Here is a 57,512-nt window from a genome sequence, read left to right as displayed (position 1 = left end):
CCTGGATGTCGGAGATCTGCTTGTCGTCCTTGCCCTGGGCGTCCAGGACGGTGAAGTCGCTGATCTCCTCGTGGAGTTTCACCTCGGCCTTCATGTTCTTCAGGCCGACCTGGCGCCAGGGGTTGAAGACACCGGCGTTCGAGAAGCAGAGGTGGGTGCCGCCCGAGCCCTTCTTCTTGTACTGGGCGGTGTCGGTCATCTCCGGTTCGAGCATCTGCTCCCAGGGCTTGGCGGCAGGGCCCTGCGGGGTCTCCTTGCCCAGCTTCAACTGGCGCTCGTACTCGGCCTGTTCGAAGAACTTGGACGGCTTGTCCCCGCCCTTGCCGGACTCGGCGGCCTGCGATGCCCCGGCGGGCGAGTCGGGCGGTGTGTCGCTGGAGCAGGAGGTGAGCAGGGCGCCCGCGAGGAGGGCGACCGCGGGTATCAGCGCGCGCCTGCGCGTCAGAGGGTTCAAGGGGCTGTGCATCACGAGGGTCTGCCTCCCGAGGAGTGGATACGACGGCGGCGCAGCCGGGACCAGTCGGCGGCCCCGAGCCCGACCGCGGCGATGACGATGACGCCCTGGACGGTGGACTCCAGGGCGCCCGATACGCCCTGCAGGTTGAGCAGCGTGAACAGGGCCTGCAGCGAGAAGGCGCCCGCCATCGCGGCGACCACGCTGCCCCGGCCGCCGCCGAGCACGACCCCGCCCAGGACCACTGCGGTGATCGCCTCGAACTCGTAGCCCCGGCCCGCCTGCGCGGAGACCCCGGAGAAGCCGCCGACGAGGACCGCGGCGAGTGCGGCCGCCGCGCCGGACAGGACGAAGGCGATGACGCGGGCGCGGTGCACGCGGACTCCCGCCAGGGCGGCGGCGCGTTCGCTGTCCCCGGTCGCGATCAGCGTACGGCCGAAGTCGGAGCGCATGAGCAGGACGGCGACCAGGCCCGCGACGAGGCAGGCGAGGACCGCCCAGGGCAGCCAGCCCATGGCGGTGCCGCGCCCCATCTGACGGAATCCTTCCGACAGTTGGCCGTGCGGAGAGCCGCCCGTCCAGAAGAAGACGGCGCCCTCCAGGATCAGCATCATGCCGAGTGTGGTGATGAAGGAGGGCACTCTGAGGCGTGTGGTGATCAGCCCGCTGACGAGGCCGGTGGCCGCCCCGGCGAGCAGCAGGCCCGCCGTGATGAGCGGCCAGGGCGCGTCCGGGAACGAGCCGTAGACCTCTGCCGCCGCGACGACGCCCGCGGTGACGATCGCCCCGACGGACAGGTCGAACTCCCCGCAGACGATGACCAGATACTGCCCGGCGGCGAGGATCACCAGGGGCGCCGCGCGCTTGACGAAGGCGAGGAAGCGGTCGGGTTCGTAGAAGCCGGGGTCGGTGGCGGCGAGCGCGACGAGCAGCACGACGAGCAGGGCGTAGACGGGAGCGCCGGTGCCGAGCGTGCGGACAACGCGTTTGTACGGGGCGGGTGTTGGCGCCTTGGCCGGTGCGGCCGTCTGGCTGCTCATGCGGACCTCCTGCTGCCGCGCCGGGCGTAGATCGCGACGGCGGCGATGATGACGATGCCGCGGACCACGTTCTTGAAGAACGGGTCGACGCCGAGCTGGTTGAAGACGGAGTCGAGGACCGCGAGCACGAGGACCCCGCCGAGCGTGCCCGCCACTCCCCCGCGCCCGCCCGCCAGGACGGTGCCGCCGAGCACGACGGCGGCGATCGACTCCAGGTCGTAGCGCGCTTCCGTACCCGCCCAGGGGGCGCCCGCGCCGAGCCGTGAGGCGAGGAAGAGGGCGGCGGCGCCCACGCACAGCGAGCACAGGACGTGGGCGGCGATGATCGTGCGGCGGGTGCGGACGCCGGAGAGCCGGGCCGCGTGTTCGTCGCCGCCCGTGGCGTACAGGTGGTGGCCGAAGCGGGTGCGGCGGGTGATCAGCCACATCGCGGCGGCGACGGCGGCCAGCAAAAAGAGCGAGACGGGGATCGGGCCCATCCGGTCGTAGCCCAGATGCTGGAAGGAGGCGGGGACCTTGCCCGCAGGGCCCGTGTAGTTGTCCTCGATCCAGCCGCGCAGGATGAACGCGGTGCCGAGCGTCGCGATGAACGCGTTGACCTTGAGCCCGGTGACGATGAGGCCGTTGGCGAGCCCGACGGCGCCCGACAGGGCGAGGACGGCGAGGACCGCGGTGACGACGCTGCCGTCCTCCATGGTGGTGGCGGCGACGAGCGTGCCGAGGCTGATCAGATACGCCACCGACAGGTCGAGGGAGCCGGTGAGGATGACGGCGGTCTGCCCCACGGCGACCAGGCCGAGGGCGACGCAGTTCTGCAGGATGCCGACGACGTTCGAGAGCGTGAGGAAGTCGCCGCCGCGCGCGGCGACCACGATCCAGCCGAGCGCGGTGACGCCCGCCGCCGCGAGCCAGACGCCGACGGCGGGATCGGTGAGCCTGCTGCGGCTCGGGGCACGGGTCTTCACGGCGGGCGGTGGTGCGACGGTGGTGCCGGTGGTACCGCTCACGCGGCGGGCTCCTCTCCGGACGGGGCGCTCGTGTCTGCGGACGCGTCGGTCGTGGCGAGCCGCATCACGTCCTCCTCGGCCGCCCCCGGCGGGAGTTCACCGGCGATGCGGCCTTCGGACATGACGAGGATGCGGTCGCTCATGCCGATGAGTTCGGGCAGTTCGGAGGAGACGATCAGGACGGCGATGCCCTCACGGGCCAGCTCGCGGACGAGGGTGTGGATGGCGGCCTTGGCGCCCACGTCGACGCCGCGGGTGGGTTCGTCGAAGAGCAGGATGCGGGGGCGGGCGGCCAGCCACTTGGCGATGACGACCTTCTGCTGGTTGCCGCCCGAGAGGTACTGGGCCTGCTGGTCCTCACCGCGCGCCTGGAGGCGTACGCGCTCAAGGAGCGCGGTGAGTTCGCGGGCGGCGGGCGGCCCCCCGCGGGCCGGTACGGCGCGGGTCACGAGCAGGGCGTTGTCGCGCACGGACTGCCGCAGGGCGAGCCCCTCGGCCTTGCGGTCCTCGGTCACCAGGGCGATCCCCGCTCGGATGGCCTGCCGCGGGGTGGTGGGCCGCAGGGCTTCGCCGCCCACCGTCATCGCCCCGCCGGTGAACGGGGCGGCTCCGAACAGGGCCCGCGCGAGGGACGTACGGCCGGAGCCCTCCAGGCCCGCGATGCCGGTGACCTCGCCGGCGCGCAGCGTCAGGTCGATGCCGCGCAGGCGGTCGTTGCCGCCGCCGGTGACCGTGAGGCGTACCTCGCCGATGTCGTCGGGGCGGGCGCGCGGCGGGTAGTAGGCGCTCAGCTCCCGGCCGACCATGGCGCGTACGACCTGGTCGGTGTCCGTGTCCTGGGTGCGCACCGTCGTGACGTGGCGGCCGTCCTTCAGGACCGTGATCCGCCGGGAGAGCTCGAAGACCTCCCGCAGGCGGTGCGAGATGTACAGGATGCCGAGGCCGCGGCCCGCGAGGCGGCGCACGAGGTCGTGCAGGAGGCCCGCCTCGTGGTCGGCGAGCGGGGCGGTGGGCTCGTCCATGACCAGGACGCGGACGTCGGAGGCGAGCGCCTTGACGATCTCGACGGTCTGCTGCCGGGCCACGGACAGATCGCGGATGTACGTGCGCGGCGTGATGCCCGATACGCCGACCTCGGCGAGGAGTTCGGCGGTGCGGGCCTCCATCGCGCGGCGGTCGACGAGTCCGTAACGGGTCGGTTCGCGGCCCAGGAAGACGTTCTCGGCGACCGTGCGGTGCGCGAGCAGCGCGAACTCCTGGTGGATGATGCCGATCCCGGCGGCCTGGGCCTGCGCGGGATGGCTGAAGGAATGCTCCGTTCCGTCGAGCACGATGCTGCCCTCGTCCGGGACGTGTTCGCCCGCGAGGACCTTCATCAAGGTGGACTTGCCGGCGCCGTTCTCGCCGACCAGCGCGTGCACCTCGCCCGCGGCGAGGTCGAGGGACACCCCGTGCAGCACACGCACTCCGAGAAAGCTCTTGGAAACCCCGCGCATCGCCAACATCTCTTGCGTCGCCTGCATCGCCTGCACCCTCGGCTCCTTCGGCAGCGGTCTGCAGAGCAATGTGATGAGCCAGCTTTGACCTGTCAAGAGCCCAAGCAGCTTTCTCTGCAAGCGAGTTGACGGTGACTTAAGTCGATCGTCGAACACCATCGGCCTTGTGAGCAGCGAAACTCGTCCCTAAGGTGGCTGCCATGTCTGGAGCGCCGGATCACCCCGTTTCCCTGCCGTCGTCACCCGGCGAAGTCCTCGCCCTGCTCCGCACGGGGGCGGCGGAGACCCGCGCCGACATCGCCCGTGTGACGGGGCTCGCGCGGTCGACGGTCTCGCAGCGGGTGGACGCGCTGATCGCGCACGGCTTCCTCACCGAGGAGGCGGACGGCGGGTCGACGGGCGGCCGGCCACCACGCCGCCTCCGCCTGCGCACCCGCGAACACGCCGTCGCGGGCGTCGACTTGGGCGCGTCGCACTGCCGGGTCGCCCTCCTTGACATCGGCGGCGAGATGCTCGCCCTGCGCGAGGACCCGCTCTCCATCGCGGACGGCCCGCAGGAGGTTCTCGGCCATGTCGAGCGCACGCTGCATGCCCTGCTGGAGGAGGCCGGGCGCGATCCCGCGTCGCTCCAGGCCATCGGGGTCGGGGTGCCCGGACCGGTGGAGTTCTCGACGGGCCGCCCGGTGGATCCGCCGATCATGCCGGGCTGGCATCAGTACCCCATCCCGGAGTTCTTCGCCGAGCGGTTCGGCCCGCGGGCCCTCGTCGACAACGACGTGAACGTGATGGCGCTCGCCGAGCAGCGCCGCGCCTTCCCCGACACCCGCTATCTGCTCTACATCAAGGTGGGCACGGGCATCGGCTGCGGCATCGTCGCCGACGGCCGGCTGCACCGGGGTGCGCAGGGCAGTGCGGGCGACATCGGGCACATCCGGGTCGGCGACATCGAGGAGCCCTGCCGGTGCGGCAACTCCGGCTGCCTGGAGGCGGTGGCGGGCGGCGCGGCGATCGCCCGCAAGCTGGCCGGGCTCGGCCTCGACGCGACCTCGGGCAGCGATGTCGTACGCCTGGTGAAGTCCGGCAACCGCGATGCCGTACGCATGGTGCGCGAGGCGGGCCGCGCGGTGGGCGAGGTGCTCGCGGGCCTGGTGAACTTCTTCAACCCGGACACGGTGGTGGTCGGCGGGGCGCTGGCCGCCGTCCACGACCAACTCCTCGCGGGCGTGCGGGAGGCGGTGTACCGCCGCTCGCATCCGCTGGCCACCCATGTGCTCCGGATCGAGCCGAGCCGCACCGGCGAGAACGCGGCGGCGATCGGTGCGGGCATCCTCGCGGTCGAGCACGCGCTGTCCCCGCGGCAGGTGGACCGGGCCCTGTCGGGCGCGGCGCGCTGAGAAGCACCGGACCCCACGGGGCGCCCGCCCCCGGTCCACGCAGACCGGACAAGCACCATGCAACACCGGCCATACCGCCGACAGCCCTATACCGCAGGGGGGCTTACGCCCATAACGTCGGGCTATGTCCCTCAATGACGCACAGCAGATCGACCGCGCCAACGCCGCCCCCGAGCGCGTTCCGGTCGTGTTCGTGCACGGTCTGTGGATGCTGCCCAGCAGCTGGGACCTCTGGACGGCCCACTTCGAGGCCGCCGGATACATGCCCGTCGCCCTGTCGTGGCCCGACGACCCGGACTCGGTCACCGAGGCGAGGCAGCGCCCCGACGCCCTCGCGGGCAAGACGGTCGGGCGGATCGCCGATCACCTGGCAGGCCTGATCGACAGCCTTGAGCGCAAACCGGCCATCATCGGGCACTCCGTCGGCGGGCTGCTCACGCAGATCCTCGCGGGGCGCGGTCTCTCCGCGGCCTCGGTGGCGATCGACCCTGTGCCGTTCCGCGGCGTCCTGGCGCTGCCCCTCTCGACGCTGCGCTCCCTGCGCCCCATCATCGGCAACCCGGCCAACCGCAAGCGCGCACTGCCGCTCACCTTCGAGCAGTTCCGCTACGCCTACGCCAACGCCGTCAGCGAGCAGGAAGCCAAGGAGCTCTACGAGAAGCACGCGGTCCCGGCCCCCTGCGCACCGCCCTTCCAGGCGGCCGGGGCCAACATCAACCCCCGGACGGAGATGAAGGTCGACTGCCGCAACCCCCGGCGCGGGCCCCTCCTGATCATCTCCGGCGAGAAGGACAACGCCGTGCCCTGGGCGCTCGCCAACGGCGCGTACAAGAAGCAGCGGGAGAACTCCGGCGTCACCGAGATCACGGAGATGGCCGGCCGCGACCACGCGCTGACGATCGACAGCCGCTGGCAGGAGGTCGCGGACACCTCACTGACCTTCGTGCGCCGCTTCGTCTGACCGACGTCTCATCGGTCACGATCCCTGCACAGCGCGTGCTCGATCGGTGTGATGTCCGGGCGACTGCGCGCCCGAAACGTCACCCGGTCTTCAGTACCTTCGTGGCGGCCTCGGCCTCCCGCTGGCGCAGGGAGCGCCATTCGATCGCCGACTGCGGGTTGGCGTCGAGCCAGCGCTGTTGCAGCACGGCGAGCCTGGCGTACGCGCGCTCCAGGTAGCCGGTGGCGTGCTTGCAGGTCACGTCGGCGCGGGCTGCGGGTTGTTCGGCGAGGGGGGTGTCCGGGCGTAGCGCCGCTGCAAGCCGCTGTGGGTCTTTCGCGGCGGGGAATCCCGCCTGCCGCATGCAGGAACGCCAGCGTGCCGTCGCTCCGCGGAACGCGTGATCCTTTCCCAGTGTGCGCAGTGCGTCGCGCTCCCCCTGGTCGAGCCGCAGTTGCAGAGTGAGAGCGCGTCGCGGCCCACCCGCGCCCAGGAGCCGTCGCTCGGCGTCGGCCGAGCAGCCTGTGGCGGGCCGGCTTACGGTGATCTCCTTGTTGCGGGCGGAGATCTTGCGTTGCGGGTCCCCGTAGAGCGCCCGGCCGAATGCCTTCCCACGGGGTCGTTCTGCGGGCTGCGTGCCAGGCCGGCCGGCGGAGTCCGGCAGGTTGAGGGCCTCGATGCCGAACTGCGCCGGGCCTGAGCCGGCGTCTGCCGAGGGCGTGGCATCGACGGGAGGTGCCTCGTAGCGGAAGCCGTGCTCGGTCATGCAGTGGGTGATCAGGCGTTGCCGGGCCTCGTGCACGCGGCGGGAGGTGGCGGTCGGTGCGTGCAGCAGGGGATGGAAAGGGAGCCGGGAACGCAGTACGGCAGGCTCAGGACGGGACTGCTGTGCGGACTGTCGGGCGGGCGGCGTCGTGTTGTCGTGCAGCGCCCAGACGATGGTCCCGGCGAGGGCGAGGAGGGCGAGCGCCAGAGTGGTGATACCCACCCCGTGGCCCACTTTCAGCGGGGGCATGGCAGATCTTCTCTCCGTGGTCCGGGGTCGGGGTGCGATGAGCGGTGGTGCCGGGGGCAGCGGTGTGTGGCACGCCGCCGCCCCCGGCACCTGCGGGGCATTCGCTCAGTAGCAGTTGACGCTGGTCGTGCTCCGCACCCGGAGCGAGCTGGCCCTGTCCCGCAGAGACGGGTTGATGTAGTTGACCTCGCTGCCGGGGTTGACGCAGAACAGGAACCCGCCCCAGTCGCTGCCGACCCCGGTGTAGAAGTGGCTCTCGTACCCGCTGTTGCTCGAGTTGCTGGCGGACACCACGTTGTTGTGCACGGTCTGGCCGCCGCCCACACGGCCCGTGAGCTGGTTGAAGGTGTCATTGCGGAAGTCGGTGTCGCTGTTGAAGTACGAGTGGCGGGCCGAGTCGTTGAGACCCTGGTAGAACACGCAGTGATAGCCGGACGAGCAGTTGGTGTCGGCCGAGGCCGGGGGCGTTGCGAGCAGCAGTCCGGCTGAAGCTGCCATCGTGGCCAGACCGGTGATTGCCGCCCATCGCTTGCCTGTACGCATGCGTCTCCTCGTTTCCATCAGAACGATTCCTGTGGATCACTCAAGCCGGAGCACGTACCCCTGAGGCCTGTTGCCCCGTGGCACCTGATCTGGGCAGGCCACCCGCCTCGTCATGCTGCGGGCGGCCGTTCGCCCCGGTGTGGCCAGCAACTTAGGACGCTCGCAGCCAAGGAGCGTCAACCCGGCAATGGAGGGTGGTCTCAACTCTCGCGGTACAGCGGCAGACCACTACAACTCCTGATGTACCGCACCAGTTGGACATCACCGCAGACCACCGTCGCCTCCCAGCGGCACCGCTGATGGATCCTGGGCCCCGAGTCGGCTCTGCAACGGTGAGAGCATCTCCACCCCCGAAAGCGCCCCAGCTGTCGCGAGCATGACCATAATGACGGGACTGGGACGACATGGGGGACCAGCATGGACTCACCCGACCTGGCGACGATGGCTGCCCAAGCTCTGTCCGCAGTGGCATCAGGCGCCGCCAATACGGCGGTATCAGATCTCGTGCGAGGCAGGCTCAGCCATTCCGCACGCGGACGGGCAGCCCTGGACGAGCTGGCCACTGCACCGAGCGACAGCAGTGGTGTGCAAGCTGCCCTTGCCGAAGAGATCAGCAGCGATGCCGAGTTCGCCGGGCGGCTCGCGGTGCTCCTCCACGCTCCCTCACACCAGCACACCGGCAGCATCGTCATGACCGGCAGCAAAGTGACGCGCAGCCAGATAGCACTTGGCCCGCTGACCATCAATAACACCCGTTCCGGACGGCAGTCCCTCGTTGCGGGCATCGTCCTGGCCGTGCTGATGGTCGCGCTTGCCATCTACGGGAGTGTGCGGCTGATCGACAACACCGACGACTCGCCACGCAACGCGCCGTCAGAACCCGGCGCGACGCGCTCCGGCAGCCGCGCCACTGCTCTCCCACCCACGACCAAGACGGTCCGCCAGATCCTTCCGGACCGAAGCAGCATGGATGCCCAGGAGTACCCCTGGGATGGGCCACCCGAGGTCAGGACGTCAGCAGCCGGCCTCTCCATCTGCCGGGCAGCACCCGTATGCGAGAGGAATGCCAGCGCGGCCGGAGCAGTGGAATTCGGTCGAGGGGAGAACGAGGGGGAGAACCGGGCCGAGTTCCTCGTCCTGGCGTTCCCGGATGCCGCCACCGCCCACCTGGCCTACCTCGACATCGTGCAGGACATCGAAAGGACCAAACCCGGGTGGATCAAGGTAGAGCTTGAGCGAAGGGGCGATGAGAGCCAGAGCTTCGACCAAGACGGCACGGACACCAAGAGCAACCCGAGGGAGCAGTACATCAACCGCTCCCTGATTTTCCGTCAAGGCACCTTCATCGGCATGGCGCATCAGATGGACGATCCGACCGACCAGCGGAGCACGCGTATCCACAGCCTGTCCGCCATCCTTGCTGACCGCATCGCAGAGGCCGACGCCGGCAAGACCCCGTAGGCAGCGAGGGCCTGCTGGTCGTTGCGCACGCTTCTCCCTGGTCACCGTTGCCGGGGGCCACCGGTGTCCAGTCGCACGCGTTGCATCGGTATTTCGGTCACGCCGGTGCTGCGGACGATGTCGACCGAACAGGTGGACCGGACCTCTGACGTCCCAGGCGGTCCGCCCACCCGTCGGCATGGTGTTCGACCTGCTCATTGGTCCAATCCACTGACGCGTCGCAGGCCGTGCGGCCTCCCTGGGCGAAACCCGCCGGGACCGGCGCTGACATGGGAAATCCCGTCTCCTGGGCATGATTGACGGATCGTCGGAGAGCCGGTACCACTGACGCACGCCCGGCCCCGCACGCCCCATCACGCTTCACCGTCCCAGGAGGCTGCATTGCGAGGATCCGCCACCGCCCGCACCCCTGCCGCGCGCAGACGCGCCGTCAGGACCGCGGGCGCCCTTGTCTCCGCCGGTCTGCTGCTTCCGCTGCTCGGTGCCGCCCCGTCCTCCTCGTCGTCGGGCACCGTCGCCCAGGCGTCGCCGGACGGTCTGCAGAGCGCCTTCGCGGCAGCGGCCGCCGAGTACCGCGTACCGCAGAGCGTGCTGCTCGGAGTGTCCTATCTGCAGTCCCGCTGGGACGCGCACGGCGGCGCGCCGAGCGTGACCGGTGGCTACGGCCCTATGCACCTCACCGACGCGCGCACCGCCGTCGCCGGCGCCCCGCATCACAGCGAGGGCGAGGAGGACCCGCGCGGCGACGCGTCACGGGGCGTCCTCAAGCCGAAGGAGTTCACGGCGAAGGTGCCGGAGAACTCCCAACTGCCCGCCCGGCTGAAGACGTTGCCCCGCGCGGCCGAAGTCAGCGGGCTCTCCGCCGAGCGGCTGCGCACCGACCCGGCGGCCAACGTACGCGGCGGCGCCGCCCTGCTCGCCGCCGCACAGCAGAAGCTCGGCAAGCCGCTGAGCGAGAACCCTGCCGACTGGTACGGCGCGATCGCCCGCTTCTCCGGCGCGGACGACCAGGCCACCGCGGCGACGTACGCCAATGACGTCTTCGCCGTCATCCACGACGGCCAGGAGCGCACCACGGACGCGGGCCAGCACGTGGCCCTGCCCGCGGTCAGCGGTCTGAAGCCGGACGCCGCGCAGGTACGGGGCATGGGGCTGCGGAAGGCGCCGAAGGGCGAGACCGAGTGCCCCTCGACCGTGTCGTGCGAGTGGATCCCTGCGCCGTACGAGGAGTTCAAGGACCCGAACGGCAACGACGACTACGGCAACCACGACCTGTCGGACCGGCCCAAGAGCCAGAGCATCGACACGATCGTCATCCATGACACCGAGGGCCGCTGGGAAGGCGTCCTCAACATGGTGCAGGACCCCACGTACGTGTCCTGGCAGTACACCCTGCGCTCCACCGACGGCCACATCGCCCAGCACGTGAAGGCCAAGGACGTCGCCTGGCACGCGGGCAACTGGTACGTGAACTCCAAGTCGATCGGCCTGGAGCACGAGGGCTTCCTCACGGCGCCCGACACCTGGTACACGGAGGCGATGTACCGCTCGTCGGCGCGCCTGGTGAAGTATCTGTCGAAGAAGTACGGCATCCCGCTGGACCGCCAGCACATCATCGGCCACGACAACGTGCCGGGCACGCTGCCGTCGACGATCGCGGGCATGCACACCGACCCCGGCCCGTACTGGGACTGGCAGCACTACTTCACGCTGATGGGCAAGCCGTTCAAGCGGACGGCAGGGCCGAACGGCGGTCTGGTGACCGTGGCGCCCACGTACTCCAAGAACCGTCCCGAGTACACGGGCTGCGTCAAGCCGGGCGAGAAGTGCGAGACGCACGGTTCGGCCGCGGTGCGCGTCCACACCGAGCCGCGTGACGACGCGCCGCTCATCAAGGACATCGGCCTGCGGCCCGGTGGCGGCGACTCGACGACCGGCGTGAACGACACCGGCGCGCGCCTGTCCACCGGCCAGCAGTACGCGGTCGCCGACCGCAAGGGCGACTGGACCGCCGTCTGGTACCTGGGCCAGAAGGCCTGGTTCAAGAACCCGAAGAAGCAGCCGACGGCCGTCGACGCGTCGGGGCTCGTGGTGACGCCGAAGGGCGACGCCAAGGAGGTCCCGGTGTACGGGCGCGCCTATCCGGAGAAGGAGGCGTACCCGGCGGGCGTTCCGGTGCAGCCGGTCACGCCGCTGCCGTACAAGCTGCTCGCGGGACAGCAGTACGCGATCGGCGACAAGATGCCGGGCGAGTACTTCTACGCGCCGACGTTCGACACCGCACCGCACAAGGTGGTGCGCGGCAAGGACACGTACTACGAGGTCCAGTTCGGGCACCGCGTGGCGTATGTCAGGGCGGCCGACGTGAAGGTGGTGCGCTCGGGCTCCTAGAGCCGTCGAGGCCGGTCGGGGCCGGGTCCGCGTGGGGGCGGGCCCGGCCCCGACTCATGAGGCGACGGTGGTGAGGCGATGACTCAGTCGAAGACGTACCGCTGCCCCGCTCGCGCCTTGAAGGTCTTCTCGCCGCCCTTCAACAGGCCGCTGCGCACAGTGAGTTCGCGGGTGCGCGACGCGGTGAGCACGATGCGCGTGGCACGTCCGCCCTTCCACTCGATGTCGAGGCTCGCCCCGCCGCGCGCCCGCAGGCCGCGCACCGAACCCTCGGGCCAGCTCGCGGGCAGGGCGGGCAGCACTTCGATGACGTCGAACTGGCTCTGCAGGAGCATCTCCACGATGCCCGATGTCGCGCCGAAGTTGCCGTCGATCTGGAACGGCGGGTGGGTGTCCCAGAGGTTGGGCAGCGTCGAGGACTTGAGCTGCTCGCCGAGCATCTTGTGCGCGTGGTCGCCGTCGCGAAGCCGCGCCCAGAAGTTGACCTTCCACGCCTTGGACCAGCCGGTGCCGCCGTCGCCGCGCGCGGTGAGGGAGACCTTCGCGGCGTCGGCCCACTTGCTGCCCGGCTGGATCTGGCGTCCGGGGTGCAGGGCGTAGAGGTGCGAGACGTGCCGGTGATCGTCGTTCTTGTCGTCCAGGTCGGTCTTCCACTCCTGGAGCTGGCCCCAGGATCCGACGCGCAGGCCGGGGTCGAGCTTGCCCAGGGTCTTCTCGAGATCGGCTCGGAAGGCCGCCGAGTCACCGAGGACGCGGGCGGCTTCCAGGGTGTTGGTGAGCAGGTCGTGGACGATCTGCTGGGCCATGGAGTCGCCCGCGGTGAAGTCGCCGTGCTCGGGCGAGTAGCTGGGGGTGACGACGAGGGTGCCGTCGCGCGGGTCGGTGCGGAGGTTGTCGAGCCAGAACTCGGCGGCCTCCTTCATCGCGGGGTAGGCGGTGGAGCGCAGGTACTCCGTGGAGCCGCCGAAGCGGTAGTGCTCGTAGAGCTGCGCGGTGAGCCAGGCCGCGGCCTCGGGGAACCAGAAGGCGGTCGACCAGTCGTGGACGCCGGTGAAGCCGTAGGGGTTGGTCTCGTTGTGCACCACCCAGCCCCGCGAGCCGAACATCTCCTTGGCCGTGCGCCGTCCCGGCGCGCGCAGGGCCTCGACGAAGCGGTCGTAGGGGGCGGTGGTCTCGGCGAGGTTGGCGGCCTCGGCGAGCCAGTAGTTCATCTGGAGGTTGATGTTGGTGTGGTAGTCGGCCGACCAGGGCGGCGTGGTGCTGTTGTTCCACACGCCCTGGAGGTTGGCGGGCAGCGAGCCCGCACGGGACGAGGCGATGAGGAGGTAGCGCCCGTACTGGAAGAAGAGGGCTTCGAGGGCACGGTCGGCGGCGCTCGCCCCTCCCCCGTACCCCTTGAGCAGCTGGTCGGTCGGGACATCGGCCGGCGTGCTCTGGCCGACGTCGAGGGCGACGCGGGCGAACAGATCTGCGTGGTCGCGCAGATGGCGGGCGCGGAGTGCGCCGTGCCCCTGGGCGATGGCCTGGTCGACGGTGCGTACGACGTCGGCGTGCGGGTCGTCGCCGCGGTAGTCGGGGTAGGTGTCGGCGTAGTCGGTGCCCGCGGCGAGCGCGAACCAGACGTGGTCGGCGCCGCTGACGGTGATGCTGCCGTCCGCGTTCGCCGTGCGGGTACCGCCGTGGTGCACGACGCGCAGCTGCGCCTCGAACTTCAGTCCGTTGTCGGCGAGTTCACCGCGTACGGCGATACGGTCGGCGTCGGCCTTCGCGGTGAAGTCGGCGCGGGGCGAGGTGTGGCGCAGGGTGCAGCTGACGCTCGCGGGGCGGTCGGCGGTGAGCCGCCCGACGAGCACGCCGTCGGGGTACGAGGCGAAGAACTCCCGCTCGTGGCGCACTTGTCGGTGGGTGTACGTGACGGTCGCGAGGCCCGTGCGGAGGTCGAGGGTGCGGCGGTAGCTGGCGTCGGGTGCTTCCGGGGCGTCCGCCATGTCGAGGTGCAGATCGCCGAAGGTCTGGTGGGCGCCGTAGCCGCGGCGGGACTGGCCGAGCTCGGCGGCGACCGCGTCGGGGGCCAGAGCGCCCTTCTCGTCCAGCTGCCCCCGCACCGCGTCGAGGGCGCCGGGCCTGGCTTCGCGCCAGTCGCCGTGGTCGTAGCCCTCGCGGGAGCCGGGGCCGCCGGTCCACAGGGTCTTCTCGTTGAACTGGAGCCGCTCGGAGGCGAGGGTGCCGAAGACCATGGCACCGAGTGCGCCATTGCCGATGGGCAGGGCCTCGCGCTCCCAGTCGGCGGCAGGCGCCGCGTACCAGAGCAGCGATTCATCGGAGGTGTGGCGCCGCCCCTCGGCTGCGGCGGCGACACCGGAGAGAACCCCTCCGCCCGATGCCAGTACGGCTGCTCCGCCTACGGCGGTCTTCATCGTGGTTCTTCGCGAGATCCCGGGAGTCATGACCGGTCACGTTAAAAGTCCGATGACTGGCCTGGCAAGGCACATGACAAAACCCACCCCTCCGGCAGAAGGGGTGGGCGCGTGGCGTGCGGTGGTCCGGGGTGGGTCAGCCCTGCTGGAAGAGCTCGGCGGGCAGCGGCTTCAGAAGGGCGTACAGATCGTCGGTGATCGGCCGGTCCCAGGCGGCGATGGTGACCAGGACGCCGTCGCTGCGGTCGAACTGCACGCAGGAGATGCGGCTTTCGGAGAGCTTGAGGCGGCGCACGATGAGGAGGTTGTCGCCCTGCATCACCGGCATGTCCTCGGTGGTGACGACCGTGATCTCCTCGTCGTTCTCCAGGGCGAGCATCAGCTGGGCCACCTCGAAGGGCACCTCGTCGTCGGCGATCTCGCGTGCCGGGGAGCCCTCGGGCAGATTGCCGATGATCATCGCGGGGCCGCGCCCGCCGAAGAGGTCGTAGCGCAGGAAGACGCCCTGGCAGCTGCCGTCGGGGGCGGGCAGCAGGCCCGCGCCGAGGTTGCCGGGCCAGTCACCCGGGTCCATGGCCAGGACATCGAAGTCCGGGCCAGCGGGAGTGGCGGAGCTGCGGCGGCGGAGGAAGGACATGCGCCAATGGTACGTGGCCCGCGGTGCTTGTCGGCGCGGGGGCGGCGCCGGTCCGCGCGGGGCGGCCATGGCGCGGTCCCGCGTTCAGCGCGAGGTCAGCGGGGGTGGCGGGACGCCGAGCGCGGCGGCAAGACCGGAGTGATCCGTTCCCACTTTCCGGTACACGGCGGACAGCAGCCGGACGACGGCCGCCTCGTCGGTGTGCAGCTCCTCGGCGATGCGGGCGGCCGGCTCACCGCGGACGGCGAGCGCGGCGGCGCTGCGCTCGCGCGCGGTGAGCGTGTCCCTCTCGGTGCTGTGCAGCAGCCGGGGGCGAAGACCTGCCGCCGCCAGCTCCTCGCGGGCCCGCTCGACCAGGCCGTCCGCACCGCACTGGACGGCCGCTTCGAGCCCTCGGTAGAGGGGGTCCGCTGCGTCCTTCGGGCGGCCGGCGCGGCGCAGCTCGGCGCCCAGGCAGACCAGCGCACAGGCGAGTTCGTACGCCGCGGGCGACCGCTCCAGGTGGCTGACGGACTCCTCAAGGAGCTTGACGCGCGCGGAGCCCGGCGCGACCTCGGCGGTGATCCGCAGCGCCTGCCCGATCGCCGAAGCGGTGGCGAACCTGCGGGCGCGCCGGACCGCTTCGTACGCGGTGGTGAGCGCGCGCTCGGGGGCGTCGTCGGCCTCGGCGAGCGCGAGGTGGAGCTGCCAGGGGCACCAGGCGGGGTTGCGCATGCCCCGCGGGTCGAGGCGGCGGCCCGCCGCGGCGAGTTCGGCCGCCGCGTCCTTGGTGAGCCCGCGGGCGAGCAGCAGTTCGCCGTGCACGGCCTGCGCGTCGGGGAAGACGACGGCCGAGGGGAACGGCTCCCCGAAGCCGTACGCCTCGGCGGTGCGCGTGGCCTCGGCGACACGGCCGCGGGCCAGCAGGATCTCGATGAGGATGCCGACGGCGTACCAGTGCGCGGGCGTTCCCGACCCGACACGCTCGGCGATCCGCAGCCCGGCGCGCACGAAGTCCTCGGCTTCGGCGAGGCGCCCGCGCCGGAAGCGTACGTACGCGAGAAGGGTGTACGCGAACGACAGATGGGCGCCGCGCCAGCCCTGGCGCTCGAAATCCGCGATCCCGGCGGCGAACAGCTCCTCGGCCCGGCCCGGCCGGTCGGCGTACAGGAAGGTGAGCGCGACCAGGACGGGGACTTCGAAGCCGCGGTCCTCCTCGGCCCAGCCGAGCCCGCCGACCAGGGCACGCTCGGCGTGCCGGACGGCGGTCCGGGCGGGCTCGGCACGCAGCGTCGCGTCCCAGGCGCGGAGCCCGATGATGTACCGCTCGGTGAGATCGCGGCCGGGCAGCCGGTCGGCGAGCCTGGCAAGACGCCGTGAACGGGCGGGCGAGTCCGGCTCGTCGGCCCGGAAGGCGTCCCACATGAACTGCTCGGCCTGCATCCGGATCCGCACCCGTGGCTCGGTGGTCACGCGGATCTCGCGGGCGAGAGTGTCGGAGGCTTCGCCCAGGCGGTCGGAGTGGGCGAGGACCTGGGAGAGGCGGTAGACGATGCCGTTGCGCAGGACGGGGTCGGTGATGGGCTCTTCGAGTGCGGCGCGCAGGTGGTTGACGGTCGTCGCCGGTTCGGTGAGGTAGGACGCGCAGCCCAGTTCGTAGAGGACCGCGGCGCGGTCCTCCCAGGGCGGGGGTTCGCGCAGGGCGCGGGCGAGATAGCGGCGGGCCGCGTCGGGGGCGCCCGCGCGGACGGTCTCGCGGGCGGCGGCGCGCAGTTGCTGCACGACCCAGGTGTCGCCGTCGGGGTGGACTTCCAGGAGATGGCGGGCCGCGGCGGACGCGCCGAGCCCCGCGTTGACCACGGACCAGGCTGCCTGACCGTGCAGGGCGACGCGGACACCGCCGGGGATGGCGCGGTAGACGGCGGTGGCGATCAGCGGGTGCACGAACTCCAGGGTGTGGGCGCCGGTCAGGACGCGGGCGCGGCGCAGCCGGTCGGCGCAGTCGGCGGCCTCCCGCTCTCCGATGCCCGCGACGGCGGCGGCGAGCGCCGGGGGGACCGAGATCCCGAGGACGGCGCAGGCCCAGGCGAACCGGACGGTGGAGGTGCCAAGACGCTCCAGGCGGGCGACGAGGCCACTGCCCTTCACGGCCGCGGCGAGATCGCGCAGCAGATGCGCACCGGCCTCGTCGGGGGTGAGCCCGCGGTCGTGCACCTTCGCGGCCAGCTCCACGGCCTCGAACGGGTTGCCCGCGGTGACCGCCCAGCATTCGCGGCAGAACGCGTCGTCGGCGCGGGTGCCGAGCGCGTCGCGTACGAGGCGGGCGACGGCGGTGGCGCTGAGCGGTTCGAGTCCGATGGGCCGCTGCCCGGCACGTCCGGGCAGACCTCTGAACTCCTCGGCGTGGTCGGGCAGTTCCTCGGGGCGGTAGGCGACGACGAGCAGCAGCGGCAGGGCCTCCGCGCGGGGCGCGAAGGCGGACAGCCAGCTCAGCGACTCGGCGTCGGCCCAGTGCGCGTCGTCGATCACGACCACCAACGGGGCGCGCTGCACGGCGAGATGAGTGAGCACCCAGTCAAGACCGTCGCGCAGCCCCTGCGGGTCCGGCGGTGCACCGCCCGGCGGGGCGCAGAGCCCGAGGGCGGGGCCGACGATGGCGTACCAACTGCCCAGTACGTCCCGCAGTTCCGCGTCGGGGACGGAGGCGAGCAGGGGCTGCACCAGCTGCCGCGCCACATGGAAGGCGACCCGCTGCTCCTGGTCACCGCCGCGTGCCGACGCCACGGTGCAGCCCTTGGCGGCAGCACGGCGGCGCGCCTCGACGAGAAGGGAGGTCTTGCCGAGGCCCGCGCGCCCCGCGAAGGCGATGAGTGCTCCCCGGGGCCTGTCCGGGGGCTCGGAGCCGTCCCGCGACAGACCGCACAGTTCACTCAACGCCTCGTCGACTGCCGCGAGTTCGCTTTCCCGCTCGAAGAGGGTCCGCTTGCCATGGGGAACGTGATGCACCATGGGACACCCTCCGCCATGGTGGTGCGCCGGGCGCTTCCTGCTGCGCGTGCCTTGACCTTCAGGAGCCTCAGATTACGCCCGCGGGGCCCGCCGGGAGCCGATTCGGCCACAGCGATGCGGTTGGCTGTGACATCCACCCCGGACGAAGGGACCCTCACGTGGCGGTCGGCACCGAGAACGTACTCAACTACTGGCACGGCGGCCTGAGCGAGGTGCCCGACGAGGTGTGGCACCACCCGTCCCTGGAGGTCCTGCTCCTCCCCGACAACGCGCTCACACATCTCCCGGCGCGGATCGACTCCTTGACCTCACTGCACACACTGGACCTGGGCCACAACCAACTCACCCGCATCCCCGACGAGTTGGGCGGCCTGACGGCCCTGAGCCGCTACCTCTACCTCCACGACAACCGCCTCACGTCACTGCCGGAGTCGCTGGGCAACCTGAAGCGGCTGACGTACCTCAACGTCGGCGAGAACCGGCTGACGGCGCTGCCGGAGACACTGGGATCGCTCGAGGCCCTGGTCGAGCTGCGCGCCCAGCACAACCGCCTGGACTCGGTCCCCGCGTCACTCGGCGGCCTCGCGGCCCTGCGCGAACTGTGGCTGCGCGGCAATCGCCTCGCCTCGCTCCCCGCATCGGTCAGCCGGCTGGGCGGCCTGCGCGAACTGGAGCTGCGCGAGAACCGGTTCACGACGGTGCCGGAGGCGCTGCGCGGTCTGCCCCTGCTGCGGAGGCTGGACCTGCGGGCGAACCTCCTGCGCGAACTCCCGCCCTGGATCGGCGATCTGCCCGCGCTGGAAAAGCTGGACCTGCGCTGGAACGACGTCACCGTGCCGCGGGAGCTGCTGGTGAGGCTGGAGGGGCGGGGGTGCGTGGTGCTGCGGTGAGGCATGGGGCACGTACCTGTGGCCCTACCGGGACTCCAGAGGCACCACGGCCACCGCACCCCGCGCATGCAGCAGCACCGCGTTGGTCACCGACCCCATCAGCCTCCCCAGCGGCATCCGGGTCTGATGCCGCCCCACCACCACGAGCTCCGCGTCCCGCGACGCCTCGACGAGCAGCGCCGCCGCGTCCCCCGGCAGGATCTCCTTCTCGACGTTCACCTGGGGATACCGCTCCTGGAAGGGCGCGAGCTGCTCGCCCGCGAGCTCGGTGTACCGCGCCGATGTCGCCGCGTCCGCCTCCGCCGATGTCACGAAGTCGCCGGTGGCGGTGTAGACGAGGACGGGCCCGGGATAGGCGCAGACGACCCGGAGCGCCACGCCCCGCAGCGCCGCCTCCGCGAAGGCGAAGCCGATCGTCTCGTCGTGCGGGGAGAGCGCGTCGAGGCCGAGGACCACGCACGGCTCGGTGCCCGCCGTCAGCTCGTCGCCCGGCCGCACCACCACCACGGGGCACGCCGCCTCCCGCGCGCTCGCGAGCCCCTTCGAGCCGAGCAGCAGACTGGCGAAGCCGCCCCGTCCGCGTGAGCCGAGTACCAGCAGCCGCGCCCCGTCGCCGAGCCTCGGGACGTCACGGCCTGGGGCGCCCTCCACGACGGCGAAGTCCAGGGGAGGCAGTTCCGGGCGGCGTTCCAGGGCCCGGCGCGTGCGGTCGATGACCGGGTCGGCGTCGAGCCGGTGGTCGATGGTCGGCATGTGCGGACCGTCGGCCAGCGGCATCGCGTACTGCCGCACATGCACGATCCGCAGCGGCGTTCCCCGCAGTCGCGCCGCGGTCAGCGCCCATTCCAGGGCGTGGTCGCTGCCTGCCGAGCCGTCGACGGCCACAACAACGGGTTCAACGGGCGCGTCGCCACTCATGGCTTCCTCGTCTCCGGCGCAAGGCCAAGGTCGACCGGCTCTGCTTCCGGTCCCGGCCCCGCCCAGGGGGCGGGCCGGGGGCAGAGTCCAAAGTCACCAGGTCAGCACGGCAGAGGCCGTGAGCGGTGGCGACAGCCGGAGACGAGGGTCCACAACGCCCCACACGGCCTACGTCAGGTCGAACTCCCCCGCACGCGCGCCGTGCACGAACGCTCCCCACTCCGCCGGAGTGAAGATCAGGGACGGGCTCTCGGGGCGGCCCGCGTTGCGCATCGCGATGAATCCTTCGACAAAGGCGATCTCCACATCACCCCGACCCTCACTGCCCGATTGCCAGTCTGCTGTGCTGAGGTCGAGCTCCGGCTTGTCCCAGCCTGCGAGCGGGCGCTGCTGACCTGCGAGCGGATGCTGCTGAATGGTGCCTTCGGCCACGTCCGTGCTCCTCCCGATGCGTCGTCCGCCCGCCAGCCTAGCTTTCGGTTCCGATGCCGGACAGGCCGCGGAAGGAGGACGGCCGCCTGTCCGGCCCGGCGGACCCGTCACGTGGTGGGCGGCTCCGCGCCGACCAGCCACATGGAGAAGAACTGCGAGCCGCCTCCGTAGGCGTGCCCGAGCGCCCTGCGGGCCCCGTCGATCTGGTGCTCGCCGGCCTGGCCGCGCACCTGAAGTGCCGCTTCGGCGAAGCGGATCATGCCCGAGGCGCCGATGGGATTGGTGGACAGGACGCCGCCCGACATGTTGACGGGCAGATCGCCGTCCAGCTCCGTCACGCCCGACTCGGTCAGCTTCCAGCCCTCGCCCTCCGCGGCGAAGCCCAGGTTCTCCAGCCACATCGGCTCGTACCAGGAGAACGGCACGTACATCTCGACGGCGTCGATGTCGCGCCGCGGGTCCGTGACCCCCGCCTGCCGGTAGACGTCGGCCGCGCAGTCCTTGCCCGCCTGCGGCGACACGAAGTCCTTGCCCGCGAAGAGAGTGGGTTCGCTGCGCATCGCGCCGCCGTGCATCCAGGCCGGCGGCCGGGGCGAACGGGCCGCGCCCGCACGGTCGGTGAGGATCATCGCGCAGGCCCCGTCGGACGAGGGGCAGGTCTCGGAGTAGCGGATCGGGTCCCAGAGCATCGGCGACGCCTGGACCTTCTCCAGGGTGATGTCCTGCTCGTGCAGATGGGCGTAGGGGTTCTTCAGGGCGTTGCGCCGGTCCTTGTAGGCGACGAGCGAGCCGACCGTGTCGGGGGCGCCGGTACGCCGCATGTACGCGCGCACGTGCGGGGCGAAGAAGCCGCCCGCGCCCGCGAGGAGCGGCTGCTGGAAGGGGACGGGCAGGGAGAGCCCCCACATCGCGTTGGATTCCGACTGCTTTTCGAAGGCGAGGGTCAGGACGGTGCCGTGGACGCGGCCCGCCACCAGGTTCGACGCGACCAGCGCCGTGGAGCCGCCGACGGAGCCCGCCGTGTGGACGCGCAGCATCGGCTTGCCCACCGCGCCGAGCGCGTCGGCGAGGTACAGCTCGGGCATCATCACGCCCTCGAAGAAGTCGGGCGCCTTGCCGATGACCACGGCGTCGATGTCGGCCCACGTCAACTCGGCGTCCGCGAGGGCGGCTTGGGCGGCCTCGCGGACGAGTCCCGCGATCGAGACGTCCCGCCGGGCGGCGACGTGCTTGGTCTGGCCGATACCGACGACGGCCACGGGCTCCTTGCCCACCCCACTCATCACGAATCTCCTTCGAGGACGGCGACCAGGTTCTGCTGGAGGCAGGGACCGGATGTGGCGTGCGCGAGGGCCCGGTCCGACTCGCCCCGGTGGATGCGGGCGGCGGCCTCACCGAGCCGGATGAGCCCGGCGGCCATGACGGGGTTCGCGGCGAGCGCGCCCCCGGAGGGGTTCACCGCGACGTCGGCGCCCAGTTTCAGCGCCTTGCGCAGGACGACCTCCTGGGAGGTGAACGGAGCGTGCAACTCGGCGGTGTCCACGGGCCGTTCGAACGCTCCGGCCCGCTCGGCGGCCAGGCGGCTCGACGGCGAGTCGGTGAGGTCGCGCACGCCGAGGCTGTGCGCCTCGACGCGGTGGTCGATCCCGCGGATCCACGCGGGCCGCTCGCACAGGTCACGGGCCCGCTCCCCCGCCGCGAGGACCACGGCTGCGGCGCCGTCCCCGATGGGCGGGCAGTCGCCGGTGCGCAGGGGACGTACGACGTAATCCCCCTGCGGCACCGAACCCCTCAACTGCGCATGGGAGTTGGCGGAAGCGTCCTGGCGGCTGCGTGCCGCCACCCCGGCGAGAGCGGGCTCGTCGGTGTCCCCCGCGTCGATCAGGGCCTGCGCCTGGAGGGCCGCGAGAGCGACCGAGTCCGGCCAGAGGGGCGCCACGTAGTACGGGTCGAGCTGCCGGGTCAGCACGTCACGCACCGATCCGGGGGACGACTTGCCGTAGGAGTACACGAGCGCGGTGTCGGCCTCGCCGGTGAGCAGCTTGGTCCACGCCTCGTACAGCGCCCAGGCCCCGTCCATCTCGACGTGCGACTCGGAGATCGGCGGCCAGGCACCGACCCCGTCGAGCGCCATGGTGAAGGAGAAGGCGCGCCCGGCGAGATAGTCCGACGACCCGGAGCAGGTGAAGCCGATGTCGCTGGTCTTCAGGCCGGTGGCGGCGAGGACCTGGTGCAGGACCGGCATGAGCATCTCCACCTCGGAGAGCTCGTCGGTGGAGCGCAGATGGTCGGTCTGCCCGAAGGCCACGATGGCGATGTCCCGGACGGGCCGCATCACGGACGGCTTCGCGGACGGCATCTACACCAGCTCCTTGTACGTGTCGTAGTCGGCGTCCGGCTCGCCCGTGGGCCGGTAGTGATCGGGGAAGCGGCCGCCCTCGGTCCACACCGGTTCGACGCGAAGACCCATCCGCACCTGGTCGTAGGGGATGCCCGCGATACGGGCGTGCAGGGCGAGGTCGGCGCCGTCGAGGGCGATGTGCGCGTAGACGTAGGGCACTTCGATGTCGAGGTTCTTCGCCTTGATGTTGACGATGCAGTACGTGGTGACGGTGCCGCGCGGCCCGACCTCGACCCGCTCGGTCGTGGCGACGCCGCAGGTGGGGCAGGCGCCGCGTGGCGGGACGTAGACCTTGTGGCAGGAGGGGCAGCGCTCGCCGACGGTCTTCTGGTCGGAGAGGGCGTTGATGTAGGCGGTCTGGGCGCGGCCCGGCGCGTAGGTGTAGTCGAGGCGCGCGGCCGCCACGATGCCGGTGACGGGGTCGCTGAACTCCCCGTCGTGCGGCCCGACTTCGCCCTCCGCCGCCCCGTCGTACGCCTCGAAGCAGGCGATGTCGGTGATGGCACCGGTGCGCTCGGCGGCCCAGCGGATCCGGACGCGCATCCCGGTCCTGACCTCGTCGGGGCCGGGGGCGTCCAGGGCGTGCAGCAGAGCGGTGTCGGCGCCGTCGAGCTGCACCAGGACCCAGGCGAAGGGAGTGTCCAGGGGCTGGCCCCTGCGGGGTTCGTGGTTCCAGGCCCAGGTGGTGACGGTGCCGGTGGCACCGACCTCGACGAGGTCACGGATCTCGTCGGCGGTCACGGGGTCGTACTCGACGGGCGGGACGAGCGTCCGGCCGTCCTTGGTCTTCACGCCGAGCACGGTGCGTTCGCGCAGCCCGGTCAGGAACGCGCTCTGCACCGGCCCGAGGGACCGGGTGAAGGGAAACTCGACGACAAGAGGGGCACGCAGCACTTCGGTTGGCATGGGACGGACTCCGTTTCTCGGCGACGATGGGGACGGAGGGGCGCCCCGTCAGGGGCGCGGGGCCGTGTCTATGTGCGGCTCCGCCGCGTGGGCACGACCAGCCCCCGCCGGCCCGCAGGTAACAACCGGCCTAGGCGCGCCGAAACACGGGGGCACGCTTCTCCGCAAAAGCTCTGGAGCCCTCCTTCGCATCGGCGGTGTCGAAGATGGGCCACCCCCGCTTCAACTCGGCCGCGAGCCCGTCCGCCTCGGACATCTCCGCGGCCTCGTACACGGACGCCTTGACCGCCTCCACGGCGAGTGGCCCGCACGCGTTGATCTGTTCGGCGATGACGAGCGCCTTCTCCAGGGCGGTGCCGTCCGGGACGACGTGGCCGACGAGGCCGATCGAGGCGGCCTCGGCCGCCGAGTAGGGGCGCCCCGTGAGCAGCATCTCCAAGGCGTGCGTACGAGGAATCTGCCGCGGAAGTCGCACGGTCGAGCCGCCGATCGGGAAGAGGCCGCGCTTGACCTCGAAGAGCCCGAACGTCGCAGACTCGCCCGCCACACGGATGTCGGTGCCCTGGAGGATCTCCGTGCCGCCCGCGACGCAGTACCCCTCGACCGCGGCGATGACCGGCTTGCGGGGGCGGTGGTGGCGCAGCATCGCCTTCCAGTGCAGATCGGGGTCGGCCTTCATCCGGTCCCGGTACTGCTCGCCGTCCATCCCCTTGCCCGCGAGGGCCTTGAGGTCCATGCCCGCGCAGAACGCGCCGCCCGCCCCGGTGAGCACGACGGAGCGGATCGTGTCGTCCTCGTCGGCGGCCACCCAGCCGTCGTAGAGGCCCACCAGCATCGGCAGCGAGAGCGCGTTCCTCGCCTCCGGCCGGTTGAGCGTGAGTATCAGTGTGGCGCCTTCGCGCCGTACAGCGAGATGTTCCGTCCCACCCATGGCCGTGCTCCCTCTCGTGACGGCTCGTCGACGGCCGGCCCGCGTCGGCCATCTGCTGTCGGCTTCGGACCTGGAACAGGTTGCAGTAGGCGGGGAGCCAGTTCAATAGTTTTCTGACAGTCAGTCAGATTTCTTGAACGAGCACCCTTCCCACTTGTGGGTGCCTCTGCTCTGATGACCGCCAGAAGAGATGACTCCGGGGTCAGGAGGAGCGGTGGAGTACAACCTTGCCGACCTGTTCGAGTCGGTCGTCGACGTGGTCCCCGACCGCGAGGCGCTCGTCTACATCGATCACCCCGGCACCGGGGCGGAACGCAGGCTGACGTACGCCGAGCTCGACCGGGCCGCCAACCGCCTCGCGCACCACCTGATCGACAGCGGCCTCGAGCCCGGCGAACATCTGGGGCTCCACCTCTACAACGGCGTCGAGTACCTCCAGACGGTGCTCGCCTGCCTCAAGGCGCGTCTCGTTCCGGTGAACGTCAACTACCGCTACGTGGAAGAGGAGTTGGTCTACCTCTACCGCGATGCGGATCTCGCCGCCCTCGTCTTCGACGCGGAGTTCACCGAGCGGGTGTCGGCCGCGATGCCGCGCACGGAGAAGCTGCGGCATCTGGTGCGGGTGGGGACCCCGCCGGCCGACACGCCCGCGCTCGACGTGGTGGCCTTCGCCGAGGCGGAGGCGGCGGGTTCGCCGGAACGCGGGTTCGCGACGCGCTCGGCCGACGACCTGTTCATCATCTACACCGGCGGCACCACCGGCATGCCCAAGGGCGTCATGTGGCGCCAGGAGGACCTGTTCTTCGCCGGGCTCTTCGGCGGCGAACCCGCGGGCGAGCCGGTGAAGCGCCCCGAGGAACTGGCCGAGCGCGTCGCGGCGGGCGGCCCCGGCATCACGTTCTTCCCCGCTCCCCCGCTGATGCACGGCACGTCGACGCTGACGTCGTTCATCGCCTTCAACTACGGCCAGCGGGTGGCGATTCACCGCAAGTACGTCCCCGAAGAGGTGCTCCGCACCATCGAGCGGGAGAAGGTCTCCAGCGTCTCACTGGTGGGCGACGCGATGCTCAGGCCCCTCATCGACGCCCTGCACGGCCCGCTCAAGGGCACCGACCTGTCGTCGCTCTTCAGCGTCTCGTCCTCCGGGGCGATCATGTCGGAGACGGTGCGCGCCCAGTTCCAGGAACTGGCCCCGAACGTCCTGCTCCTGAACAACTTCGGCTCGTCCGAGTCCGGTTCCAACGGCAAGGCGACGGACGACTCGGGCCCCGAGAAGGGCTTCCGCCTGGAGGTCAACGAACGTACGCAGGTGGTGGATCTGGTCACGCACGAGCCGGTGGCGGTGGGCGAAGTGGGCCGCCTGGCCCAGCGCGGCCATGTGCCGCTCGGCTACTACAACGACCCGGCCAAGACCGCCGAGACCTTCTTCCAGAAGGGCGACGAGCGCTGGGTGCTGCTCGGCGACATGGCGACGGTCGACGAGGACGGCATAGTCACCGTCCTCGGGCGCGGCTCGCAGTGCATCAACACCGGTGGCGAGAAGGTGTATCCGGAGGAGGTCGAGCAGGCGCTCAAGTCCCATCCGGACGTGTACGACGCACTGGTCGCCGGAGTCCCCGACGAACGCTGGGGCAATCGGGTGGCCGCGGTGGTCCAACTCCGGGAGGGCGCACCCTCATTGGACCTGGAGGCCATCCAGACCCACTGCCGCACACGCCTCGCCGGTTACAAGATCCCGCGAGCGGTGGTCTTCACCACGGAGATCCAACGCTCACCGAGCGGCAAGGCGGACTACCGGTGGGCGAAGGCGGTGGCGGCGGGGGGCTGATCGCAGCCACCGCTCGGGGAATCAGGGATCAGCCGCGGGGTGACGGGTGGGTGGGCGGGAAAGCATCCGCCGCGAAGCGGCGGCCCGGAAGCGAGTCAGCCCGCACACACAGACCGAAGCGCACGCTCCAGAGCCACGGTGTGCAGCAGGTCAAGCTGCCGCTCATGCCGTACGCGTACGGCACCCACGGTCACAAGCCCACGGCAAGCCGGCGCCGAACGCGCAGCGGGAGAGTCAGCGATCCCCCGCACCAACTCGCCGTTCACCCGGTTGATCTCCTTGCGGACCTCCCCGAGGTCCGGCTTCTCCACGGGCACCTGCGAGGGATCCGCGTCCCACCGCCGGTGCAGCTCCCGCTGCACCACCTTGTTGGCCTCGATCTGGTCCCGGAAGATCCGCACGGTCGCCTCGGGATCAGCGCCCAACTCCCGTGCCTGGCGGGCCACATCGTCCAGGACCTGCTTCTCGCGGGCAGGGTCGTCGATGGGGCTGCCGGTGCCGTACTTCGCGGCGGCGACGAGATCGGCGGTGGCCAGCCGCTGGGCGGCGAGATCGACCAGCGGGTGGAGCCGGGCGTACGACCCCGCGGTGGCGACGGCCGCGGACCGCTGCGACGGAGCGGCAGCGGCAACACCCCCGCTTCCGGCCAGCAGAGCCACACCCACGGCTCCAGCGGTGAACAGACGCCCGACGGACGCGGTAAGACGCACGGTGTTCTCCTCCGTATTCCTAGTCCTGCGCGAGGAATCCTGCCACGCGCCGCGCGAACCACTCCGGATCGTCCAGCCACGGGAAGTGCCCGCCGCCCGGCTGCACTTGGCACACGCCTCCCGGGAAGAACCCGGCGAACTCCTCCGCGTGCGCGGGGTTGGGCGCACCGTCGTACTCACCGGCGAGCACGAGCACCGGTGCCGCCAGACCGGCCAGGGCGGCGCGCGTGGCGGGCGGGTCGAAGGCGCCGTCGCCGTAGAACAGGGCGGCCGCCTCGGCGTTCTTCTCCCTCGCGCTCGCCTCCTGGTGCGCCCGCGCCGCGTCGTCCCAGCGGCCGTAGGCGAGGGGCACGATCGCGTCCCACACCTCGAGGGGGCTGCGACCGCCCTCGATCTCCTTCAGGGCGGCCTCGGCGGCCGGGTACCAGGGCTCGCCCTTGTGCGCCGCCGCGGCGTCACGGTGATCCCGCGCGCCCAGCGTGAGGCCGAGCGACTGGGTGGCCGGAGTGATCAGGACGAGGCAGCGGACCCGCTTCGGACGGCGGGCCGCGTACAGCGTGGCGATGTTGCCCGCCGCCGAATGGCCGAGCAGGTCGATCTCGTCGAGGCCCAGGTGCTCGCGCAGCGCCTCGACGTCGTCCACGAGCCGGTCGCAGCGGTACGTCGCCGGGTCGGCCGGCACCGCGGAGTCGCCCGTGCCGCGCAGGTCGAGCAGGATCAGACGGCGGTGCGCCGTCAGGCCGCCGAGGTCGCCGAAGTAGGCGGAGGCGCGCATGGGACCGCCCGGAACACAGAGCAGCGGCTCGCCCTCCCCCTTCTCGTGGTAGGCGAGCTCGGTCCCGTCGTATGCGGTGAATGTCGGCATGGGGGTGATCATCACATCTCGCGCCGCACCCGGACAATGCCGTTCGGCGGCAGCGCCCCAGCTCAATGCGGCCCTGCGCGATCTCTTGACGGCCGCCCCCGGGGCTGGATTACTGACCTCGACAGAAGATCCACGACCGAATGATCGGTCGCCCGTTTGGGACGGGAGAGCATCCATATGACGGCCATGCTGGACGCGGCGGAGCGCCTCGGGCGCGAGGAGCTCGAGGCGCTGCAGCTGGAGCGCCTGCAGGACACCTTGCTGCACGCGTACGAGAACGTTCCGTTCTACCGGGCGGCGTTCGACAAGGCGGGCCTGCGCCCCGACGACTGCCGTTCACTCGGCGACCTGGCCCGCTTTCCGTTCACGGCCAAGACCGATCTGCGGGACAACTACCCCTTCGGGATGTTCGCGGTCGAGCAGTCCGAGGTGCGGCGCCTGCACGCCTCCAGCGGCACCACGGGGCGGCCCACGGTCGTCGGCTACACCGAGCAGGACCTGTCGATGTGGGCGGACGTCGTCGCCCGCTCGATCCGCGCGGCGGGCGGCCGCCCCGGCCACAAGGTCCATGTGGCGTACGGGTACGGCCTGTTCACCGGCGGCCTCGGCGCGCACTACGGCGCCGAGCGCCTGGGCTGCACGGTGATCCCGGCGTCCGGCGGCATGACGGCGCGCCAGGTCCAGCTGATCCAGGACTTCCGCCCCGAGATCATCATGGTGACCCCGTCGTACATGCTGACGCTCCTGGAGGAGTTCGAGCGCCAGGGCGTCGACCCGCGCACGACGTCCCTCAAGGTCGGCATCTTCGGCGCCGAGCCGTGGACGGAGGAGATGCGCCGCGAGATCGAGGAGCGGTTCGCGATCGACGCCGTCGACATATACGGGCTCTCCGAGGTCATCGGCCCCGGTGTCGCCCAGGAGTGCGTGGAGACCAAGGACGGCCTGCACATCTGGGAGGACCACTTCTATCCGGAGGTGGTGGACCCGATCACCGGCGAGGTGCTGCCGGACGGCGAGCGCGGCGAGCTGGTCTTCACCTCCCTCACCAAGGAGGCCATGCCCGTCGTCCGCTACCGCACGCGCGACCTGACGCGCCTGCTGCCCGGCACCGCACGGACCTTCCGCCGGATGGAGAAGGTCACGGGCCGCACGGACGACATGGTGATCCTGCGCGGCGTGAACCTCTTCCCCACGCAGGTGGAGGAGATCGTCCTGCGGACTCCGGGCGTCGCCCCGTACTTCCAGCTGCGCCTGACCCGCGAGGGCCGCATGGACGCGCTGACGGTCCGGGCCGAGTCCCGCGCGGACACGACTCCCGAGCGGCGCGAGGCGGCGGCACGGGAGATCGCGTCAGCGGTGAAGGACGGCATCGGCGTCTCGGTGGCGGTCGAGATCGTCGATCCGGAGACGATCGAGCGGTCGGTGGGCAAGTTCAAGCGGATCGTGGACCTGCGGGACAAGTAGCGCCTGACACGTACCCCTACGACGCGCTGAAGCGGTCCCGCAGCTCCCGCTTGAGGATCTTCCCGCTCGCGTTGCGCGGCAGCTCGTCCACGAAGAGGACCCGTTTGGGCGCCTTGAAGTGGGCGAGCTTCTCGCGCGCGTGGTCGATGAGTTCGGCTTCGGTGACGTCTCCGTTGCGTACGACGACGGCGGTGACCGCCTCGATCCAGCGCTCGTCCGGCAGGCCGATCACGGCCGTCTCGGCGACCCGCTCGTGGGTGTAGAGCGCGTCCTCGACCTGGCGCGATGCGACGAGGACGCCGCCGGAGTTGATGACGTCCTTCACCCGGTCGACGACCGTGAAGTAGCCCTCCTCGTCCCGCACGGCGAGGTCTCCGGAGTGGAACCATCCGTCACGGAAGGCCTCCTTGGTCTCCTCGGGCTTGTCCCAGTAGCCCTCGCACAACTGCGGCGAGCGGTAGACGACTTCACCCTGCGTGCCGTCGGGCACCTCGGCGCCACGCTCGTCGACGACCCGCGCCTCGACGAAGAGGACCGGCCGCCCGCAGGAGTCCATCCGCCCCTCGTGCTCCTCGGGCCCGAGGACCGTGGCGAGGGGGCCGATCTCGCTCTGCCCGAAGCAGTTGTAGAAGCCGAGCGACGGCAGCCGTTCGCGCAGCCGCTCCAGGACGGGGACGGGCATGATCGACGCCCCGTAGTAGGCCTTGCGCAGGCCGCCGAGGTCACGGGTGGCGAAGCCGGGGTGGTTCGAGAGGCCGATCCACACGGTGGGCGGCGCGAAGAGACTGTCGGCACGGCCCGCCTCGACGAGCTCGAAGATCCGCTCGGCGTCGGGCGCGTCGATGACGGTGTTCTCGGCGCCCACCGCGAGGTACGGCAGCAGGAAGACGTGCATCTGCGCCGAGTGGTAGAGCGGCAGCGAGTGGACGGGCTTGTCCGTCTCCTTGAGGTCGAGCGCGGTGATGGCGCTGACGTATTCGTGCACGAGGGCGCGGTGCGTCATCATCGCGCCCTTGGGGAGGGCGGTGGTGCCGGAGGTGTAGAGCAGCTGGGCGAGGTCGTCGGCGCCGGGTTCTTCTCCGTCGTACGCCGCCGTGCCCGCGAGCCGCGCGAGCAGCGAGTCGTCCGCGTCGCGCAGGGCGAGCACGCGGACATCGCCGGGAAGGCGCGGGGCGAGGTCCGGATCGGCGAGGACCAGGGAGCTGCCCGACTGGCCCACGATGTACGCCAGGTCGTCCCCGACGAGGTTCTGGTTGACCGGCACATGGACCAGGCCCGCCCGCGAGCAGGCCAGGAAGCCGATGAGATAGGCGTCCGAGTTGTGCGCGTAGGCGGCGACTCGGTCACCGTGGCCGAGGCCCTCGGCGCACAGCGCCTGGGCCGCGCGCGAGACGGCATCGTCCAGCTCCGCGTACGTCCAGACCCGCTCGCCATGGCGCAGAGCCACTCGCCCCGGCACGCGCCGCGCGCTCCGCCGAAGGACCCCGTCGACCGTATTGCTGCGTACACCCGTCATGGCGTGATCCTGTGCCGCGCGCGTCGCGGTGGTCAAGGCTCCGGACGGGGCGCGAACTGGTCCGGTTTCGGTACTCGATCAAGTGACATACCGGTTGGTACGCTCAACCGCCCCTTCCCTCACTCCAGTTGGGAGGCACCATGCGTACCCGCACGAGACGCCTGACGGCCCTCGGCATCAGCCTGTTGACGGCCACGGCTCTCCTGCCGTCGTCCGGCGCCATCGCCGGCGCGGCGGAGGCGCGCGACGCCCGCCCCACCGGTGGCGGCCTGTCCGCGACCGTCCGCTACACCCAGTACGGCATTCCACACATTCTCGCCAAGGACTACGAGAACCTCGGCTTCGGCACCGGCTGGGCGCAGGCCGCCGACCAGGTGTGCACCCTCGCCGAGGGATACGTGACCGTGCGCGGGGAACGGTCACGTCACTTCGGCCCCGACGGCAAGCCCGACGGCTCGCTGTCATCGGCCACCACGAACATCTCCAGCGACCTCTACTTCGGCGGCGTCCGCGACACGCGCACGGTGGAGAAGCTCCTCAAGCAGCCCGCACCGGCGGGTCCGAGCGCCACCTCGAAGGAGTTGATGGCCGGATTCGCCGCCGGCTACAACGCCTGGCTGAAGCAGAACCGCGTCACCGACCCGGCCTGCAAGGGCGCCAAGTGGCTGCGCCCGATCAGCGCCCTGGACGTGGCACGGCAAGGCTTCGCCGTGCAGGTCCTGGGCGGTCAGGGGCGCGGCATCGACGGCATCACCGCCGCGCAGCCGCCGGCCGCGAAGGCCCCGGACCGCGCGCCGGACCCCGAGCGCACCGCCAGGGAAGCGCGCAGGCTCTTCTCGGCCGACGAGGCCGTCATGGGCTCCAACGCCGTCGCCTTCAGCGGGAAGACCACCGCGAACGGCAAGGGTCTGCTGCTCGGCAATCCGCACTACCCCTGGCAGGGCGGCCGCCGCTTCTGGCAGTCGCAGCAGACCATCCCCGGCGAGCTGAACGTCTCGGGCGGTTCGCTCCTCGGCACGAGCGTGGTGAACATCGGCTTCAACGGCGATGTGGCGTGGAGCCACACGGTGGCGACCGGCGTGACCCTCAATCTGCATCAGCTCACGCTCGATCCGGCCGATCCGACCACCTATCTGGTGGACGGGAAGCCGGAGAAGATGACGAAGCGGACGGTCGAGGTGCCGGTCAAGGACGGCAAACCGGTGACCCGCACGCAGTGGTGGACCCGGTACGGCCCGGTCACCACGGGCCTCGGCGCACAGCTCCCGCTGCCGTGGTCGGCGAAGACGGCGTACGCCCTGAACGACCCGAACGCCACGAACATGCGCGGCAGCGACACAGACCTCGGCTTCGGCAAGGCCCGCTCCACCGACGGGATCCTGAAGGCGCTGCGCGACACCCAGGGCCTGCCGTGGGTCAACACCGTCGCCGCGGACCGCAAGGGCCACTCGCTGCTCAGCCAGTCCCAGGTGCTGCCCCGCATCACCGACGACCTGGCCGAGCGCTGCTCCACGGACCTGGGCAAGGTGACGTATCCGGCGTCGGGCGTTGCCGTGCTCGACGGATCGCGCGGTGACTGCGCGATCGGCTCGGACAAGGACGCCGTGCAGCCCGGCATCTTCGGGCCGTCGAAGATGCCCACCCTCAAGGACGCCCCGTACGCCGAGAACTCCAACGACAGCGCCTGGCTCACCAACGCGGACCGGCCGATCACGGGTTACGAGCGGATCTTCGGGACGATCGGCACGCAGCGTTCCCTGCGCACGCGCGGCGCCGTGGAGGACGTCGCGGCGATGGCGAAGGAAGGCGGTCTGACGGTCAAGGACCTCCAGGAGCAGCAGTTCGCGAACCGTGCGCCGGCGGGCGACCTGGCCGCCGATGACGCGGCACGTGCGTGTGCCGCGCTGCCCGGGGGCAGCGCGACCGGCAGCGACGGCAAGGCCGTCGACGTACGCAAGGCCTGTGACGTCCTCAAGGCCTGGGACCACAGCATGAACACGGACAGCAGGGGCGCGCTGCTCTTCGACCGGTTCTGGCGGGGGCTCGTCGCCGCTGTGCCGAACGCACAGCTGTGGAAGGTGCCGTTCTCCGCCGCCGACCCGGTGCGCACCCCGAACACCCTCAACACGGACGCTCCGGGCTTCGCGACCGCGCTCGCCGACGCGGTGGCCTCGCTGGGCTCGGCGGGCATCGCCCTCGACGCGCCGCTGGGCAAGAACCAGTTCGTCGTACGCGGCTCCGAGCGGCTTCCGATCCACGGCGGCACCGAGTCGATCGGCGTGTGGAACAAGGTCGAGCCGGTCTGGGACGCGAAGGGCGGCGGCTACACCGAGGTCGCGCACGGTTCGAGTCACATCCAGGCGGTCGGCTGGGACAAGGGCCGCTGCCCGAAGGCGCGCACGCTCCTCACCTACTCGCAGTCGTCGAACCCGAACTCGCCGCACTACAGCGATCAGACGCGGCTGTACGCCGATGAGCGCTGGGTGACGTCGCGGTTCTGCGAGAAGGACATCATGGGCGATCCGAAGCTGAAGGTGGTCAAGGTGCGCGAGCGCCGCTGAGGACACCCTGACCGGAGCCGGGCCGCACCGCGTCTGTATGACGTGCGGCCCGGCTCTGTCGTGTCCGGGGGCGTTCAGTCTTCGGTGAGGCCGTCCTCGTACGCCGTGAGCGTGTCGATGAACAGCTTTCTCTCGGCCCCCGTGAGCGGCGCGAGCGCCTTGCGCCAGGCGACGGCGCCCCGGCCGAGCCAGGCGTCGATCGACGAGCGGTGCGCATCGGAGATGTCGACGATCCTGCGTCGGCGGTCGGCCGGGTCCTCCTGCCGCTCCAGGACTCCCTTGCGGCTCAGCTCACCGACCATCAGGCTCACCGTCGTCGGCGCGACCTCCAGGCGGGCGGCCAGTTCATTGACGCTCATCGGGCCGTCGAAGAGCAGATAGGCGAGCAGCGAGAGATGGCGGGGCGCGAGCGCCAGCGACTGGAGCTCTTCGGGGATCTTGATCCGCTTGACGCGTCCGACCATGCGCGGCATCAGCAGGAGCAGGGTCCGGACGGCGTCGTCGACCTCCGGACCGGCCTGGTCGCCGGTTGACACTCGCCACCCTCCTTAATAGCTTTGAGTTCAAAGCTATTTCGCTTTCACAGCAAACGCACCTGCGGTGCCGATGCTATCGAAGGGGTTCACAGCCATGCCCGAAGAGCCTGAACAGCCCGCGCAGCTCCCCTCCCCCGCCGAGTTCAACCGACAGCTCATGGCCGACTTCCGGGCGAACGGAGGCCAGGTCGGCGGCATGTTCACCGGCGCCCCGCTCGTCCTCCTGACCACGACCGGCGCCCGCAGCGGACGCCCCCGGAGCAATCCCGCCGTGTACGCACGCGACGGCGACCGGCTCCTCGTCTTCGCCTCCAACGGCGGCGGGGACAAGAACCCCGACTGGTACCACAACCTCCTGGCCGACCCGCGGCTCACCGTCGAGATCGCCGACGGCACGGGCGGCGTCGACCGCTTCCCGGCCACGGCCGAGCCGCTCGCCGGCGAGGAACGCGACCGCCGGTACGCGGCGCAGTGCGAGCGCGACCCGGCCTTCGCCGCCTACCAGCAGGGCACGGACCGCCCCATCCCCGTCATCGCGCTGCACCGGCTGAGCGCGGCCGACCCCGCACGGCACCGGGCGATCGCCGATCACCTGATCCGCGTCCACGCCGAACTGCGCGACGAGCTGGCCGACTTACGCAGGCAGGCAGCCGCCCACCAGACGGCATCCGGCGCCCTGCGCCCCGCGCCGTCCCTCGGCGAGCAGCTCACCCGCCACTGCCTCACCCTCTGCGGCGCGCTCCACGAGCACCACACCAACGAGGACGGCGCCTTCACCGAACTGGAGCGCCAGTTCCCGGAGTTGGCCCCGGGTATCGCCAGGCTGCGCGAGGAACACAAGACGGTCGCGCGGACGCTCGCCGAACTGGAGGCGCTCATCGCCGATCCGGACGCGGCCCCCGATCTGGTCGCCGAACTCGACCGACTCGCGTCGGGTCTCGAGCAGCACTTCGACTACGAGGAAGAACAGCTCCTGCCCGCGCTGTACGGCCGTCGCCCCTAGACCGCGCGCTCCCGGCCCTCCCAGTACGGCTCGCGCAGCCGTCGCTTGTAGAGCTTGCCGTTCGGGTCGCGGGGCATGACCTCGATGAAGTCGACGCTCTTCGGCCTCTTGTAGCCCGCGAGTCGGCGCTCGCAGTGGCCCAGGATGTCGGCGGCGAGCGCGTCGCCCGCCGAGTGGCCGTCCGCGACCTCCACGACCGCCTTGACCTGCTCGCCCCACTCGTCGTGCGGGATGCCGAACGCCGCGGCGTCCGCGACGGCGGGGTGGGTGAGCAGCGCGGACTCGATCTCGGCGGGGTAGATGTTCACCCCGCCCGAGATGATCATGTCGATCTTGCGGTCGCGGAGGTAAAGGTAGCCGTCCTCGTCCAGGAGGCCGAGGTCGCCGACGGTGAAGAAGTCGCCGATGCGGTTCTTCTTCGTCTTGGATTCGTCCTTGTGGTAGGAGAATCCGCCGGTGCTCATCTTCATGTAGACGGTGCCGAGTTCACCGGGCGGCAGCCGGTTGCCGTCGTCGTCGAAGACAGCCAGTTCGCTGATGGGCCAGGCCTTGCCGACGGTGCCGGGCCGCTTCAGCCAGTCCTGCGCGGTGGCGAAGGCGCCGCCGCCCTCACTGGCCGCGTAGTACTCCTCGACGCACTCGCCCCACCACTCGATCATCGCCCGTTTGACGTGGTCGGGGCAGGGCGCGGCGCCGTGGATGGCGTGGCGCATCGACGACACGTCGTACGCCGCCTTCGTCGCGTCCGGCAGGGCGAGGAGGCGGTGGAACTGGGTCGGCACCATGTGGGTGTGCGTGCACGTGTACGTGTCGATCAGGCGGAGCATCTCCTGGGGCGTCCACTTGTCCATCAGGACCAGCGGGTGGCCGATGTGCAGGGCTGCGCCCGCGAACTGGAGGACCGCGGTGTGGTAGAGCGGCGAGCAGACCAGATGCACATTGCCGTCGAAGGGCTTGACGCCGAAGATGCCGAGGAAGCCTCCGAGGTACGACTCCTCGGGGAGCTTGCCGGACAGCGGGCGCCGGATGCCGCGCGGGCGTCCCGTCGTGCCCGACGTGTAGTTCATGACCCAGCCGAGCGTGCGGTCGTCCGGCACGGACTCCGGCTGTCCGGCGAGGAGTTCGGTGTACGGACGGAAGCCTGTCACCTCGCCCACGGCGTACCGGTGCGTGGCCGGCAGCTTCGCCTCGTCGGCGGCGTGGGTCGCCGCCTGCGCGAACCGCTCGTGCGCGACGAGCACCTTCGCACCGGAGTCGGCGACGATCCAGGCGATCTCGGGTCCCACCAGGTGGTGATTGACCGGGACGAGATAGAGACCGGCCTGCGAGGCCGCGAGATACGCGGTGAGGAACTCGACGCCGTTGGGCAGCACGACGGCGAAGGCGTCGCCGCGTTCGAGGCCCGCGGCGCGCAGCCCGTGGACGAGCCGGTTGGTCGCCGCGTGCAGGCGCCGCGCGGTCCACTCCTCTCCGTCGGGCGCGATCAGGACCGCACGGTCCGGGTCGGCCTGGGCCTGCGCCCAGAAGCCGTTGGGGGGCGTGCTGCCCGGCGTGCTGCTCGGCGTGCTGCTCATGGGGACCTCTCCTCCGTCGTCTCGTCAGCCGCGTCCGGCGACGCGGTTCACGCGGTCGATGGCGCGCTCGAAACCGCGGGTCAGCTCGTCGAAGACGGCCTGGACGCTGCGTTCGCTGTTCATCCGGCCGACGATCTGCCCGACAGGTGTGCCGAGCAGCGCCTGGACCTCGTGCTTCTGGATGCGTGAGACCGCCTCGGCGACCAGGAGCCCTTGCAGGGGCATGGGCAGCGTGCCGGGCCCGTTCGGGTCGTCCCAGGCGTCCGTCCACTCCGTGCGCAGCTGGCGTGCGGGCTTGCCCGTGAGGGCGCGCGAGCGGACCGTGTCGCCCGAACCCGCTGCCAGGAGCTTCTCGGTGAGCGCCCGCGAGTGGAGATCGGCCTCCGTCGTGGTGAGCCAGAGGGAGCCGAGCCACGCGCCCTGCGCGCCGAGCGCGATCGCGGCCGCGATCTGCTCTCCGCTGCCGATGCCGCCGGCCGCGAGGACCGGCAGCGGCGCGACGGCCTCGACGGCTTCGGGCGTCAGGACCATGGAGGCGATCTCGCCGGTGTGGCCGCCCGCCTCGTAGCCCTGCGCGACGACGATGTCGATGCCCGCCTCCGCGTGCTTGCGCGCGTGCCGTGCGCTGCCCGCCAGAGCGGCCACGAGTACGTCGTGGTCGTGGGCGCGCTGGATGACGTCGGCGGGCGGTGAGCCGAGCGCGTTGGCGAGCAGCTTGATCGGGTAGTCGAAGGCGACGTCGAGCTGATTGCGGGCGACCTGCTCCATCCACCCGGTGATGCGCCAGCCCGACGCCTCCCCCTCGGCGAGCTCGGGTACGCCGTACTTCCCGAGGGTGTCCTTGACGAACTGCCGGTGCCCTTCGGGGATCATCGCCTCGACGTCGGCCTCGCTTACCCCCTCGACCTTCTTCGCGGGCATCACGACGTCAAGGCCGTAGGGCCGGTCGCCGACGTGCTCCTGCATCCAGTCGAGATCCCGGGCCAGCTCGTCGGGCGCCGTGTAGCGGACCGCGCCGAGCACACCGAATCCACCCGCCCTGCTGATGGCGGCCGCCACCGCCGGGAAGGGCGTGAAGCCGAAGATGGCGTGCTCGATCCCCAGTTTCCTGCTCAGATCTGTCTGCATGGCCGCAGGATGCCGCAGCCGTCCGGACGACGGAAGAGATTTTCTGATGCAGTGTCAGATCTTTGCCGGGCGCCCTCGGTTGACAGGGCCCGGCGGTGACATGAAAGTTTCAGCAGTCTCTTGTGATCCCGAAAGATAATTTCAGTTCTGGAGAGTTTCAGGAGGGGGCGCGGTCATGGCCGAGGACAGCGGGGCGGCGGACAGAGCGGGCGGCGGTCTCAGCCGACGCCAACTGGGTGCACGAGCCGTGGCGTTGGGCGGGGCGCTGGCGCTCGTGCCGTTCCCCGCGGGCCCCGCGGCGGCAGCGGAGTCCGCGGCCGGCGCCGGGCATCCGACGCTGCGGCCCGGCACCCCCGAGCGGGCCGGGCTGCTCGCCGGACATCTGCGGCAACTGGTCGCCGACGCCGAGCAGTTCCTCGGCCCATCCCCCAAGCACCCCTGGTATGCGGGCGCCGTCCTGCTCGCGGGCCGCGGCGGCACGGTCGCCCTGCACCAGCCCATCGGCAAGGCGGTGCGCTACGCGGCGTACGACGAGAAGACCGACACCGGCGTCGAGCTGCCCGCCGACCGGCAGATCACGATGGCCAAGGACACGGTCTTCGATCTCGCCTCCGTCTCCAAGCTGTTCACCTCGCTGCTCGCGGTGCAGCAGATCGAGCGCGGCAAGCTGGAGCTGGAGGCGAAGGTCGCCTCGTACCTCCCCGATTTCGGGGGCGCGGGCAAGCAGGACGTCACCATCCGCCAGCTCCTCACCCACACCTCGGGCTTCCGCGCCTGGATCCCGCTCTTCAAGGAGCCCACGCGCGAGGGTCAGCTGCGCCTCATCTGGAACGAGGCACCCCTCAACCCGCCCGGCACCAAGTACCTCTACTCGGACCTGAACCTGATCTCGCTCCAGCTGGTCCTCGAAGAGATCACGGGTCGTCAGCTGGACGCACTGCTCCACGACGAGATCACTGCTCCGCTCGGGATGCACCGCACGCGCTACAACCCGCCCGCCTCCTGGCAGCGGAAGATCGCTGCCACCGAGGACGCCCGCCTGCCCTGGTCGGGGCTCGACCGCGGCATGGTGTGGGGCGAGGTGCACGACGAGAACGCCTTCGGCTTCGGCGGGGTCGCCGGGCACGCGGGTGTCTTCTCCTGCGCCTGGGACCTCGCGATCCTCGGCCGTACGCTGCTCAACGGCGGGGTCTACGGCCGTTCCCGCATCCTCTCCGCCGAGTCCGTGAAGCTGATGTTCACCGACTTCAACACGGAGTTCCCCGGCGACGAGCACGGCCTGGGCTTCGAGCTCTACCAGCACTGGTACATGGGCGCGATGGCGACGCCGCGCACCGCGGGCCACACGGGGTTCACCGGCACGTCCCTGGTCCTCGACCCGACGACCGACTCCTTCCTCGTCGTCCTCGGCAACTCGGTCCACCCGGTGCGCAGTTGGCGCTCCGGTTCCGCCCCCAGGGTGGCGGCGGCGAACCGCATGGCACGCGCCGTTCCGGTACGTCCGGCACACGGGCGCACCGCGTGGTTCTCCGGCATGGCGAACGCGACGTCGGCCACCCTGACCCTGCCGCCGCTCACCCTCACCTCGGACCGGGCGCGGCTGCGGTGCGCGCTGTGGTGGGACACCGAGCCGGGCTCGGACCTGCTGGCGCTGGAGGCCTCGCGCGACGACGGCGCGACGTGGCAGCCCGTGCCGTTCACGACGGAGCGCAAGGGGTCGGACCCTCGGCAGCATCCCGACGGCACGGCTTCGGGTTGGTCGGGGCGCGTCTGGCACCGGCTGACCGCGGACCTCTCGGACCTGCGGGGCGCGGGGGTGCGGCTGCGCTGGCGGTACGCGACGGACCAGCTCTACGTGGGGCGCGGTGCGTACGCCGACGGGCTGCGGGTCGAGGACGGCGGCCGTACGGCGTTCGACGAGGCACGGCCCGCCGACTCGGCACGCATCGAGGCGGTGGGGTGGGCCCCTTCGGCCGACTGAGGGGCGGCAGCGGCAGGCCGGGAATGGGGCCTGCCCCCCAGGGCCCGTGCCTTACTCCCCCAGCGCCGCCATCGCCGCGTTGTGCCCGGGGATGCCGCTGACCCCGCCGCCGCGCACGGCACCCGCGCCGCAGAGCAGGACGTTCGCGTGCCGTGTCTCCACGCCCCAGCGGCCGGTGTCCTCCTGGGCGTAGGGGAAGGCGAGGTCGCGGTGGAAGATGTTGCCGCCGGGCAGGCGCAGGTCGCGTTCCAGGTCGAGCGGGGTCTTGGCCTCGATGCAGGGGCGTCCTTCGGCATCGGTGGCCAGGCAGTCGGCGAGCGGCTCGGCCAGGTGCGCGTCCAGCTGCGCCAGGGTCGACTTCAGGAGTTCGGCTCGTACGGCGTCGTTGTCGTGGGCGAAGAGGCGGGCGGGCGTGTGGAGTCCGAAGAGGGTCAGGGTCTGGAAGCCGCGCTCGACCAGGTCGGGGGCGAGGATGCTGGGGTCCGTGAGGGAGTGGCAGTAGATCTCGGACGGCGGCGCGGCGGGCAGCTCACCGGCCGCGGCCTGGGCGTACGCGGTCGCCAACTCCCCGTATCCCTCGCCGATGTGGAAGGTCCCGGCGAAGGCCTCGTGCGGGTCGACCGAGGTGTCGCGCAGCCTCGGCAGCCGTTCGAGCAGCATGTTGACCTTGAGCTGGGCGCCTTCGGCCGGAGTGGGCGCGGTGTCGCCGACGAGGGCGGCGAGCTCCTGCGGTGAGGCGTTGACCAGGACGTGCCGGGCGGCGACGGTGGCTTCGCGCTCGGGCGTGCGGTAGGTGACCTCGGCCGTCTGTCCGTCCGAATCGATCCGGGTGACCTCGTGGTCCGTGGCGAGCTCGGCGCCCGCCGCCCTGGCCGCGGCGGCGAGGGCGCCGGTGAGCGCGCCCATGCCGCCGATGGGTACGTTCCAGTCACCGGTGCCGCCGCCGATGACGTGGTAGAGGAAGCAGCGGTTCTGGCGCAGGGAGGGGTCGTGGGCGTCGGCGAACGTCCCGATGAGGGCGTCGGTGAGCACCACTCCGCGCACCAGGTCGTCGTCGAACCGCTCCTCGATGGCGGCGCCGATGGGTTCCTCGAAGAGCGCCCGCCAGGCGGCTTCGTCACCGACCCGCTCGCGCAGCGCCTCGCGCGTGGGCAGCGGTTCGGTGAGCGTGGGGAACACCTCCTTGGCGACCTGCCCGGTCATGGCGTAGAACGCACGCCACGCCTCGTACTCCCGCGGACCGCCGGTGAGCCGCTCGAACGCGTCCCTGGTGCGCGCGTCGCCCCCGCCGACGAGCAGTCCGGAGGGCTGCCCCGTGCGCTCGGTCGGGGTGTAGGAGGAGACGGTGCGGGTGCGCACCCGGAAGTCCAGGTCGAGGTCCCGCACGATCTTCCGCGGCAGGAGGCTGACCAGGTACGAGTAGCGCGAGAGCCGGGCGTCCACTCCGGCGAAGGGGCGACTGGACACCGCGGCGCCACCGGTGCCGGAGAGCCGCTCCAGGAGGAGGACGGAGCGTCCGGCGCGGGCGAGATAGGCGGCGGCGACGAGTCCGTTGTGACCACCGCCGACGATGACGGCGTCGTATCGATCGCGAGGAGGCATAGGCTCTTGGTAACACGTGTGGGGCAGGAGCGCCCCAAAGGGGCGCGGGGAACTGCGCGATCAACCACAACGCACCCGCAGACGACCTGCATGCCTCACCGCCGCGGCGAGCAAACACACCCCCACAGCACAGCGCGGCACCGCTCGACGCGCCCCCGCGAGTCAGTGCCCCCCGGAGGCCCGCTGCTGCCGCAACGCGGCAACCCGGCGGTACAGCTCCACCGCTTCCGTCCCACGGCCCAACTGCTCCAGGCAGTGCGCCTCGTCGTTGCGGCTGGCGAGGGCGTCGGGATGGCCGGCGCCAAGTACCTGCTCACGCGCGGCAGCGACCCTGCGGTACTCGGTCAGGGCGTCGGCCCAGCGGCCGAGCCAGCCGAGGCCCACGGCCACCTCGCGGCGGCTGACCAGGGTGTCCGGGTGGTCTCCGCCCAGGACGCGCTCGCGTATCGCGCAGACGTCCCGGGCCTCGGCCAGGGCTTCCTCCCAGCGGCCCTGGCGGCCGAGGTTGACGCCGAGGCCGTGCCGGGCGCGCAGCGTCTCGGGGTGGGCGGGGCCGTTCACACGGGTGCGGTCGTCGATCAGGTCGCGGTACAGCTCAAGGGCCTCGCCGCTGCGGCCCAGCCGGCCGAGGCTGATGCCCACCTCGTACCGTGCGGCGAGGGTGTCGGGGTGGTCGGCGCCGAGCGCCCGCACCCGCGCTTCGGCGACCTCGCGGTACGTCTGGAGCGCCTCGGGCCAGCGGCCCAGCTGACCCAGCGCGTAGGCGACTTCGTAGCGGGTGACGAGGGTGTCGGGGTGCGTGGCGCCGAGGACGCGCGCGCGGGCCGTCGCGACCTGGCGGGCCAGTCGGTAGGAGTCCTCCAGGCGGCCGAGCCTGCTGAGGTTGTACGCCAGGTTGTGCCGGCAGCGCAGGGTGTCGGGGTGGTCGACGCCCGCGGTGCGCTCCCGCACGGCCAGGACCGACGTGTACATCTGGTGGGCCTCGAAGTGCCGCCCCAACTGCCCCATGACGTACGCCATTTCCTGCCGGGCGGCGAGCGTGTCGGGGTGCTCGGGGCCGAGCGTGCGCTCCCTGCCCTGGGCGACGCGGCCGTACTCCCGCAGGGCGTCCGCCGCGCGGCCGGTGCGGCTGAGCGTGAAGCCCACTTCGTACCGGCTCGCGAGCGTGTCCGGGTGGTCGGGGCCAAGGGCGTGCTCCCGCTCGGCGGCCACCGCGCGGTGCACCTCGCCCGCCTCGGCCCAGCGGCCGAGGCGACCCAGGCTCAGGCCCGCGTTGTGGCGGCTGACGAGGGTGGCGACCACTTCCGGTGACGGCGTGGGCCGTTCGGGCCTGAGCGGCGTCGCGGTCCGGCGTGCGTCGGTGCGCGCGATCCACTCGCCGGTCAGGCCCGCCGCCGCGTCGGGCGGGGTCGTGCGCAGCTCGGACGCGCCGTTCGCCTTGTGCCCGGTCGTCATGCCGCGGGTCCACGAGGGCAGCCGCGGCTCGCGCGAGGGCGGCTGCTCCGGGCGGCGCACGGGCGGGGTGACGACGGTCGGGACGTACGTGGGGACGGTGCGCCCCGAGACGATGCGGCGCCCCAGTTCACGTGCGTCGCTCGGCCTCTCGTCCGGCTCCTTGGCGAGCAGGTCGAGGACGATCCTCTCGAAGTACTCGGGCAGCTCGTCGCGGCGGCTGCGCGGCGGCTCGGGCGCCGTGTCGCGGTGACCGACGAGCACCGCCCAGGCGTCCTCCAGGTCGAACGGCGGCGCCCCGGTGGCGATCTCGTACAGCACGCACCCGAAGGAGTAGAGGTCGCTGCGCTGGTCCACCTGGGAGCCGCTGATCTGCTCGGGCGACATGTAGTGCGGGGTGCCCATCGCGATGCCCGTGCCGGTCAGGCGGGAGGTGAAGCCGATGTCGTGGCCGAGCCGGGCGATGCCGAAGTCGCAGATCTTCACCGTGCCGTCCGTGAGCCGCATGATGTTCGCGGGCTTCAGGTCCCGGTGCACGATGCCCTGTTCATGGGTGTACGCGAGCGCGGAAGCCACCTGGTCGGCGATCTCCACGACGTCCACGACGGGCAGCGGATGCTGTTTGTTGTCTTCCAGGAGCTGACTGAGGTTGCGCCCTTCGAGCAGCTCCATGACCAGATACAGGACGCCGTCGTGCTCCCCGAAGTCATGGACGACGGTGACGCCGCGGTGCTGAAGCGCCGCCGCGACGCGTGCCTCGCGCCGGAACCTCTCGCGCAGCACGCGCGTGAAGGACTGGTCGTGCTGGGGCCCCATGGGCTTGAGGCACTTGACCGCGACCCTCCGCCCGAGGGACTCGTCGCGCGCACGCCACACCTCGCCCATGCCGCCGCGCCCGATCAGGTCCAGCAGCCTGTACCGGCCCTGGATCAGCCTGGTTTCCGCCATCTCCCGCCGCCGCCCCCGTTGCCTCGCTCTGCCCTCCCCGGCCCGTCCAGTATGGCTGCCCGCCTGTCGAGTTTGTACGGGGCAGGCCGGGCGCCGGGCCCGAGCCTGGCCATGGCGCGCAGAATGTGCTTCGGCGGAAGTTGCCAGCGTAGACGTGCGGGAATGGTGCGCAGGATGGTGCCGGTGGTGACGAGCCGCCGGGTCACGGTGGCGGGCGGCGGTGCCGTCCTGCCGTACAGCTCGTGGGCGTACGGCGGCAGCGAGGCGTAGGCCAGATTCGCCACGCGCCGCCACAGCAGGGCGCGCGCCGGAACCAACAGGGGGTGGGCCGGCGGGCGTTGGAGGAAGTCGTCGACGTCGCGCGCCTCGGGTCCCGCGGCCAGTTCGGGCCGGACCCGCTCGAAGTACGCGGCGAGTTCGGCGGTCGATGCCGGTACGTCGGCGGGGTCCAGGCCGACCAGGCGGGCGCTCTCCCGGTGCTCGGCGACATACCGGTCGGCGAGCGCGTCGGTCAGCCGGAATCCCGAGCGGCGTGCCACGTGCAGATAGGAGTCGATCTCGGCGCAGTGCACCCAGAGCAGCAGGCCGGGCTCGTCGACGCCGTACCGCTCCCCCGTGTCGGGGTCGGTGGCCGTGAGCATCGTATGGATCTTGCGGACTCGGGCGCCCGCCTGCTCGGCGACCTCCGTGGTTCCGTACGTGGTGGTGCCCACGAAGCTCGCGGTGCGCATGAGGCGGCCCCAGGCGTCCTTGCGGAAGTCGGAGTTCTGCATGACGCCACGGACCGCCCGAGGGTGCAGAGCCTGCAGATACAGGGCGCGGATCCCGGCGACCCACATCATCGGGTCGCCGTGCATCTGCCAGGTCACGGACGAGGGGCCGAAGAGCCCCGGGTCGGCTTCCACCCGGCGCCCCGATACCGGGCGCCCCGATGAGGATGCCTCGCGCATACAACCACCTCCTGACCGCAGGCTACGCCGCCGACCGTGGCCTCAACCCGCCTTGAGCACCTCGGGGTTGGCGCAGTGCTCCAGCGGCTCGCCGCGCAGGAAACGGCCGACCTCGGCGGCCACGATGTCCGCGGCCTTGTGCGCGACCTGCTGGCTGCCGCCCGCGATGTGCGGGGTGAGGACGACTCCGGGGGCGGTGAGCAGCCGGGAGCCGGCGGGCAGCGGCTCCTCGGGGAAGACGTCGAAGCCCGCGCCGGAGAGGTGGCCCGAGTCCAGTGCGTCGCAGACGGCGTCGTAGTCGAGCAGCGCGCCGCGGGCGCAGTTGACGATGATCGAACCGCGGGGCATCGCGGCGATCTGCGCGCGGCCGATCATGCCCTTGGTCTCGTCGGTGACCCGGGCGTGCAGGGAGACGATGCGCGAGCGGCGCAGCAGTTCGGCGAGGGAGACCTGTTCGGCGATGCCCGCCAGCGCCTCGGGGCGAACGTAGGGGTCGTGCACCAGGACCTCGGCGCCCAGGGCGCGCAGGACCTTGGCGACGCGGCTGCCGATGGCGCCGTAGCCGATCAGTCCGACGGTGGCGCCGTCGATCTCGATGCCGCAGTTGTCGTAGTCGTAGTAGTCGCCGCGCCAGGTGCCCTTGCGCAGGTCGGTGTGGGCGTCGCCGACGCCGCGGGCGGCGGCGAGCAGCAGGGTGAGGGTGTGTTCGGCGGTGGCGGTGGCATTGCGGCCTGGGGCGTAGCAGACGGCGACGCCGTGCCGGGTCGCTGCTTCGAGGTTGGCGTTGACCGGGCCGCCTCGGCTGGTGCAGAACAGCTTCAGGTCGGGGCAGTCGGCGAGGATGCGCTCGGTGAGCGGGCCGTGCTCGGTGACACAGATCCGCACGCCCTGGAGCGCCTCGATCATCTCCTCCTCGCTGCCGGACGCCTCGATGACCTCGGCGACCGGTCCGAACGGCGTGTGCGGCCAGGGGAACTGGAGCTCGCGGACGTCCAGCGGCAGCTCCCCGGCGGCGGCGCGCACGGCCTCGGTGAACAGGCTCGGGCGGATGAAGTGGTTGCCGGCGGCGAGGACGGTGGTGCTCATGGGCGGGTGTCTCCTGAGGGGCGGTGCGGTCGGGTGGCCGGTCGGTGGGTCAGTGGACGTCGGGGATCTGGGTCGTCGCGGGGGTGTTGAGACGCAGGAGTGCGGTCTGCCCGTCCTCGATCCGGATCTCCGTGAGGGCGCCGTTGAGCAGCTGGGGGAAGACCCGGCGGTAGTCGGCGAGCGGGATGCCGAGGAGATGGCAGAGCGTGACCCGGACGAGGGTGGAGTGGGCGACGAGGAGGACCCTGCCGTTGGGCTGTTCGCGGGCGATGTCGGCCAGGCAGTCGGCGGCGCGTGCGGCGGCCTTGCGCGGGTCCTCGCCGCCGGGGAGGTGGTGGGCGACCGGGTCGTCGAGGAAGGCCGCGAGCTGCTCGGGAAAGCGCTGCCGCATCTCGTCCCTGGTCAGGCCGTCGCCCTCGCCGAAGTCGAGTTCGCACAGCCGCTCGTCGACGCGCGCGGTGAGGCCGCAGGCGTCGGCGGCGGGGGCGGCCGTGAGCCGGGCGCGGGAGAGCGGGGAGCTCCAGATCGCCGTGAGCCGCGCGCTGACGGCCCACTCGGCGAGCGCGGCTGCCTGCTCGTGTCCGTGCGGGGTGAGGGGCACGTCGGTGCGTCCCGCGTAGCGGTTCTCCGCGTGCCAGGCGGATTCACCGTGGCGTACGAGGATGAGGTCGGTCACTGTGCTGCCCTCCTGCGGGCGTGGTCGGCCACGGTCTGGTCGAGCCAGCCACGGCGGGTGAGTTCTGCGATGAAGCGGAGGTAGACGGGGAGGTAGCGGGCGGTGCGGGCCGGTGACGGGTGGATCTCCTCGCCGATCCGGACCATGGCGGCGGCCGCCTCCTGGAGGCCCACGCCGGAGGATGTGGCGGCGAGCACCGCCATGCCGATGGCGCCCTCGGCCTGTTCCGGCAGGCGTACGGGACGCCCGATGACCTCGGCGCGAAGGCGGCACCAGTAGCGGTTGCGGGCGCCGCCGCCGGTGAGGGTGAGCGGTCCGTCGACGGGGGCGCCGAGGTGGTCGAGGTAGTCGAGACAGAGCCGCTCCAGGCAGGCGACGCCGAGCAGTTGGGCGTGGAACTCGGTGGCGCGGTCGGGGACGGTCCCGAGGGTGAAGGGCTGGGCCTGCGGGGCGCGGAAGGGGAAGCGTTCGCCGCCGGTGGACACCAGGGGGTAGGTGACCGCGTCCGGGTCGAGCGCGGCGGCCCGCTCGGTGAGCGCGTCCAGGTCATCGCCGTGGAAGTGCCGGGAGATGACACCGGCGCCGCTGCTGGATGCGCCGCCCGGCAGCCACCTGTCGCCCGGTCCGCGGTGGCAGTACACGACGCCCGCCGGGTCGCGGACCAGGTGTGTGCTGGTGCCCTTGAGGACGAGGGTGGTGCCGAGCACCGAGTTCCAGGCGCCGGGTTCCAGGGCTCCGGCGCCGATCTGGGCGGCGCAGCCGTCGGTCATTCCGGCGACGAGAGTGGTGCCTTCGGGGATGCCGGTGGCTTCCGCGGCCTCGGCGCACACGGTGCCGAGCACCGTGCCGGGGCGTACGACGTCGGGCAACAGGCTCTCGGGGACGCCGAGTTCGGCCATGGCCTTGTGCGGCCAGCGCTCCTCGACCAGGTGGTAGCCGGTCTTGAGGGCATGGCTTGCGTCGGCGGCGACCTGGTGTCCGGCGAGACGCCAGGTGATCAGGTCGACCTGGTGGAGGAGCCGGGCTCCCGCTGTTGCCGCCGCCGCGTCGTGGTCCAGGAGCCAGCACAGCTTCGGCAGCGCCCAGGACGGCTGCATGCTGCGGTAGCCGAGCTCCCGCCAGACCTCGCCGCCCGCTTCGTTGACGGTCGCCGCCTGGTCGGCGGCGCGCCCGTCGTCGTACATCAGGGCGGGGGTGAGCGGGCGGCCCGCGGCGTCGGCGAGCAGGATCGTGCCGGAGGTGCCGTCGATGGCGAGCCCGCGGACGCGCCGCGCGTCGAGGCCGCTCAGCGCCTCGCGGCAGGCGGCGGACAGTGCGGTCCACCACTGCTCGGGATCCTGCTCATGGCGTACGCCGTCGCGGTGGCTGGTCAGCGGCCGGGAAGCTGCGGCGAGGAGCTGTCCGGTGCCGTCGACGGCGACGCAGCGGGCGCTCTGGGTGCCGAGGTCGAGGCCCAGCCAGATGCCGTCGAGGGAAGCGGGGGCAGGGTCGGTGGAACGGGTCTCAGACATCGATGCCTCCGGGGGCGGTGCGGTGGTCGTCGTCTCCGTGCGGGGGTGCGCCCGGCCCCGCCGCACCGCTCCCTTGCCATATCGCGCCGCCCCGCCAGCCGGCCTCGCGGGAGATGGTGCGCCGGCCGATGAAGTCCTCGTACAGGGCGGCGTAGAACTGGGCGCGCTCCGGGTCGGGTTCCCAACTGCTCTGCATCCGGACGTATTTGGCGGCAGCGGTGTGCATGCTGCTCTCGGCTCCGGAGCGGACGAGGCCGGTGAGGAAGGCGCCCTTGGCCCCCAGTTCGGTGTCGCCGGAGCGGGCGGTCGGCACTCCTGTCGCGTCGGCGATCAGCGCGCACCACGCGTCGCTGTTGGCGCCGCCGCCGCACAGCCGCAGCTCGCTCACGTCCGTACGGGCAGCGGCCAGCGAGTCGCGCAGGACCAGCGAGAGCCCGTCGAAGACGGCGCGGGCCAGGTCGGCGCGCGAGTGCTCGAGGGACAGACCCCAGAAGGAGCCGCGGGCGCGCGGGTCGAGGAACGGCGCACGTTCACCGGCCGGGGAGAGATAGGGCAGGAACATCAGCCCGCGGGCGCCCGGCTCCGACTCGAAGGCCAGCTGCGCGAGCTCCGGCGGCCCGGACGTCCCGAGCATCTGCGCGGCCCAGCCGAGGACTTCGGCGCCGTTGAGGGTCGGGAAGGCGCGGAGCACCCGTTCGCGGCCGCGGTAGGCGATGTTGATGCCGGACGGTTCGCCGCTGGTGTCGACGTCCGTGCGGACGATCTCCGTGCACAGGGTGGTGCCGAGGATGCTGCACGCCTGGCCGGGGTTGACCACGCCGACGCCGCGGGCGGTCGCGGCGATGTCGTACGGGGACATGACCACCGGAAGTCCGGCGGGAAGGCCCAGTTGGCCCGCGGCGTCGCCGGTGATCTCGGCGATCCGCTCGGACTCGCCGAGGACGGTGGGCAGGAGTCGGCGGTAGGCGCTCAGGCCGAACAGGTCCAGGATCTGCGGGTCGTAGTCCCCGGTGGTGTGGTCGAGGAACGGGGCCGAGGCGTCGGACTCGTCGCAGGCGCGGACACCGGTGAGACGCAGGAAGAGCCAGCCGGCGGCGGTGAGCGACGTGGCGGAGCGCGCGAGGCGGTCCGGGTCGTGGGCGGCGAGCCAGCTGAAGAGGGCGTTGGGCATGCCGGCGCAGGTCAGCGAGCCGTTGCGGCGGAAGGCCGCTTCGAGGACTCCCTCGCGCTGCCAGGCGGTGAGCAGGTCACCGGCCCTGCCGTCGGACCACAGGATCGCGGGCCCCGTGGGGCGGCCGTCCTCGTCGACGAGCCAGGCGCCGTCGCCCTGGGCGGTGAAGGACACCAGCCAGACGGGGTCGGCGAGGCCGGACAGGACGCTGCGGACGGTGTGCACGACGGCGTTCCACACGGCGTCCATGTCCTGTTCCGCCCAGCCGGGGTGGGGCCGCAGGACTTCGGTGGCGAGCCGCGCGACCGCGATCTCCTTGCCCTGGTCGTCGAAGACGACCGACTTGATCATCGTGGTGCCGACGTCAATGGTCAGTACGGACATCAGGTGGGTCCTTTCACGCCGGGGCCGAGGCGGTGGCGGGCGCGGCGTCCGGCGAGGCACTGGCCTTCTCCGCCGCACCCGCGTCGTCCGGCAGCTTCAGGAAGAGCGCGAGCACGGTGCTCACCGCATGCATCCCCGCGAAAATCCAGACCACCCCTGTGACGCCGAGCGGCCCGACGAAGACGGCGACGACCGCGGGGCCGACGAAGGTGCTGGCTCCCGCGCCCAGGTTGAGCGCGGCGAGCGCCTGTCCCTTGTGCCGCGGCTCCAGCGAGGGCACCAGTGCCGAAAGCGGTACATATCCGGCCAGCGTAGCGCCGTAGAAGGCGGCGGCCAGCAGGGCGAGAGGGAAGTTGTCGCCCGCCGCGTTCGGGACGTAGAAGAGCAGCAGCGTGCTGACGGTGCATCCGGCGCCGCCGAACCAGGCGATGGTCCTGCGCCAGCCGAAGCGGTCGCCCACCACGCCGAACAGCAGGTTGGCGAAGATGTTGGTCGCGAACATCGCGCTGAGCAGGTGCAGCCACTCGGTGAGGCTGAAGCCGACCGTCTTCGTGAAGTGGATCGGCATGATCACGAAGAAGCCGAACTGCGAGGCCGTGTTGATGACCCGGGCGAGCGAGCCCGCGCCGACCCGGGGGTTGCGCCACAGGACGGTGACGCTGCCGACGAGCGTGGCGAGCGGCCCTTCGCCCTCGCCGCGCTGCCGCTTACCGCCCCGGTCATCGCGGACGAGGAGCAGGGCGATCAGGCCGCCCGCGGCCACGAGGGCCAGCGCCGACCAAAGGGTGGCGTACGCGCCGATCTGCGGGATGAGTCCGCTGGCGACCAGCGAGCCGAGGGTGGGCAGACCGCCGGTGAAGGCGAACCAGAACCAGCCCATGGCCGTGCCGAGCCGGGCGCGAGGCGCCACCGAGGCGATCCAGACCAGGAAGCCGTAGGCGAAGAGCGGGTAGCCGAGGCCGCGCAGGCCGTACCCGAGCATCATCAGCGGATAGCTGGTCATGGGGATGGCCAGGACGAGGAAGAGCAGCTGGAAGACGCCCCAGATGCCAAGCCCTGTCCACGTCACGCGGCGCGGGCCCCACAGGTCGGAGAGCACTCCGGAGAGCCAGGCGGCGATGGCCGCGGCGCCTCCGTAGACGGTGAACAGGAGCGCGACCCGGGGCTGCGAGATGCCCTCGTCGATCAGGTAGGGCGAGAGATAGCCGGACTCGACCCCGTCTCCGATCATGAAGAGGAGCAGCCCGAGGTAGCCCCAGGCGAGGGTCGGCGGAATGCCCAGGCGTGTGATCAGCGAACGCGGAGGAGGGGGCAGAGAAGTCATCATCGACTCTCCCCTTTCTGCGGCAGGGGCAGGAGGGACGGACGAGCTGATGGAACAGCTGGCCGGAAAGGCGAGTCAATGGCGGCCGAAATCTTCCCATCGGGGCGGCGACCTGCCGTGTTGCGTCGCATCGGAGCCGCTCGCGGACGCCGCACTCGCCCGGCGGCGCGCGTTAAATCCGTGCGAACATAACGCGGCGAGTTCACACACGTGCCGCGCACGGCACAGGCAGAGCCCTGGCACCGCACAGGGCACGGACACCGGAGGGAGCGCTGCGATGGACCGGGTCGAGGCGCAGGAGGAACGGCGACGGCAGATGCGTGAGGCCGTCATCGGCCGCGGCTTCGTACGGACCGCGGACCTCGCCGAGGAGTTCCGCGTCAGCCTGATGACCGCGCACCGCGATCTGGACGCCCTCCAGGCACAGGGCTGGCTGCGCAAGGTGCGGGGCGGTGCGACCGGGCTGCCGTCGGCCCAGTTCCACGGCAGCGTCGCGGAGCGGATGGCGACCATGGCGCAGACCAAGCAGCTCCTGGCGCGGGCCGCGGCGACCCTCCTCGTGCCGGGCCAGACGGTGCTGCTCGACGACAGCACGACCTGCCTGCTGGTTGCGCACCAGGCCACCGAGCACACCCCGCTGACGGTGATCACCAACTCGCTGCCGGCCATCACCACGCTCGCGAAGGAACCCGGCATCTCGCTGATCACGCTGGGCGGTGCCTACTTCCCGGCGTACGACGCGTTCATGGGCCTGCACACCGCGGACGCGGTCCGCGCCTTTCGCGCCGACGTCCTCTTCATGTCCACGACGGCCGTCACCAACGGCCGCTGCTACCACACATCGCCGGAGACGGTGCAGGTCAAGCGGGCGATGATGGAGTGCGCGGCGCGCCGGGTGCTGGTCGCGGACCACACCAAGTTCTGCAAAGACGGTCTTTACGCGCTTGCGCCGCTGACCGACTTCGATCTGCTGATCGTGGACGACGGCCTCGCGGCGGAGCAGGTTCGGGCGGTGCGGGCGGCCGGGACCGAGGTGATGGTGGTCAACTCCGGCCCACGCCAGGCAGATCCGAGGTCAGATAGGAGATGACCATGTCCCCCAGCATCGTCCTGTAGTGCTCGCGGCGGGGCGCCTCGGTGAGGTCGCGGCCGAAGAGCGCGCGGAACGTGTGCCGGTTGGAGACCCGGAAGAAGCAGAACGAACTGATCATCGCGTGCAGGTCGACGGCGTCCACCTCGGCCGTGAACACGCCCTGCTCGCGCCCGGTCTCGAGGATCGAGGCGATAACGTCGATCGCCGGGGAGCTGAGGGAGGCCAGGCTCGGTGAGGCGCCGATGTGCTGCGCCTCGTGGATGTTCTCGATGCTGACGAGGCGGATGAAGTCCGGATGCGCCTCGTGGTGGTCGAAGGTGAGCTCGGCAAGGCGGCGGATGGCGGACACCGGGTCGAGATGCCCGACGTCGAGCTGCTGCTCCTCGTGCCGGATGACCTTGTACGCGCGCTCCAGGACCGCGGTGAACAGCTGGTCCTTGCTGCCGAAGTAGTAGTAGATCATCCGCTTCGTGGTCCGCATGCGGGCGGCGATCTCGTCCACCCTGGCCCCCGCATACCCCATGCGGGCGAACTCCTCGGTGGCCACGTCGAGGATCTCCCCCTGCGTACGGGCCGCGTCCCGGGTGCGCTTGGCGGGCGGTGACGACGGGGGGACTGCGGCGGCCATGCGGCTCCTCAGGGCGGACTCATCGGCGCCGGTCAGTCTAACCTCGGGCCGCCCCGGGGCTTTTGTGGCCGGTCGCCGACGTCCCCGGAGATCCAGGAGGTCACGCCCCCTGCTGGTGAAGATGCTGGGCGGCGAGCCGTACGGCCGCGTTCTGGGCCCCGTACCCCCGATAGCCGCCCGTGCGCTGCACCAACTCGAAGAAGACCCGCCCGACCGTGGCGGTGTAGCAGTGCAGGAACTCCCCGTTCTCGTCGCGGTCGTAGAGGATGCCGAGCTCCGCCAGCGTGGCCAGGCGCTCGGGATCGAGATCGTGGCGTGCGTCGAGGTCGTCGTAATAGTTGGCGGAAATCGGCAGCAGGCTCGCGCCGCGCTCCAGGAGGCGCCGGGCGGCGCCGACGATGTCGTCCGTCGCCAGCGCGATGTGCTGCAGGCGCGCGCCATCGGCGTCCGGCGCCGGCGCGATGTTGAGGACGATGCGCACTCCGCCGTCGGGTGACGCGACGGCCCGGCTGCGCACCAGGCCGTAGGGGTCGGCCAGATCGAGGCTGCCGTCCGCCTCCAGGCCGAGGACGCCGCGGTGGAACAGCGATGCCTCGTCGAACTGGTGCCAGGGCTGGGTGAGGGCGATGTGGTCGATACGGCGGATGGCGGCCGCGGACGGCTCTCCCCGCTCCCTCTGCTCTCCCCGCTCTCCCTGCTCTCCCGGAAGAGCGCGCGACGGCAGTTCGGTGAAGTCCCCGGTCCAACTGATGTGGTCGGCCTGCTCCGTGCGGCAGAAGAAGATCTCCGTGCCGTCGGGTGCGGCCACCGCGTCGAGGGGTGCGTCGAGACGGGCGCGACGGCGCGGCACCACGGGGGCGAGCACGGCCTCGGCGCGCCGTGCGGCTCCGTCGGGGTCGGGGGTCTCCACCCCGATGGCGGTCAGCGCCGGATCCTGACGGCGGCCGCTGACACCGGTGTTGAGCAGGATCCGGGCATCTCCCTGTTCCCACAGCTCGACCGGCTTCCAGGTGTGCCGTGCGGTGTGGGCGAAGCCGAGGGCGTCGAGCACGCCGCGCAGGGGTTCGGTGTCGGCCGCGGTCAGCTCGGCGAAGGCGAAGCCGGAGGGCGCGGACGCGGCGGGGAGCACGGACAGACCGGCCGACTCCTCCAGGAGGAGCAGCGAGCGGAGCGCGTCGACGGCGGTGGAGGCCGCCCCTGCCTGCCGGAAGACGTCGTTGAACACCTCGAGCGACAGGGGCCCTTGGTACCCGGCCGCCACCGTCGCGGCCACCAGAGGGGCGAGGTCGAAGCCGCCCTGGCCGGGGAAGCAGCGGTAGTGGCGGCTCCACTGGAGGACGTCCATGGCCATCAGCGGTGCGTCCGCCAGCTGAAGGAAGAAGATCTTCTCGCCGGGGATGTCCGCGATGCCCTTGGGGTCGGAGCCGCGGGAGAGGATGTGGAAGCTGTCGAGGCAGGTGCCGAGGGCGGGATGGTCCGCCTGCTCGACGATCCGCCAGGCGTGGTCGTACGTGCTGACGTGCCGGCCCCAGGCGAGTGCCTCGTAGGCGATACGGATGCCGTGGTCGGCCGCCCGGTCGGCGAGCAGCCCCAGTTGCTCGGCCGCGAGGGCGTCGTCGTCGACCGACTCCGGGGCGACGCTGGAGCAGACGAGGAGCAGATCCGCACCGAGGCGCTCCATCACGGCGAACTTGCGTTCCGCGCGCCGCAGATTGCGGGCGAGAGCGTCGGCGGGGACGGCCTCGAAATCGCGGAACGGCTGGTAGAGGTCGATGCTCAGGCCGAGGTCCGCGCAGCGCAGCCGGACCTCCTCAGGGCTGAGCGGGCTGCCGAGGAGATCGTTCTCGAAGATCTCCACACCGTCGAATCCGGCGGTGGCGACGGCGGTGAGCTTCTCGGACAGCGGACCGCTGAGCGAGACAGTGGCGATCGAGGTGCGCATGGTGTCCTCCTGTCGGGTCAGGGCCGGTCAGGCCGGGAAGGCGGCCAGATCGCCGAGGTCGGCGAGCATCGGTCCGGTGTGCGGTTCGAGTCCGGTGAAGAGCCGGAAGGCGTCGGCCGCCTGGAAGACGGCCATGCCGCCGCCGTCGAGGGTGCGGCAGCCGATGGCGCGGGCCTCGCGCAACAGCTCGGTCTCCAGCGGCCGGTAGACGACCTCGGCCACCCACAGGCCGGGCCTGAGCAGCGAGACCGCGAGGGGCAGGCCCGGGTGGGCGACCATGCCGGTCGGTGTGGCGTGGACGAGGCCGTCCGCGGCGGCGAGGCGCTCGGCCAGTGCCCCGGCCGGCGCGCACTGCGCACGGCCAGGCCCGAAGCGCGCGGTCAGCGCGGCGGCCAGGGTGGCGGCACGGGCCGGATCGTTGTCGACCAGGGTGACCCGGTCGACACCAAGGTTCAGCAGGGCGTGTGCCACGGCGGCGCCCGCCCCGCCGGCGCCGAGCTGGACGACGTCACCGGTCGGCGCGTCGGCCAGACCGCGGGCGAAGGACTGGGCGAAGCCGGTGGCATCGGTGTTGTGCCCGACGGCGCGTCCGTCCCTGAAGACGACGGTGTTCACGGCGCCGAGCTCGGCGGCCTCGGGGGAGAGCTCGTCCAGGTGCTCGATGACCAGCTGTTTGCAGGGGTGGGTGATGTTCAGCCCGTCGAAACCGAGGCGGTGGGCGGCGCGCACCAACTCACCTACGCCCTCGGGGGCTACGCCCAGGACGTCGATGTCGAGGGTGCGGTAGATGAGGCGCACACCGTGCCGGTCCGCCTCGCGTTCGTGCAGGGCGGGGCTCAGGGAGGGGCCGATACCGGAGCCGATCAGGCCGGTGAGGTACGAGGTCATCGAGTCTTCCTGTTGGTCGGCCGGGCACGGTTGATCGTGGCTCGGCGGAGCGCCCCCGGCGCGGCAGCGCTCCCCCGGCGTGTCCGGCTCACAGAGCGGCGGCCTCGCGGGCCTTCGCCGGTGTCTTCGCGTCCCCGGGGCGCAGGCCGAGATCGGCCGTGGGCACGCGGTGCGTCTCGCGCCCGGTGGCCACGGCGATGGCGCAGATCGCGCAGAAGGCGGCGGTGAAGGTCGCGACGCCGACCCACCTGTCACCGTCGGGGCCGTCGATCTGCGCCGCGAAGGTCACCGCGAAGCCGGCAATGGCGAACCCGATCTGGGTACCGATGGCCATGCCGGAGAGCCGGACCCTGGCGGGGAACATCTCGCCGTAGAACGAGGGCCAGATGCCGTTGGCCGCGCTGTAGACGACGCCGAACAGCAGCACTCCGGTCACGAAGACCAGCGGGTAGCTGGCGGTCGAGATCGCCCACAGATAGACGAAGATCATCACTCCGCTGCCGATCGCCCCGACGAGGAAGACGGGCCTGCGGCCGATCCGGTCGGAGAGCCTGGCCCAGAGCGGGATCGCGAGGAGAGCCACCGCGTTGGCGCTTCCGGCGACCCAGAGCATGCCCGTCTTGTCGAGACCGACCGCGTCACTCGTGGCGTACGAGAGGGCCCACACGGAGAAGATCGTGCTGACCGTCGCGATCAGCGCCGCCGCGACCACCCGCAGCACGTCGGCCCAGTGGTTCCTGAGCAGCTCCGCGAGAGGCATCTTGGCCACCGCCTGGTCGGCGGAGACCTGCTGGAAGACGGGGGTCTCCTCCAGGGTGCGGCGGATGACGTACCCGGCGACCGCGACGAGGGCGCTCAGCAGGAACGGGATGCGCCAGCCCCAGGTGTAGAGCTGCTCGTCCGGCAGCGCGGCGACCGGCAGGAACACCAGGGTCGCGAGGAGCTGACCGGCCTGGGTCCCGTTGAGGGTGAAGCTCGTGTAGTAGCCGCGCTGGTCTTCCGGCGCGTGCTCCAGTGTCATCGCGTTCGCGCTGGCCTGCTCACCGGCCGCGGACAGGCCCTGGAACACCCGCATCAGCACGAGCAGCACCGGGGCGACGGTGCCGACCTGCGCGTACGTGGGCAGGCAGCCGATGAGGAAGGTGGAGAGCCCCATGAGGATCAGCGTCCACACCATGATCTTCCGACGCCCGAGCCGGTCGCCGAAGTGACCGAGGACGAGAGCCCCGAGGGGGCGGGCGGCGTAGGCGACACCGAAGGTCGCCAGGGAGATCAGGGTGGCGGTGGCCGGGTCGTCCGGGTCGAAGAAGACCTTGGGGAAGACCAGGGCCGCGGCGCTGCCGTAGATGAAGAAGTCGTAGTACTCCAGCGCGCTGCCGATCCAGGCGGCGAAGGCGGCCTTGCGTGGCCTGCCCTGAGGCGGCACGGCCGACGCCTGGTCGGCCGGCGGGTGAGCGGACACGTGAACTCCTCGGGGGAGAGCAGCGCAACCACCCGCTGGGGCGGCTGCGAGGGGACGGGGGCCGGCGCTGCTGGGGGGAACGCCGCAACGGACGGGTGGCGAGCGGTGCGCACCCGGCACTGCTGTAGTTAACGCACTAGATAGTTAATTAACGTGGGTGTGATGCTGGCCCGCCCCTCGGGCCGTGTCAATACATCCGGCCGTAACAGACTGGCCGGATCCCATCGGGCGCCTTTCGGGGGCGGCCCCGAGAAGGGCCCCGTCGTGTTCTGCGATGGCCATGCGGTTCTGCGATGGCCATGCGGGCACGGACGTGCGTGGCGCAGCACGGCCGGCGTGCCGACTCGCCTCGAAGTGGTCCTGAAGATGCCTGCGGCGCTGGGCAGGGTCAAGGCAGAGCGCGGGCACTCCTCGTCGCCGCGGGGATGCAGCCTTCCCTGGCTGCGGACGGCTGGGCAGTGACCACCTTGCGGCCGGGCGCGGCCCCGCACCATGCCGTCGCACGAGCCGTGCTGGAACTCGAACAGCCGTCAGGTGGACACTCCCTGGACGAATTGCCGGGGCCGAAGGGAGCGGTCACCTAGCCGCGGTCACCGATGAGCGGCCAGCACTGCCGCGAGGCCCTCTTGCAGGTCCTTGACGAAATACTCGGGAACCTCCAACGACGGGAAGTGGCCCCCGGTTTCCGGCGACCTCCATCGGACGATCTGCCGGTACCGCTCCTGTGCCCAGGGGCGCGGACACTTCTCGATGTCGCGGGGATACATGGTGATGGCCGACGGGACGTCGACCCGAAGTTCGGGGTCCAGGGAGTTGTGGCTCTCGTAGTAGATGCGGGCCGCCGATGCGCCGGTCCGCGTCAGCCAGTACAGAGTGACGTCGTCGAGGATCCTGTCCATGGAAATCGTCTCGAACGGGCTGTCTTCGGTGTCCGACCACTCGGCGAACTTGTCGAGGATCCAGGCGAG

At 71.4% G+C, this 57,512-nt stretch carries 44 protein-coding genes and 1 pseudogene (1 of these 45 running past the window's edge); 11 read left to right on the top strand and 34 right to left on the bottom strand.

The features are described 5' to 3' along the window. The 4 genes in view from ABZ833_RS05635 to ABZ833_RS05620 are tightly spaced (at most 38 nt apart) and all read right to left on the bottom strand, a layout consistent with a single transcriptional unit that may run on beyond the window. On the bottom strand, positions 1–466 hold the 5' portion of the coding sequence (locus ABZ833_RS05635) for a substrate-binding domain-containing protein (RefSeq protein ID WP_361041531.1). Its footprint begins 764 nt before the window's first position; only the first 466 of its 1,230 coding nucleotides appear in the window; it begins with the start codon at positions 464–466; its stop codon lies off the left edge, out of view. Beyond that, positions 466–1,494 carry an ABC transporter permease gene (locus ABZ833_RS05630; protein ID WP_361041528.1) on the bottom strand — a complete coding sequence of 343 codons (1,029 nt, stop codon included), beginning with the start codon at positions 1,492–1,494 and terminating at the stop codon, positions 466–468. Before ABZ833_RS05630 ends, ABZ833_RS05635 begins: the two co-directional genes overlap by 1 nt. Continuing rightward, positions 1,491–2,459, bottom strand: a complete 969-nt coding sequence (locus ABZ833_RS05625; RefSeq protein ID WP_361043095.1) for an ABC transporter permease — start codon at positions 2,457–2,459, stop codon at positions 1,491–1,493. The genes ABZ833_RS05630 and ABZ833_RS05625 overlap by 4 nt, the downstream gene beginning before the upstream one ends. A 38-nt stretch (positions 2,460–2,497) precedes the next feature. Then, positions 2,498–4,006, bottom strand: a complete 1,509-nt coding sequence (locus tag ABZ833_RS05620; RefSeq protein WP_361043092.1) for a sugar ABC transporter ATP-binding protein — start codon at positions 4,004–4,006, stop codon at positions 2,498–2,500. A 191-nt stretch (positions 4,007–4,197) separates the two neighbouring features. Between ABZ833_RS05620 and ABZ833_RS05615 the strand changes: the two genes are divergently transcribed. Further along, on the top strand, positions 4,198–5,391 hold the full coding sequence (locus ABZ833_RS05615) for an ROK family transcriptional regulator (RefSeq protein ID WP_361041525.1): 1,194 nt from the start codon (positions 4,198–4,200) through the stop codon (positions 5,389–5,391). A 124-nt stretch (positions 5,392–5,515) separates the two neighbouring features. Then, positions 5,516–6,352 (top strand): alpha/beta hydrolase, encoded by an 837-nt coding sequence (locus ABZ833_RS05610; protein ID WP_361041522.1) that lies wholly within the window; start codon positions 5,516–5,518, stop codon positions 6,350–6,352. A 79-nt stretch (positions 6,353–6,431) separates the two neighbouring features. Here the strand turns inward: ABZ833_RS05610 and ABZ833_RS05605 are convergent, their stop codons facing one another. After that, the gene (locus tag ABZ833_RS05605; protein WP_361041519.1) at positions 6,432–7,346 is read right to left on the bottom strand and encodes a hypothetical protein; all 915 of its coding nucleotides are present in this window, start codon (positions 7,344–7,346) and stop codon (positions 6,432–6,434) included. Between the two features lie 105 nt (positions 7,347–7,451). Further along, the gene (locus ABZ833_RS05600) at positions 7,452–7,889 is read right to left on the bottom strand and encodes a hypothetical protein (protein WP_361041516.1); all 438 of its coding nucleotides are present in this window, start codon (positions 7,887–7,889) and stop codon (positions 7,452–7,454) included. 417 nt (positions 7,890–8,306) lie between these two features. Here ABZ833_RS05600 and ABZ833_RS05595 point away from each other — a divergent pair, with 417 nt between their 5' ends. Together ABZ833_RS05595 and ABZ833_RS05590 are read left to right on the top strand one after the other, a co-directional pair. Next, positions 8,307–9,350 (top strand): hypothetical protein, encoded by a 1,044-nt coding sequence (locus ABZ833_RS05595; RefSeq protein ID WP_361041513.1) that lies wholly within the window; start codon positions 8,307–8,309, stop codon positions 9,348–9,350. A 381-nt stretch (positions 9,351–9,731) separates the two neighbouring features. Next, the gene (locus ABZ833_RS05590) at positions 9,732–11,741 is read left to right on the top strand and encodes an N-acetylmuramoyl-L-alanine amidase (RefSeq protein WP_361041510.1); all 2,010 of its coding nucleotides are present in this window, start codon (positions 9,732–9,734) and stop codon (positions 11,739–11,741) included. A gap of 83 nt (positions 11,742–11,824) precedes the next feature. Here the strand turns inward: ABZ833_RS05590 and ABZ833_RS05585 are convergent, their stop codons facing one another. The 3 genes from ABZ833_RS05585 to ABZ833_RS05575 all read right to left on the bottom strand — a co-directional run bounded on the left by ABZ833_RS05585 (position 11,825) and on the right by ABZ833_RS05575 (position 17,783). Continuing rightward, positions 11,825–14,158 (bottom strand): glycoside hydrolase family 95 protein, encoded by a 2,334-nt coding sequence (locus tag ABZ833_RS05585; protein WP_361041507.1) that lies wholly within the window; start codon positions 14,156–14,158, stop codon positions 11,825–11,827. A gap of 136 nt (positions 14,159–14,294) precedes the next feature. Then, positions 14,295–14,795 carry a hypothetical protein gene (locus ABZ833_RS05580; RefSeq protein WP_249591745.1) on the bottom strand — a complete coding sequence of 167 codons (501 nt, stop codon included), beginning with the start codon at positions 14,793–14,795 and terminating at the stop codon, positions 14,295–14,297. An 84-nt stretch (positions 14,796–14,879) separates the two neighbouring features. Continuing rightward, positions 14,880–17,783, bottom strand: coding sequence for an AAA family ATPase (locus ABZ833_RS05575; protein ID WP_361041504.1), 2,904 nt, complete (start codon positions 17,781–17,783; stop codon positions 14,880–14,882). A 158-nt stretch (positions 17,784–17,941) separates the two neighbouring features. Here ABZ833_RS05575 and ABZ833_RS05570 point away from each other — a divergent pair, with 158 nt between their 5' ends. Beyond that, entirely contained in the window at positions 17,942–18,673 is a 732-nt protein-coding gene (locus ABZ833_RS05570) for a leucine-rich repeat domain-containing protein (protein ID WP_361041501.1), read from the top strand. 24 nt (positions 18,674–18,697) lie between these two features. Here ABZ833_RS05570 and ABZ833_RS05565 read toward each other — a convergent pair whose 3' ends face one another. From ABZ833_RS05565 to ABZ833_RS05540, 6 genes are all read right to left on the bottom strand, one after another. Then, positions 18,698–19,591 (bottom strand): universal stress protein, encoded by an 894-nt coding sequence (locus ABZ833_RS05565; RefSeq protein WP_361041498.1) that lies wholly within the window; start codon positions 19,589–19,591, stop codon positions 18,698–18,700. Between the two features lie 168 nt (positions 19,592–19,759). Continuing rightward, the gene (locus ABZ833_RS05560; RefSeq protein ID WP_249591741.1) at positions 19,760–20,023 is read right to left on the bottom strand and encodes a DUF397 domain-containing protein; all 264 of its coding nucleotides are present in this window, start codon (positions 20,021–20,023) and stop codon (positions 19,760–19,762) included. Between the two features lie 107 nt (positions 20,024–20,130). Beyond that, on the bottom strand, positions 20,131–21,297 hold the full coding sequence (locus tag ABZ833_RS05555; RefSeq protein ID WP_249593178.1) for a thiolase domain-containing protein: 1,167 nt from the start codon (positions 21,295–21,297) through the stop codon (positions 20,131–20,133). Between the two features lie 8 nt (positions 21,298–21,305). After that, a complete protein-coding gene (locus tag ABZ833_RS05550; protein ID WP_361041495.1) occupies positions 21,306–22,382 on the bottom strand; it encodes a thiolase domain-containing protein in 1,077 nt (358 codons plus the stop codon). Further along, a complete protein-coding gene (locus tag ABZ833_RS05545; RefSeq protein WP_361041492.1) occupies positions 22,383–23,330 on the bottom strand; it encodes an OB-fold domain-containing protein in 948 nt (315 codons plus the stop codon). A 130-nt stretch (positions 23,331–23,460) separates the two neighbouring features. After that, on the bottom strand, positions 23,461–24,261 hold the full coding sequence (locus ABZ833_RS05540; protein ID WP_361041489.1) for a crotonase/enoyl-CoA hydratase family protein: 801 nt from the start codon (positions 24,259–24,261) through the stop codon (positions 23,461–23,463). A gap of 214 nt (positions 24,262–24,475) precedes the next feature. Here ABZ833_RS05540 and ABZ833_RS05535 point away from each other — a divergent pair, with 214 nt between their 5' ends. Further along, positions 24,476–26,089, top strand: a complete 1,614-nt coding sequence (locus tag ABZ833_RS05535) for an acyl-CoA synthetase (RefSeq protein WP_361041486.1) — start codon at positions 24,476–24,478, stop codon at positions 26,087–26,089. A 95-nt stretch (positions 26,090–26,184) separates the two neighbouring features. Here ABZ833_RS05535 and ABZ833_RS05530 read toward each other — a convergent pair whose 3' ends face one another. Together ABZ833_RS05530 and ABZ833_RS05525 are read right to left on the bottom strand one after the other, a co-directional pair. Further along, entirely contained in the window at positions 26,185–26,799 is a 615-nt protein-coding gene (locus ABZ833_RS05530; RefSeq protein WP_361041484.1) for a chorismate mutase, read from the bottom strand. Between the two features lie 19 nt (positions 26,800–26,818). Continuing rightward, a complete protein-coding gene (locus ABZ833_RS05525) occupies positions 26,819–27,664 on the bottom strand; it encodes an alpha/beta hydrolase (protein WP_361041481.1) in 846 nt (281 codons plus the stop codon). 177 nt (positions 27,665–27,841) lie between these two features. On the opposite strand from ABZ833_RS05525, the gene paaK reads away from it, so the two are divergent. Then, positions 27,842–29,128, top strand: coding sequence for a phenylacetate--CoA ligase PaaK (paaK, locus tag ABZ833_RS05520; RefSeq protein ID WP_249591735.1), 1,287 nt, complete (start codon positions 27,842–27,844; stop codon positions 29,126–29,128). 16 nt (positions 29,129–29,144) lie between these two features. Here the strand turns inward: paaK and ABZ833_RS05515 are convergent, their stop codons facing one another. After that, a complete protein-coding gene (locus tag ABZ833_RS05515; RefSeq protein ID WP_361041477.1) occupies positions 29,145–30,644 on the bottom strand; it encodes an acyl-CoA synthetase in 1,500 nt (499 codons plus the stop codon). A gap of 140 nt (positions 30,645–30,784) precedes the next feature. Between ABZ833_RS05515 and ABZ833_RS05510 the strand changes: the two genes are divergently transcribed. Continuing rightward, complete coding sequence (locus tag ABZ833_RS05510; protein ID WP_361041474.1) at positions 30,785–33,205, top strand: penicillin acylase family protein; 2,421 nt, start codon at positions 30,785–30,787, stop codon at positions 33,203–33,205. 74 nt (positions 33,206–33,279) lie between these two features. On the opposite strand, the gene ABZ833_RS05505 is transcribed toward ABZ833_RS05510, so the two are convergent. Beyond that, positions 33,280–33,741, bottom strand: coding sequence for a MarR family winged helix-turn-helix transcriptional regulator (locus ABZ833_RS05505; RefSeq protein ID WP_361041471.1), 462 nt, complete (start codon positions 33,739–33,741; stop codon positions 33,280–33,282). Between the two features lie 94 nt (positions 33,742–33,835). On the opposite strand from ABZ833_RS05505, the gene ABZ833_RS05500 reads away from it, so the two are divergent. Then, positions 33,836–34,744: a nitroreductase/quinone reductase family protein gene (locus tag ABZ833_RS05500; protein WP_361041468.1), complete on the top strand. Its 909-nt coding sequence runs from the start codon at positions 33,836–33,838 to the stop codon at positions 34,742–34,744. Here ABZ833_RS05500 and ABZ833_RS05495 read toward each other — a convergent pair. After that, on the bottom strand, positions 34,741–36,318 hold the full coding sequence (locus tag ABZ833_RS05495; RefSeq protein WP_361041465.1) for an acyl-CoA synthetase: 1,578 nt from the start codon (positions 36,316–36,318) through the stop codon (positions 34,741–34,743). The genes ABZ833_RS05500 and ABZ833_RS05495 overlap by 4 nt on opposite strands. A 24-nt stretch (positions 36,319–36,342) precedes the next feature. Then, positions 36,343–37,446, bottom strand: coding sequence for a nitronate monooxygenase family protein (locus ABZ833_RS05490; protein ID WP_361041463.1), 1,104 nt, complete (start codon positions 37,444–37,446; stop codon positions 36,343–36,345). 175 nt (positions 37,447–37,621) lie between these two features. Here ABZ833_RS05490 and ABZ833_RS05485 point away from each other — a divergent pair, with 175 nt between their 5' ends. Then, complete coding sequence (locus tag ABZ833_RS05485) at positions 37,622–39,427, top strand: serine hydrolase (protein WP_361041460.1); 1,806 nt, start codon at positions 37,622–37,624, stop codon at positions 39,425–39,427. A gap of 51 nt (positions 39,428–39,478) precedes the next feature. Here the strand turns inward: ABZ833_RS05485 and ABZ833_RS05480 are convergent, their stop codons facing one another. From ABZ833_RS05480 to ABZ833_RS05445, 8 genes are all read right to left on the bottom strand, one after another. After that, entirely contained in the window at positions 39,479–41,029 is a 1,551-nt protein-coding gene (locus tag ABZ833_RS05480; protein WP_361041457.1) for an NAD(P)/FAD-dependent oxidoreductase, read from the bottom strand. A 162-nt stretch (positions 41,030–41,191) separates the two neighbouring features. Beyond that, the gene (locus ABZ833_RS05475) at positions 41,192–43,429 is read right to left on the bottom strand and encodes a serine/threonine-protein kinase (RefSeq protein WP_361041454.1); all 2,238 of its coding nucleotides are present in this window, start codon (positions 43,427–43,429) and stop codon (positions 41,192–41,194) included. Then, complete coding sequence (locus ABZ833_RS05470) at positions 43,411–44,379, bottom strand: oxygenase MpaB family protein (RefSeq protein ID WP_361041450.1); 969 nt, start codon at positions 44,377–44,379, stop codon at positions 43,411–43,413. The genes ABZ833_RS05475 and ABZ833_RS05470 overlap by 19 nt, the downstream gene beginning before the upstream one ends. A 42-nt stretch (positions 44,380–44,421) precedes the next feature. Further along, complete coding sequence (locus ABZ833_RS05465; RefSeq protein WP_361041447.1) at positions 44,422–45,465, bottom strand: 2-hydroxyacid dehydrogenase; 1,044 nt, start codon at positions 45,463–45,465, stop codon at positions 44,422–44,424. 49 nt (positions 45,466–45,514) lie between these two features. Then, entirely contained in the window at positions 45,515–46,141 is a 627-nt protein-coding gene (locus ABZ833_RS05460; protein ID WP_361041444.1) for a histidine phosphatase family protein, read from the bottom strand. Beyond that, positions 46,138–47,652: an FGGY family carbohydrate kinase gene (locus ABZ833_RS05455; protein WP_361041441.1), complete on the bottom strand. Its 1,515-nt coding sequence runs from the start codon at positions 47,650–47,652 to the stop codon at positions 46,138–46,140. Before ABZ833_RS05455 ends, ABZ833_RS05460 begins: the two co-directional genes overlap by 4 nt. After that, positions 47,645–49,207, bottom strand: a complete 1,563-nt coding sequence (locus tag ABZ833_RS05450) for an FGGY-family carbohydrate kinase (RefSeq protein WP_361041438.1) — start codon at positions 49,205–49,207, stop codon at positions 47,645–47,647. Before ABZ833_RS05450 ends, ABZ833_RS05455 begins: the two co-directional genes overlap by 8 nt. A 13-nt stretch (positions 49,208–49,220) precedes the next feature. Beyond that, positions 49,221–50,534: an MFS transporter gene (locus ABZ833_RS05445; protein WP_361041435.1), complete on the bottom strand. Its 1,314-nt coding sequence runs from the start codon at positions 50,532–50,534 to the stop codon at positions 49,221–49,223. A gap of 274 nt (positions 50,535–50,808) precedes the next feature. Between ABZ833_RS05445 and ABZ833_RS05440 the strand changes: the two genes are divergently transcribed. Further along, positions 50,809–51,621 (top strand): DeoR/GlpR family DNA-binding transcription regulator, encoded by an 813-nt coding sequence (locus ABZ833_RS05440; RefSeq protein WP_361041432.1) that lies wholly within the window; start codon positions 50,809–50,811, stop codon positions 51,619–51,621. Here the strand turns inward: ABZ833_RS05440 and ABZ833_RS05435 are convergent. From ABZ833_RS05435 to ABZ833_RS05415, 5 genes and pseudogenes are all read right to left on the bottom strand, one after another. Next, positions 51,575–52,252: a TetR/AcrR family transcriptional regulator gene (locus ABZ833_RS05435; RefSeq protein WP_249591718.1), complete on the bottom strand. Its 678-nt coding sequence runs from the start codon at positions 52,250–52,252 to the stop codon at positions 51,575–51,577. The two genes, ABZ833_RS05440 and ABZ833_RS05435, sit on opposite strands and share 47 nt — an antisense overlap. Positions 52,253–52,352: 100 nt before the next feature. Beyond that, positions 52,353–54,194 carry a TIM barrel protein gene (locus tag ABZ833_RS05430; protein ID WP_361041427.1) on the bottom strand — a complete coding sequence of 614 codons (1,842 nt, stop codon included), beginning with the start codon at positions 54,192–54,194 and terminating at the stop codon, positions 52,353–52,355. Positions 54,195–54,221: 27 nt separating this feature from the next. After that, on the bottom strand, positions 54,222–55,082 hold the full coding sequence (locus ABZ833_RS05425; protein WP_361041424.1) for a shikimate dehydrogenase: 861 nt from the start codon (positions 55,080–55,082) through the stop codon (positions 54,222–54,224). 88 nt (positions 55,083–55,170) lie between these two features. Beyond that, the gene (locus tag ABZ833_RS05420) at positions 55,171–56,544 is read right to left on the bottom strand and encodes an MFS transporter (RefSeq protein WP_361041421.1); all 1,374 of its coding nucleotides are present in this window, start codon (positions 56,542–56,544) and stop codon (positions 55,171–55,173) included. Between the two features lie 590 nt (positions 56,545–57,134). Next, positions 57,135–57,512, bottom strand: a pseudogene (locus ABZ833_RS05415) (epoxide hydrolase); the annotation flags it as partial.

Origin of the sequence: Streptomyces sp. NPDC047525, assembly GCF_040643025.1 — a bacterium.
Lineage (GTDB): Bacteria > Actinomycetota > Actinomycetes > Streptomycetales > Streptomycetaceae > Streptomyces > Streptomyces durmitorensis.
This window is presented reverse-complemented; position numbering and strand designations above follow the sequence as displayed.

Excerpts from the sequence above, each read along its gene's own strand:
- ABZ833_RS05630 (WP_361041528.1), bottom strand. The coding sequence starts at position 1,494 with ATGAGCAGCCAGACGGCCGCACCGGCCAAGGCGCCAACACCCGCCCCG.
- ABZ833_RS05620 (WP_361043092.1), bottom strand. The coding sequence starts at position 4,006 with ATGTTGGCGATGCGCGGGGTTTCCAAGAGCTTTCTCGGAGTGCGTGTG.
- ABZ833_RS05615 (WP_361041525.1), top strand. The coding sequence starts at position 4,198 with ATGTCTGGAGCGCCGGATCACCCCGTTTCCCTGCCGTCGTCACCCGGC.
- ABZ833_RS05610 (WP_361041522.1), top strand. The coding sequence starts at position 5,516 with ATGTCCCTCAATGACGCACAGCAGATCGACCGCGCCAACGCCGCCCCC.
- ABZ833_RS05605 (WP_361041519.1), bottom strand. The coding sequence starts at position 7,346 with ATGCCCCCGCTGAAAGTGGGCCACGGGGTGGGTATCACCACTCTGGCG.
- ABZ833_RS05600 (WP_361041516.1), bottom strand. The coding sequence starts at position 7,889 with ATGCGTACAGGCAAGCGATGGGCGGCAATCACCGGTCTGGCCACGATG.
- ABZ833_RS05595 (WP_361041513.1), top strand. The coding sequence starts at position 8,307 with ATGGACTCACCCGACCTGGCGACGATGGCTGCCCAAGCTCTGTCCGCA.
- ABZ833_RS05585 (WP_361041507.1), bottom strand. The coding sequence starts at position 14,158 with ATGAAGACCGCCGTAGGCGGAGCAGCCGTACTGGCATCGGGCGGAGGG.
- ABZ833_RS05580 (WP_249591745.1), bottom strand. The coding sequence starts at position 14,795 with ATGTCCTTCCTCCGCCGCCGCAGCTCCGCCACTCCCGCTGGCCCGGAC.
- ABZ833_RS05575 (WP_361041504.1), bottom strand. The coding sequence starts at position 17,783 with ATGGTGCATCACGTTCCCCATGGCAAGCGGACCCTCTTCGAGCGGGAA.
- ABZ833_RS05565 (WP_361041498.1), bottom strand. The coding sequence starts at position 19,591 with ATGAGTGGCGACGCGCCCGTTGAACCCGTTGTTGTGGCCGTCGACGGC.
- ABZ833_RS05550 (WP_361041495.1), bottom strand. The coding sequence starts at position 22,382 with ATGCCGTCCGCGAAGCCGTCCGTGATGCGGCCCGTCCGGGACATCGCC.
- ABZ833_RS05545 (WP_361041492.1), bottom strand. The coding sequence starts at position 23,330 with ATGCCAACCGAAGTGCTGCGTGCCCCTCTTGTCGTCGAGTTTCCCTTC.
- ABZ833_RS05540 (WP_361041489.1), bottom strand. The coding sequence starts at position 24,261 with ATGGGTGGGACGGAACATCTCGCTGTACGGCGCGAAGGCGCCACACTG.
- ABZ833_RS05525 (WP_361041481.1), bottom strand. The coding sequence starts at position 27,664 with ATGCCGACATTCACCGCATACGACGGGACCGAGCTCGCCTACCACGAG.
- paaK (WP_249591735.1), top strand. The coding sequence starts at position 27,842 with ATGACGGCCATGCTGGACGCGGCGGAGCGCCTCGGGCGCGAGGAGCTC.
- ABZ833_RS05515 (WP_361041477.1), bottom strand. The coding sequence starts at position 30,644 with ATGACGGGTGTACGCAGCAATACGGTCGACGGGGTCCTTCGGCGGAGC.
- ABZ833_RS05510 (WP_361041474.1), top strand. The coding sequence starts at position 30,785 with ATGCGTACCCGCACGAGACGCCTGACGGCCCTCGGCATCAGCCTGTTG.
- ABZ833_RS05500 (WP_361041468.1), top strand. The coding sequence starts at position 33,836 with ATGCCCGAAGAGCCTGAACAGCCCGCGCAGCTCCCCTCCCCCGCCGAG.
- ABZ833_RS05495 (WP_361041465.1), bottom strand. The coding sequence starts at position 36,318 with ATGAGCAGCACGCCGAGCAGCACGCCGGGCAGCACGCCCCCCAACGGC.
- ABZ833_RS05490 (WP_361041463.1), bottom strand. The coding sequence starts at position 37,446 with ATGCAGACAGATCTGAGCAGGAAACTGGGGATCGAGCACGCCATCTTC.
- ABZ833_RS05485 (WP_361041460.1), top strand. The coding sequence starts at position 37,622 with ATGGCCGAGGACAGCGGGGCGGCGGACAGAGCGGGCGGCGGTCTCAGC.
- ABZ833_RS05480 (WP_361041457.1), bottom strand. The coding sequence starts at position 41,029 with ATGCCTCCTCGCGATCGATACGACGCCGTCATCGTCGGCGGTGGTCAC.
- ABZ833_RS05475 (WP_361041454.1), bottom strand. The coding sequence starts at position 43,429 with ATGGCGGAAACCAGGCTGATCCAGGGCCGGTACAGGCTGCTGGACCTG.
- ABZ833_RS05470 (WP_361041450.1), bottom strand. The coding sequence starts at position 44,379 with ATGCGCGAGGCATCCTCATCGGGGCGCCCGGTATCGGGGCGCCGGGTG.
- ABZ833_RS05465 (WP_361041447.1), bottom strand. The coding sequence starts at position 45,465 with ATGAGCACCACCGTCCTCGCCGCCGGCAACCACTTCATCCGCCCGAGC.
- ABZ833_RS05455 (WP_361041441.1), bottom strand. The coding sequence starts at position 47,652 with ATGTCTGAGACCCGTTCCACCGACCCTGCCCCCGCTTCCCTCGACGGC.
- ABZ833_RS05450 (WP_361041438.1), bottom strand. The coding sequence starts at position 49,207 with ATGTCCGTACTGACCATTGACGTCGGCACCACGATGATCAAGTCGGTC.
- ABZ833_RS05445 (WP_361041435.1), bottom strand. The coding sequence starts at position 50,534 with ATGATGACTTCTCTGCCCCCTCCTCCGCGTTCGCTGATCACACGCCTG.
- ABZ833_RS05440 (WP_361041432.1), top strand. The coding sequence starts at position 50,809 with ATGGACCGGGTCGAGGCGCAGGAGGAACGGCGACGGCAGATGCGTGAG.
- ABZ833_RS05435 (WP_249591718.1), bottom strand. The coding sequence starts at position 52,252 with ATGGCCGCCGCAGTCCCCCCGTCGTCACCGCCCGCCAAGCGCACCCGG.
- ABZ833_RS05430 (WP_361041427.1), bottom strand. The coding sequence starts at position 54,194 with ATGCGCACCTCGATCGCCACTGTCTCGCTCAGCGGTCCGCTGTCCGAG.
- ABZ833_RS05425 (WP_361041424.1), bottom strand. The coding sequence starts at position 55,082 with ATGACCTCGTACCTCACCGGCCTGATCGGCTCCGGTATCGGCCCCTCC.